The sequence below is a fragment of the Enterobacter cloacae complex sp. P17RS genome (assembly GCF_014895885.1).
GTDB classification, from domain to species: domain Bacteria; phylum Pseudomonadota; class Gammaproteobacteria; order Enterobacterales; family Enterobacteriaceae; genus Enterobacter; species Enterobacter bugandensis.
In genome coordinates, this window is sequence record NZ_JADBQK010000033.1 from 1 (window position 1) to 47,655 (window position 47,655).

Here is a 47,655-nt window from a genome sequence, read left to right on the forward strand (position 1 = left end):
TCCCCGGACCGTACACCCACGGGGAGAGGGTGCAAACACTAAAATGGCAACCTTACGGTTGCCATTTGCGTTTATTTGGCGTCAGTTGCCGTTCCGTTCGCATGCCAGTCAAACACGCCGAACTCAAAGCCCTTCAGATCGCCCTTTGCGTCCCAGGAGAGCGGCCCCATCACGGTCTCGACCGTGTTCGCTTTCAGCCAGGTGGCAATCTCAGCCGGATCGGCTGACTGGTTCAGACCCGCCTGCAGAGACTGCAGCGCTGCGTAGGTTGTCCAGACGAACGCGCCGCTTGGATCCTGCTTCTTCGCCTTGATGGCATCTACGATAGGTTTGTTCGCTGGCACCTGGTCGTAGTTCTTCGGCTTGGTCACCAGCAGACCTTCGGCAGATTCACCCGCGATGTTAGACAGGGAAACGTTCGCCACGCCTTCCGGGCCCATGAACTGGGTTTTCAGACCCGCCGCGCGCGCCTGGCGCAGGATCTGGCCCATTTCCGGGTGGTAGCCGCCGTAGTAAACGAAATCGATATTCTCTTTCTTCAGACGCGCCACCAGGGTGGAGAAGTCTTTCTCGCCAGCGGTGATCCCATCAAAGAAGACCACGTTGGCATTGCCTTTTTTCAGACCGTCCTGCACCGCACGGGCCAGACCTTCGCCGTACTGCTGTTTGTCGTGAACAATCGCGATACGCTGCGGCTTCACTTTTTCCAGAATGTACTTAGCCGCCGTTGGGCCCTGATCGGAGTCCAGACCGGTGGTACGCAGGGTCAGCTTGTAGCCGCGCGCGGTCAGCTCCGGTGCGGTCGCAGCTGGGGTGATCATCAGGATACCTTCGTCTTCGTAGATGTCAGACGCGGGCTGAGTAGAAGAGGAGCACAGGTGACCGATAACGTATTTGATGCCGTCGTTGACCACTTTGTTCGCAACCGCGACCGCTTGCTTCGGGTCACAGGCATCGTCGTATTTTACGATCTGCAGTTTTTCGCCCTTGATGCCGCCCTTAACATTAATATCTGCAACCGCCTGTTCTGCGCCCGTAAATTCCTGGTCGCCGTACTGTGCTACCGGACCGGACATTGCACCCACCACGGCCACTTTAATATCTGCCTGCGCCATGGTGCTGAATGCCAACGCGATACATCCTGCCAGTAACGCTTTACCCTTCATGTTCATCCTGAGATTCCCCATTATTATGGTTATTACGATTGTTGTGATGTTGTTGTGCAGCGCTTTATTTCAGTTATTGGTGTGCTGTTCGCGCTTTTTCAGCATACTCTGCTAAAACATACCCCATTTTTATGATTTTGGAATAGCTAATTTGAAATGAATATATGATAAGCCCGACAGGATTTACCGCCGGGCTGGTGGCTTTAACGTGTCAGCGACGCGAAGATAATGTCCAGCGCTTTGCGGAACTGCGCTTCTGGGATGGTAAGCGGATAAAGGAAGCGGATCACGTTGCCGTAAACGCCGCAGCTCAGGAGCAGCAGCCCTTCGTTCAACGCGCGCTCCTGCACCTGACGGGTAAATTCCGGCGACGGTTGCCCGGATTGCGGATCGTTAAACTCTACCGCGACCATCGAGCCCTGGGCACGGATGTCGGCGATGAACGGGCAGTTTTCCTTCGCTTTGTTGAGCACTTCTACCAGATGATGGCCGAGATGCGCCGAGCGCGTGCAGAGATCTTCCTCGTCAATCACGTCCAGCACCGCGTGGGCAGCGGCAATCGCCAGCGGGTTACCTGCGTAGGTACCGCCCAGACCGCCAGGTGCAGGCGCGTCCATCACCTCGACGCGGCCCGATACCGCTGAGAGAGGCATCCCGCCCGCGAGGCTTTTTGCCATGGTGATCAGGTCCGGCTTCACGCAGTGGTGTTCCATCGAGAACAGCTTGCCGGTGCGGGCGAAGCCGCTTTGCACCTCGTCGGCAATCAGCAAAATTCCGTGGGTATCGCACAGGGCTCGCAGCGCCTGCATAAAATCAGCGGGCGCAATGTTGAACCCGCCCTCTCCCTGAACCGGTTCGAGAATAATGGCCGCCACCTGGTCTGGGGCGATATCGGCCTTAAAGATGCGCTCCAGGCTTTTTAATGCTTCCGCCGTGCTGATGCCGTGCAGATCGTCAGGGAATTGAGCGTGGTATACCGAACCGGGGAACGGGCCAAAACCCAGCTTGTACGGCGCGACTTTACCGGTCAGCGCCATGGTCATAAAGGTGCGCCCGTGGAACGCGCCGCCGAAGGTGATAAGGCCGGGGCGTCTGGTATACGCGCGGGCAATTTTGACCGCGTTTTCGACCGCTTCAGCACCCGTCGAGAAGAAGGCGGTTTTGGCCGGGCCGTCAATCGGCACGCGCTGGTTGATGCGCTCGGCAAGCGCCACATAGCCCTCATACGGCACAATCTGGTAGGCCGTGTGGGTAAAAGCGTGGAGTTGTTTTTCGATAGCGGAGATAACTTTGGGATGGCGATGGCCAGTATTCAGCACCGCGATCCCGGCGGCGAAATCGATGTACTCATTGCCTTCCACGTCCCACACCGTGGCGTTTTCGGCTTTATCAGCATAGAAGTTACACATCACGCCGATGCCGCGCGGCGTCGCCTGTAAACGCCGGTCATTCAGTTCGTTATTTTTCACCCTGACCCCCTGAGAAAATCGCCTGCTTAGCGCATCAGTAAGTGTTTGCCAGGGGGGAGAAATTCGCCAGAGCGGGCGCTAAAAAAACAGAACCCCCGAATTTGCATTCGAGGGCTCTCGGTGTACTTCGCGGTAATTACGCTTCGATAGCAGCGCGAAGTTTTTTCATGGCGTTCTTTTCAAGCTGACGGACACGTTCCGCAGAAACGCCGTAGCGGTCGGCCAGCTCCTGCAGCGTGGACTTGTTGTCTTCGTCCAGCCAGCGGGCGCGGATAATGTCCTGGCTACGCTCGTCGAGGCCTTCCATCGCATGGGTCAGCTTGTTCGCGGCCTGATCTTCCCAGTTGTCCTCTTCAATGCCGTCGGCAAAGTTAGAGGTTTTATCCTGCAGATACAGAACCGGTGCCATCGGCTGGCTGTCAGATGCGTCGTCGTCGGAGGACATATCAAAGGTCATGTCCTGCGCGGCCATACGGGATTCCATCTCACGGACGTCTTTGCTGGATACACCCAGCTCGCGCGCCACCATTTCCACTTCATCCTGATTGAACCAGCCCAAACGCTGCTTGGTTTTACGCAGGTTGAAGAACAGCTTACGTTGCGCTTTTGTCGTGGCGACTTTCACGATACGCCAGTTGCGCAGCACGTATTCATGAATTTCTGCTTTGATCCAGTGTACGGCGAAGGAAACCAGTCGCACGCCCACTTCCGGGTTAAAGCGACGTACAGCCTTCATCAGGCCGATGTTACCTTCCTGAATCAAGTCCGCCTGCGGCAGGCCATAGCCCGCATAGTTACGAGCAATGTGAACAACAAAGCGCAGGTGAGACAGGATCAGCTTTTTCGCTGCTTCCAGATCGCCCTGGTAATGCAGCTTTTCAGCAAGCTCCTTTTCTTCCTCGGCCGTTAACATCGGCCAGGTGTTCGCAGCCCGGATGTAAGACTCCAGGTTACCAACAGGGGCTAAAGCTAAAGTTTGCATTTCTTTGGTCATTCATTCCTCTCAATGTTTCTTCTGGTCCAGGCTGTCCCCGTCAGGCAACAACCATGCCAAAGCGTTTGAGCAACGAGATTAGCATTCACTCTTTTATCAGACAGTGATTTTATCCACAAGTTCCAGGTGCAACAGTGAATAAATTACGCACAAAATGTGACATGGAGATGATAACAGGGGAAGAGACAACAGGGACGCTTTCCCTGCAGAGCGAACATCTCGGTGCAGGGAAAGATTATATCACGCTTTTATTAGTCGGGAGTAAAGTGGCGTAAATGTTGAACCGTTGCCAGCCATGCGGCAATCCAGCCGATCATGGAGCACACCAGCAGCAACAGCAGGCACTCATCGAAGCCTAAGCCACTGATATCAAACTTAGTTCCGAAAACCTGCGCCACTTCTGTGACGGCAGACGAAAGCCGCATCACCAAAATTTCTGACAATATCAGTGAAAGAAATGCGCCGGAGAAACCGAGCAGTGCGCCACCGTAGAGGAACGGACGCAGGATGAAACCATCCGTTGCGCCAATCAGTTTTTGCACATTGATGGTATCGCGACGCGCAAAGATGCTCAAACGCACGCTGTTACCGATGACGAGGAACACCGCCGCCACCATCAGCACGCCGATCATCGCCGACACGCGCCCCACCAGCCCGGTCAGCGCCGCAAGACGGGCAAACCAGCTGTCGTCCATGCGCACTTCATCAATCCCGTTGATGCGTGTGATGCGGTCGCGCAGGGTATTCAGCGAATCGGTACCCTGGAAATCCAGCTTCGGGATCACCACCGCCACGGCGGGCAGCGGGTTCTCTTCCAGCATGTCCAGCGCGCCGCCAAAGCCTGACCAGTTACGGAACTCGCCCAACGCTTCTTCACGGGAGAGATAATTCACCTTCTCCACGCCCTGCTCGGCCTGGATTTGCCCGACCACCTGCGCCGCCGCGTTATCGTCGAGCGCTTTATCCAGATAAACGGTGATCTGCGGTGACGGGTAATACTGCGACGCCGCCTGGTTGACGTTCTTATAGACCATGTAGCAGACGCTTGGCAGCGTCAGGGAGATGGCGATCACCATCACCGTCAGGAACGTCGCCAGCGGTTTGCTTTTCAGGTCCTGCAGCGCGCCGTGGAAGGCGTAGCGCACCTGTTCGTTAAACACGTTGGTCTTGCGGGAGGCCGGTTTCGGCGCCGCTTTCTGGCGCTTAGGCGCATTACGATTGCCGTCACCGCCGCCCTGCGGCTTACGGAAACGGTCGAACCGGTTCCCGAACTGCCGAATCTGGTTCATTGCATCACGCTTGTTCACCGTGGCCTCCGTGCAAATGCCCGTCGCTCAGGGTCAGCATGCGGTACGAACGACGGGAAATCAGCCCCATATCGTGCGTCGCCATCAGTACCGTTACCCCTACGCGGTTGAATTCCTCAAACAGACGCAAAATCCCTTCGGACAGGGCATCGTCCAGGTTACCGGTCGGTTCATCCGCCAGCAGTACGGCAGGCTTGTTCACCACCGCGCGGGCGATGCCCACGCGCTGCTGTTCACCGCCGGAAAGCTGGATCGGGAAGTTCTTCGCTTTGTCCAGCAGCCCGACCTTGTCCAGCGCCGCAGAGACGCGACGGCGGATATCGTCATAGCTGGCGCCGGCAATAATCAGCGGGATCGCCACGTTATCGAAAACGGTGCGATCCATCAGCAGGTGGTGATCCTGGAAAATCATGCCGATCTGACGACGCAGAAACGGCACTTCACGGTTTTTCAGACGGCTAATTTCGTGGCCGCTGAACCAGATTTTCCCGGCGCTTGGCCGTTCGATCCCACAGATAAGCTTGAGCAGGGTACTTTTCCCCGCGCCGGAATGGCCGGTCAGGAATGCCATCTCGCCTGGCTGCAGGTGGAACGTCACCCCCTGCAGCGCTTGTCTCCCACCGAGATAGGCCTTGCTGACGTGTTCAAAGCGAATCATTGTTAGTCCTCTCGGGCAAATAATGCCTCAATAAAGTCGTCCGCCTTAAACGGACGTAAATCCTCAATACGCTCGCCCACACCGATGTAACGGATAGGAATGCCGAACTGGTCGGCCACGGAGAAGATCACCCCGCCTTTCGCGGTGCCGTCCAGTTTGGTCAGCGCGATCCCCGTCAGTCCTACCGCTTCATGGAACAGTTTTGCCTGACTGATGGCGTTCTGTCCGGTGCTGGCATCAATGGTCAGCATAATTTCATGCGGTGCGTCTTCGTCCAGCTTCTTCATGACGCGAACGATCTTCTTCAGCTCTTCCATCAGGTGCGATTTATTCTGTAAACGCCCTGCGGTATCGGCAATCAGCACGTCCACGTTGCGCGCCTTCGCCGCCTGGATGGCGTCAAAGATCACGGACGCGGAATCCGCGCCGGTATGCTGGGCAATCACCGGAATGTTGTTGCGCTGGCCCCACACCTGCAGCTGCTCAACCGCCGCCGCGCGGAAGGTATCGCCCGCCGCCAGCATCACCGATTTGCCCTGCTGCTCAAACTGGCGCGCCAGCTTGCCGATGGTGGTGGTTTTACCCACGCCGTTCACGCCTACCATCAGAATAACAAATGGCGTTTTGCCTTCAATATTAAGCGGTTCGTCAACTTTTGCGAGAATTTCACCCATCTCGTCTTTCAGCAGACCGTACAGCGCCTCGGCGTCGCGCAGCTGTTTGCGGCTCGCCCCTTCGGTCAGGTTGGTGATGATCTTACGGGTGGTTTCCACCCCAACGTCCGCAATCAACAGCTGCTCTTCCAGCTCTTCAAACAGATCGTCGTCGATCTTCTTGCCGCGGAACAGACTGATAAATCCGGAACCTAAGTTTTCTTTGGTTTTGAGCAGGCTGCGTTTCAGACGCGCGAAGAAACCCTCTTTGGTCGGTTTTTCCTGCTCCTGAACGGTCTCTTCTTCGGCCTGCTCTTCTACCGGCACAACGATGACCGCTTCTTCAGCGGCTTCCGCCGCCAGCGCCTGGGCTTCCAGCTCTTCGTCGGTCAGCTCTGGCTCATGGGCCGCCTCTTCTTCCACCGCCTCAACGATTTCAACGGTTTCCGCTTCGGCCTGCCACTCTTCGGCAGACACCGCTTCGGCTTTCACCTCTTCCGGCAGCGGCAGCTCTTCATGCTCGATAACGGCCTGCGGCGCGTCGGTAACGGCGTGGGCGATAACCGGTTCTGGCTTCTCGCTCTCCTGAACCTGTTCCGTGACCTCAACCACCTCTTCTGCAAAGGATTCAATCTCTTCTTTGCTGTGCGCCGTCTCTTCCGCATCGACAACCGCGGCGGTTTCTACAGGCGTTTCAGGCTGCGACGGCTCTTCAACGGCTTGTTGCTCTTCGGTTTTCTGTTCTGTTTCTTGCTCTTTTTCACCGAAGCCCAGCCAGGAAAAGAAGCCACGTTTTTTTTGTTTTGCCATCTGCGACTACACTCCTCGCGGCGCTATATACATGGAAGCTAAAAAAATGATGAAATAGTCTAACACTTTACTTAATTGACATCACCGCCCGCAATCGCAGGCCAATTGTTAACAGAGCTTTCCTGAGATGAAGAAACCCAACCGCGCCCCGGCCGGTCAAATTCGTATTATCGGCGGTCAGTGGCGAGGCCGGAAATTACCGGTGCCGGACAGCCCCGGTTTACGCCCTACAACCGACCGCGTTCGCGAGACGCTGTTTAACTGGCTTGCCCCATCAATGGTAGACGCCCACTGCCTGGACTGCTTCGCCGGAAGCGGTGCCTTAGGGCTGGAGGCGCTGTCGCGCTACGCCGCCAGCGCCACGCTGCTGGAGATGGAGCGCGGCGTTGCGCAGACGCTGCAGCAAAATCTGGCGACGCTGAAGGCGACGAACGCGAAAGTGGTCAACACCAATACGCTCAGCTTCCTCGCGCAGCAGGGTACGCCGCATAACGTGGTCTTTGTCGACCCGCCGTTCCGCAAGGGGTTGCTGGAAGAGACGTTATCCCTGCTGGAGCACAATGGCTGGCTGGCGGATGACGCGCTGATTTATGTAGAAAGCGAAGTGGAAAACGGCCTGCCACCCGTTCCCGTTCACTGGGATCTGCACCGCGAGAAGGTCGCAGGCCAGGTGGCTTATCGTCTGTATCACCGTCAGGCACAAGGAGGATCCGATGCCGGTACTGATTAACCTGGGACGCTTGCTGATGCTGGGCGTCTGGGCATTTTTGATTTTGAATCTGGTGCACCCGTTCCCGCGCCCGTTGAACATCTTCGTTAACGTGGCGCTGATTTTCACCTCGTTCATGCACGCCCTGCAGATGGTGATGCTGAAAAACGGCCTGCCGAAAGATGGCCCGCCGATGACCGGCTGGCAGCAGCTGCGGGTGTTTATTTTCGGCGTGTTTGAACTGCTGGTGTGGATGAAGAAGTTTAAGGCGCAGGTGAAGAAATAAGGTGCGGTGTGATGCCCTCACCCTAACCCTCTCCCACGGGAGAGGGGACCGATCGCGCATTATTCAGCCCTAAAACCTACAAAACGCGACCCTTTATAGCTCAGCGTGCCTTTCTCTCCCACCGTCAGCTGATGGTACTGCTGCGCCTCCAGGCGGAAGGTCATCTCCAGACCGCCGGTTTCCGGCTTAAAGCTGGCTTCATAGCGCATGCCGGTGCCCGCAGGCGTCACCTGCTGCTGGCGAGAGCGGCGGTCGTTAAGCGGTTTCTCGCGTTTGTTCGCCACCACTACGCGCTTGTGCATCAGCGGCGCGGCGTCGTTGTCCGCCTTTTCGCGGCGCTGCTGCACGAAGCGAAACGAGGCGGCAATGACGATGATCGCCACCACGATGATGAAAAATAGCGGCATCTTGCTCATTGAAACATCCCATCAGATTATGCGGAATTCAGGATACCTCGCCTGCCCCGGCATTGCCAAACGCCCGCTCGCGTCACTACACTGGATCAGAAACTGATTATTCAGCCTCAACAGTTACAGGGAGTTAATATGCTTTGGTCATTTATCGCTGTCTGTTTTTCCGCATGGCTTTATGTCGATGCGTCCTATCGCGGTCCAGCCTGGCAGCGCTGGTTGTTTAAACCCGTCACGCTGCTGTTGCTTCTGCTGCTCGCCTGGCAGGCTCCGATGTTTAACGCCATCAGCTATCTGGTGCTCGCCGGGCTGTGTGCCTCCCTGATTGGTGATGCCTTAACCCTGCTGCCGCGTCAGCGCCTGCTGTATGCCGTGGGGGCATTTTTCCTCTCCCATCTGCTGTATACCATCTACTTTGCCAGCCAGATGACGCTCTCCTTCTTCTGGCCGCTGCCGCTGGTGCTGCTGGTGATTGGCGCGCTGCTGATTGCGGTGATCTGGTCGCGTCTGGAAGAGATGCGTCTGCCGGTATGCACGTTTATCGCCATGACGCTGGTGATGGTGTGGCTGGCCGGTGAACTGTGGTTCTTCCGCCCGACATCTCAGGCGATGTCCGCGTTCTTCGGCGCGGCGCTGCTGTTAATCGGCAATATCGTCTGGCTGGGCAGCCACTATCGCCGCCGCTTCCGCGCGGATAATGCGATTTCGTCCGCCTGCTACTTTGCCGGGCACTTCCTGATCGTGCGTTCATTGTATATCTAAATAACGCTTGACTCTGGAGTCGACTCCAGAATGTATGCTGCGGTTAATGAGAAAATTATCATTACCGGAGACTGCCATGTCGACTCCAGAAATTCCAAAAAAAGTCCCACAATTCTCGGCGCTTAAGCTCAGCCCGGTTCCGGCAAAAGACGACTGCTGCTGCGAAGGGACGTACGAAACACCAATCCAAACGCTTCCTGAAAACGGCAACCGCTACAGCTGGGTCGTCAACGGTATGGACTGCGCGGCCTGCGCCCGCAAAGTTGAAAACGCGGTGAGGCAGGTACCGGGCGTGAACCACGTTCAGGTCCTGTTCGCCACCGAAAAGCTGCTGGTTAGTGCCGAAAAAGACGTCAGCAAGCAGGTTGAAGCCGCCGTCAGCAAGGCGGGCTATACCCTGCGCAGCGAAACGGCACCTGCCGAAAAAACCTCTCCCCTGAAAGAAAACCTGCCGCTTATTACCCTCATCATCATGATGGCCCTGAGCTGGGGTCTGGAGCAGATTAACCACCCGTTCGGTAATCTGGCGTTTATTGCCACTACCCTGGTCGGGCTGTTCCCGATTGCCCGTCAGGCACTGCGCCTGATGAGAAGCGGCAGCTGGTTTGCCATTGAAACGTTGATGAGCGTGGCGGCCATTGGCGCGCTGTTCATTGGCGCGACGGCGGAAGCGGCGATGGTGCTGCTGCTGTTCCTGATCGGCGAACGGCTTGAGGGCTGGGCAGCGAGCCGGGCACGCAAAGGGGTGAGCGCGCTGATGGCGCTGAAGCCAGAAACCGCCACGCGGGTTAATGAAGGCAAACGTGAAACGGTCGCCATCAACACGCTGCGCCCGGGCGACGTGATTGAAGTCGCCGCGGGCGGGCGTCTGCCTGCCGATGGGGCTCTCGTTACCGCCACCGCGAGCTTTGACGAAAGCGCCCTGACCGGGGAATCCATTCCGGTTGAGCGTGCGGCAGGTGAAAAAGTCCCTGCCGGTGCCACCAGCGTCGACCGCCTGGTGCAGCTCAAAGTCCTGTCCGAGCCGGGCGACAGCGCCATCGACCGTATCCTGAAGCTGATTGAAGAAGCCGAGGAGCGCCGCGCGCCGGTCGAACGCTTTATTGACCGCTTCAGCCGGATTTACACCCCCGCCATCATGCTGGTCGCCCTGCTGGTTACCGTCGTTCCACCGCTGTTCTTCGGCGCGCCGTGGGAGGGCTGGATTTATAAAGGGCTGACCCTGCTGCTGATCGGCTGCCCGTGCGCGCTGGTGATCTCTACGCCCGCGGCGATTACCTCGGGGCTGGCGGCGGCGGCACGTCGCGGGGCGCTGATTAAGGGCGGCGCGGCGCTGGAACAGCTGAGCCAGGTTCAGCACATCGCCTTCGATAAAACCGGCACGCTGACGGTTGGTAAGCCGCAGGTCACCGGCATCTATCCGCAGGACATCAGCGAAGACGAACTGCTGATAATGGCCGCCGCCGTTGAGCAGGGCTCCACTCACCCGCTGGCGCAGGCGATAGTGCGTGAAGCGCAGAGACGCGGGCTGGCTATCCCTTCGGCAACCGCCCAACGGGCGCTGGTTGGGTCAGGGATTGAGGCCGTCGTCGACGGCAAAAAGGTGCTGATTGTTGCGGCAGGCGCGTTCTCTCATCCACAGGTTGAGGCGTTAGAGCAGGCCGGGCAAACGGTCGTTGCCGTGATGCAGGACGGCATGTCGAAGGGCATGCTGGCACTGCGCGACACTCTGCGCGATGACGCCAAAGACGCCGTGGCGGCGCTGCATCAGTTGGGCGTACAGGGCGTGATCCTCACCGGCGATAACCCGCGCGCGGCGGCTGCGATTGCCGACGAGCTGGGGCTGGCGTTTAAGGCCGGATTACTGCCTGCGGACAAGGTCAGCGCGGTAACCGAACTGAACAGCCGCGCGCCGCTGGCGATGGTCGGTGACGGAATTAACGATGCCCCGGCGATGAAGGCCGCCACCCTCGGTATTGCGATGGGCAGCGGCACCGACGTAGCGCTGGAGACGGCGGATGCGGCGCTGACGCATAACCGTCTGACCGGGCTGGCGCAGATGATAGATCTTGCGCGGGCGACGCGCGCCAATATTCGCCAGAACATCGGCATTGCGCTGGGTCTGAAGGGGATATTTCTCGTCACCACGCTGCTCGGCATGACCGGACTGTGGCTGGCGGTGCTGGCGGACACCGGGGCGACGGTGCTGGTCACGGCGAACGCGTTGAGATTATTACGGCGGAAATAAAAACGCCCGATGGCGGCTGCGCCTTACCGGGCCAATAACAACTCTGAACCGTAGGCCGGGTAAGGCGCAGCCGCCACCCGGCAAAAAACGGCGTTACTGCATCCCTAACAGCCCCGGCAACCACAATGATATCGCCGGGATATACGTCACCATTCCCAGCACTACCAGCAGGATGCCGTAAAATGGCAGCATCGCCCGCACCACGGTTTCAATCTTCTGCTTGCTCACCGCGCTCGCCACAAACAGCACCGACCCGACCGGCGGGGTGATCAGCCCGATCCCCAGGTTAACCATCATGATCATCCCGAAGTGCACCGGGTCGATCCCCAGCGCGTTGGTCACCGGCAGCAGCACCGGCGTCAGGATCAGGATGATCGGCGCCATGTCCATCAGCGTGCCGATCAGCAGCAGCATGATGTTGAGATACATCAGGATCACGTACTTATTATCAGAGAGCGACGTGAAGAACTCGGTGATGCGCATCGGCAGCTGCATGTAGGTCATCACCGCGCCAAACGCCGCGGCAAAGCCGATTAAAATCATCACGATGGTGACGGTTTTCACCGTGCGGCACATCAGCTTCGGCAGTTCGCTCCATTTGTAGTCGCGGTAGATAAACATGGTGACGAAAAACGCCCACAGGCAGGCCACGGCGGCAGATTCGGTGGCGGTAAAAATCCCGGACAAGATCCCGCCGAGGATAATCACCACCGTCATCAGCCCCCACAGGGCATCGAGCATGATTTTCAGCGCCTGTCTGAACGGGATTTTATCCCCCTTCGGGTAGCCGCGTTTGCGGGCGAAGCACAGGCAGAGCACCATCAGGCTCACGCCCAGCAGCAGGCCCGGCAAAACGCCCGCGATAAACAGCGTGGCGATGGAGACCGTTCCCCCCGCCGCCAGGGAATAAATCACCGAGTTGTGGCTGGGCGGGATCAGAATCGCCTGCACCGACCCGCTCGCCGTGACCGCAGCCGCGTATTCGCGCGGATAGCCCTTCTTCTCCATCTCCGGGATCATCACGCTGCCGATGGACGCTGTATCCGCCACCGACGAGCCTGAAATCGCGCCGAAGAACGTCGAGGCGACGATGTTCACCAGCGACAGCCCGCCGCGGATAAAGCCGACAAACACATAGGCGAAGTTAACCAGCCGTCGGGCAATGCCCCCTTCCGCCATGATCGCTCCGGCGAGGATGAAGAACGGGATCGCCAGCAGGGTAAATTTGTTCACCCCACTGGTGATCTGGATCATCAGCGCCTCCAGCGGTAAATCAATCCACAGCGCACCTGCCACGGCGCTCAGCCCCACGGCGAAGGCCACCGGCATCCCCAGCGCCAGCAAAATGGCGAGGGTGAATAACAAAACAAAAGCATCCATTGTCCACCCCTTAACTGTGATTGCCGATCAGCACGACCGGACGGTTTTCCTGCGCGCCAAACAGCAGGCGTTCAAGCACAAACAGAATCAAAATCGCCGACCCGATCGGCAGCGGCAGGTAGCTTTCGCCGGAAGTCAGGATCGGGAACTCCGCCACCGGCTGCTCCCAGAGCTCGACGCACAGCCAGTAGCTGTACCAGCACATCAGACCGGAAATCAGCAGCATCAGCAGATCAACCACACGTGCACACAGCTTTTGCAGCGACGCGGGCAGACGGTCGGTGAGCATATTGACCGCAATGTGCGATCCGGCGCGGTAGCTCACCGCCGCGCCGATGAAGGTGAACGTTACCATGCAGATAATGGCGACGGGCTCCGGCCAGGATTCGCCGCGGTTGAGCACGTAGCGTGAGAAGATGCCGATGGGGATGACAATCGTCATCACCAGCAGCGAGACACCCGCCACCGCCATGGCGAGCAGGTACAGACGGTCCATCCACTTCAGGTAGAGTTCGGACATACGTGCTCCGTATTACTGGACGTCAGCGATGGCTTTCATCAGATCCTGATGCTTGTCGCCATACTGGGCGCGCACCGGCTCTGTGGCCTTGATGAATACCGTCTTATCGATATCGTGGAACTGCACGCCGCCCGCCTTCATTTTCGCCAGCGCCTGGTCGTTATACGCATTCCACAGCTTGCGCTGTTCGAACTGCGCTTCACGGGCCAGGGTCAGGATTTTTTGCTGTTCATCAGCGCTCAGCTTGTCCCATTTCACTTTTGAGTAGAGCAGCATTTCCGGGGTGATAAAGTGGCCGCTGAGGGTGTAGTTTTTAGCAACCGGCATGTAGTTGTGGGCGATAAAGGTGGGTGGGTTATTCTCCGCGCCGTCGATCACGCCGGTCTGCATGCCGCTGTAAACCTCGCTAACGCCCATCGCCACCGAGTTCGCCCCCATGTCCTTCAGCGTGGCGAGTGCCACCGGGCTGCCCTGCACGCGGATTTTCTTCCCTTTCAGATCTTCAGGTTTGACGATCGGCTCTTTGGTGATCAGGTTGCGGGTGCCGGAATCCATCCAGCCGAGGAACACCAGGCGGGATTTTGGGTTCGCGGTCAGCTTGTCGCCGATCTGCTTGCCGATATCCCCGTCGATCACTTTATGCATATGATCCTCATCGCGGAAAACGTACGGCAGGGTGAAGACTTCGATATCCGGCAGGATGGCGGCAACCGGCGCCATGGAGACGCGGATCATGTCAATCGCCCCCATCTGCGCCTGCTCAATCATCTGCTTTTCATCCCCCAGCACGCCGCCGGGGAAGACCTTAATCTCCAGCTTGCCGTCGGTTTGTTGTTTGAGTTTTTCACCCATGTGCTGAACCGCGACCACGTTCGGGTAGCCTTCAGGATGCACATCGGCGGCTTTGATGGTTTGGGCAGAAACGGTGCAGGCAAAAGCAGACAGGCACAGCGCGGCCAGTAACGGCTTGAGGGTCGTTTTCATTGAGTCAGCTCCAGGGTAGCGATGTCAGCGTTAAAACAGTGTTTTATTTTTTTACGCTTAGAAAATAGACTAGCCCGGGAGAAGCGTAGGTGAAGCGCCTCACAAAAGCGCGAATTTATGAAACGATGGTTTAAATTTGTGAGGGCGGTAATGCCGGATAACGATGCGGCCATACCCGGCGGGGGCATGACCGCGCGTCAATCAGGAAAAATAGCTCATGACCAAGCCTAAAAACAGCACCAGACCGACATAGTTATTGTTCATAAACGCTTTAAAGCAGGCTTCGCGTTCGCGTTTTGCAATCAGCTTCTGCTGGTAGGCAAACAGCAGGCCTGCTACCAGTATCGACCAGTAAAACTCCCAGTTCAGTCCGTTCAGGCGCGCAATCGCGACCATCAGTGCCAGTACCGCAACCTGCAGAATGCCAATGATGAGTTTGTCCTGGCGTCCAAAGAGAATGGCGGTGGATTTAATGCCAATTTTCAGGTCATCGTCGCGGTCAACCATCGCATATTGCGTGTCATACGCTACGGCCCAGAGGATGTTCGCCAGGAACATCAGCCAGCAGCTAAGCGGTAAGGACTCACTAACTGCCGCAAACGCCATCGGAATCGACCAGCCAAACGCCGCCCCCAGCACCACCTGAGGTAGATGGGTGTAGCGCTTCATAAAGGGATAAACCCAGGCCAGAGCAAGCGCCGCGACGGACAGCAGAATCGTCATGGTGTTGAGGGTTAATACCAGCAGGAAAGAGAGCAGCACCAGAACGATGAACAGTACGCGGGCTTCTTTCCCGGTCACCTGACCGCTGGGTAGCGGGCGGTTGGCAGTGCGCTTTACGTGGCCGTCAAATTTACGATCGGCATAGTCATTCACCACGCAACCCGCCGCGCGCATCAGCCAGACGCCGGCAACGAATACGCCCAGGATCCACAGCGGCGGCATGCCCGGCGTGGCCACCCACAGCGCCCATAAGGTCGGCCACAGCAGCAGCAACGCGCCAATGGGTTTATCGGTACGCATTAAGCGGTGATACGCCAACAGCTTATTCTGCGTCAGGGTCCACTCCATTTTTTCTTCCTCTTAGTACAACGGTGATGCCGGTAAAAATAGCTCCGTCAGGATCAACGGCTTACCGCTCAGACGAAGGCGGGAACGGCGCCCCCACAGTTCGGCATCACGCCCAATTTCAATGAAATCCCTGGTCAGCTCAGATGAGGTGAAAAGATAACGTCCCAGCGGCGTTTTCCCCAGCCGCTGCAGCGCCAGCTCAGGCCCGGATAGGGTAGATTCGGGCACCACCGTCCGCCCGGCAAGCCAGGGTTCGCCATCGGCACAGAGCAAAATTTCACGCAGCCAGTAGCGTTCCTCTTGCGGCAACAGCGGCAGCTCGCTGGCGATCTCATCGCCGGAGACAAACCCTTCCTGTATCAGGGTTACCGTGACCGTTTTACCCTGTTGCTCAAAACGTTTTGTCATGGAATCTTCCAGCAGCAACCAGTCCAGCTGCTGCGGATCAAGCGCAGGTATTTGGTCGAAATAGCGCAGCGCACGCAGTTGCGTTAGCGCGGGGTGTGACATGCCAGACTCTCCGATACATAACGTAATGGCATTGTATCGCAGAAACGGGCAATGAGGGGGGGCCAAACGTTATTTAACGATCACTATCGCAACATGGGCGCAACAGCCTGGCGAATACGAAAAAAAGTGCGCCCACTCAGGCGCACTAAACTACTAACAAATCAGCACTGTGGGGAACAGTTACCCCTTGCCTTTTACACTGCTGATAAAGGTGGAACGGGCAGTGGTTGAACCTAAACGTTCGGCTTCATCAAGCAGTTTCAGCGCTTTATCGACATCGCCGCGCTTCACCGCCTGCTTAATGGCGTTATTGAAGTACTCTTCGGTGTCGTTCAGTACGGGCTCGGCTTTCTTCGCCGGGACTGGCGCTGCGGCTGGCGCTGCGGCAACTGGCGCGGCATAGGCTGGAGCGGCGGTATTACCGACGGTGACCGGCCCCGGACCAGACGAACCAAACAGCGGGCCAACCAGCACGCTGGAAGCGCTATTGGTGGAGACTTTTAACTTCACCAGACCGTCCGTTGCGTGGCGGGCAATCGGGTCGGGAATATCCGGCACCGCGTTGCCAGTACCTTTTGCATACGCTTTTGCCGGATCCACTAACCTGGTGGTTTGCTGCAAATCTTTATCGGTGGTGAATACCAGCACGTAGATTTTTTGCTGACCCAGCGCTGGCGTCAGACGCATCACGCCCTGAAGCCGGTCCGCGCTCATCACGCCGGGCTCCTGATAGGTAAAATACTCGCTCGGGAAGAAGGCAGATGGCGTCATGTTCTGGTCGAGGATCAGCACGTTCGGCGCAAATACGCTGGTCTGCTTATTCACTTCACTGGTCAGCGTCAGGGTCAGCTCGCCAATATTGGCCGGAACGCTGTAGGCAGCAACCGGGCCGGAAATGCCGGGCACATTCAGCTGTTGCCCGCCCGTGGAAAGCTGTGTGGACTGCGTTTTGGATTGATCAACCGGTGTCCAGGTCAGCTGCTGCAGCGCTGCCGTAGGAACAGAAGGCGCCGTGGACGTATTCTGAGGAACAAAATTCACTTCTGCGAACGTTAGCGCCGGCACGCTGGCCAGCAGCCCCGCAGAGAGGTACAGCGCGACGAGACTTTTCTTCATTTTCATTGTTATTACCTCTGATAGCATCAGCTCTGCGGTGGCCAGGCAATAGCGCGCAGGGCCCTAAGGAGAGAGGGGCTTACGCCCCTCTTTCAGGTCATTACGTCAGGTCTTGCGAATTACCACCAGATTTCCATCTGGGCACCGAAGCTCCACTCGTCAGTGTCGCCGCGGCCAAGGCCTGCAGTCTGCATACCGAAGTTGGAGTTATAGTTGGAACTCGTAGAGATCGGGCTACCGGAAGTGTCATAACCCCACTTCTCATCCCACTTGGCGTAGGTTGCGAAGACACGGATTGCAGGACGAGACCAGATGCTGTCGCCAGCCTGCCACTGTTGTGCCAGGGTGATTTTGTACTGGTTGTTGGTTTCGTCAGTTTTCTGAGATTTGACGTTGTCGTAGCCTACTTCCAGCAGGGTGCTCATGATTGGCGTCCATTTGTACATAGGACGCACGCCGACGGTCCACCACTTGGTGCCGTTGTTGTTATCCCAGTCGATATCCTGATACATACCGACGTACATCAGGTCCCAGCTGTCGCCCAGGGAGATTGCACCGTGGTCAAGGATACGCAGCAGGCTACCGTTGTTGTTGATGCCGTATCCGTACAGTTTGCCATCGGAATCGTCATTGCCAAGACCAATGCCCGCGCCCTGGTTCAGACCTTTACCCTGGGAGGTCATAGAGTCCGTTGCGTACTGAACAACGAACTTGTTGAAGCCCTTCAGCATGCTCTGGGTATGTTCTGCGGTGAACATCCAGCCATCTTTCGAAGCTTTTGGCTGCAGGTAGTAATCATCGTTAACGTTGGTGTGACCGTAGTCAACGCCCAGCTCCAGCGTACCGCCCGGGTTGACTTCCATCTGCGCTAAACGCACGTCAAACACGTCGTTCGCGGTGTCGGTGGTGTAGTCACGGATGTTGTTGCTGGCGAAGGTAGAAGAACCGCCTGCTTCAGTGGAGCGGCTGGCTGCCAGAGAGAGTTTACCGAAGCCCAGGTCGATGTTTTCAATACCCGCACCTGGACCGGAAATGTCCCAGTAGTAGAAGTCGATCATGTGGACGTCATGACGCTGATAGAAGCGCTTACCGGCCCAGATAGTGGAGCCAGGCAGCCACTCGATCAGGTTTTTACCCTGCACGTTGGCTTCACGGAAGGCCGGATCAGTGGCTTCCCAGTCATTCTGCTGCGCAACGGAATACGCGACGTTAGTGTCGAAATAGAAGCTCTTATCGCCCTCTTTCCACACTTCCTGGCCCAGCTTCAATTCCGCATAGGTTTCACATTCGTTACCCAGACGGTATTTACTTTGAGCACCCGTTGCCTGGAAGCACTGCTGGGCACCGCCACTCCCGGTCCAGCCAATGCCGGAACGAGCATAACCTTTAAAGTCCACGGCGCCAGCCTGGGCAGACAGGATGCCTGCCGCAATGGCGACCGCCAGAGGGACTTGTTTGCGCAGAGTAATCATCATTCTATCTCCTGAGATCATTGCTTTTCTTTGAACACTTCACCTGTCGGTTTCGTGTCTTCTTTTGGGATTGCTTAAACGCCTGGCTCTTTGTGCAGCCGACGACATGCGGTGCCATCCTCACGGAACAGATGGCAACGCTCTGGCGGCAAGCCGATAGCGAATGTGGCACCCTCTTCTACCAACACCACGTCATTCTGGCGGTAGACCAGGTTCTGACGGATGGCGGGGATCTGGATATGAATCTGTGTTTCGTGACCAAGCTGTTCGACGACCTGAACTTCACCTTCCAGCGTCACATCCGCAATGTGGCTTGGCAGTAGATGCTCAGGACGGATACCGAGGGACATATTTGCCCCGACCTGTACGTTGGCGCTGTCGACCGGCAGCCAGACCTGCTGGCGGTTTGGCAGCTCCACCTGTACCTGTTCAATGGCTGTCGCCGTCACTTTGACGGGCAGGAAGTTCATCTTTGGCGAGCCAATGAAGCCCGCAACAAAGCGGTCTGCCGGGTAGTGATACAGCTCCAGCGGTTTGCCCACCTGCGCCACGCGACCGGCGTCCAGCACCACGATTTTGTCGGCGAGGGTCATCGCTTCGACCTGATCGTGGGTGACGTAAATCATCGTGCGGCCAAGGCGCTTGTGCAGACGGGAGATTTCAATACGCATCTGGACGCGCAGGGCGGCATCCAGGTTAGAGAGAGGTTCATCGAGCAGGAACACGCGCGGCTCGGCCACCAGCGTACGGCCAATCGCCACGCGCTGACGCTGACCGCCGGAAAGTGCTTTCGGTTTACGCTCCAGCAGGTGCGCCAGCTGCAACACTTCAGCCACCTGCGTGACACGCTGGTTAATGACCTCTTTTTTCGCCCCGGCCAGCTTCAGGCCAAAGGACATGTTCTCGGCAACGGAAAGATGGGGATAAAGCGCATAAGACTGGAACACCATGCCTACGCCGCGTTCGGCTGGCGGGATGTCGTTCATTCGGGTATCACCGATCAGCAGGTCGCCGCTGGTGATGGTTTCAAGACCGGCAATCATACGCAGCAGAGTTGATTTACCACAGCCTGATGGGCCGACAAACACCACAAATTCGCCTTCAGTGATGTCCAGATTGATGTCTTTCGACACCACTACGTCGCCCCAGGCTTTCGTTACATTACGCAGCTGTACGCTCGCCATGCCCTTCTCCCTTCGTTACAACCTGTCACCGACAGAAACATTCAAGATAAGTTCACTATGGGGTATCCATTACTTTCGTGAATCCTCCACCCCCCGCCTTTTTTATGGGGGAGGAGGCGGGAGGATGAGAGAACAGGCTCTGCGACCGCAGCCGGGGGGCTGAGGCGAAATTCGTGAAGCCGCCTGCAAAATTCGGTGGGTTTTTATGTGCGCCAGCACTCATAACTTAAATTTATGCAACGGAGATCACACAAACGGGGGGTGGGGCGTAGGGGTTGGGAGGATGGAAAGAGGATGTCAAATAAGGAGACTGAGTCACGTTGAACCACCTTATGTATCCACGAGCACATCACCAAAAAGGATGGCAGATATGAATATCAAGACTGGCGCACGCGTTTTCGCATTGTCCGCCCTTGCAGCAATGATGGTTTCCGCCCCAGCGCTCGCCAAAATTGAAGAAGGCAAGCTGGTTATCTGGATTAACGGCGACAAGGGCTATAACGGCCTGGCCGAAGTGGGCAAAAAATTCGAGAAAGACACCGGTATCAAAGTCACCGTAGAGCACCCGGACAAACTGGAAGAGAAATTCCCGCAGGTTGCAGCAACCGGCGACGGCCCGGACATCATCTTCTGGGCACACGACCGTTTCGGCGGTTACGCGCAGTCTGGCCTGCTGGCTGAAGTCACGCCAGACAAAGCTTTCCAGGACAAACTGTTCCCGTTCACCTGGGACGCCGTTCGCTATAACGGCAAGCTGATCGCCTACCCAATTGCGGTTGAAGCCCTGTCTCTGATTTACAACAAAGACCTGGTGTCAAACCCACCGAAAACCTGGGAAGAGATCCCGAAACTGGATAAAGAGCTGAAGGCGAAAGGTAAATCCGCCCTGATGTTCAACCTGCAAGAGCCGTACTTCACCTGGCCGCTGATTGCTGCCGACGGCGGCTACGCGTTCAAGTTTGAAAACGGCAAATATGACGTGAAAGACGTGGGCGTGGACAACGCGGGCGCGAAAAAAGGCCTGACCTTCCTGGTTGACCTGATTAAGAACAAACACATGAACGCGGATACCGACTACTCCATCGCGGAAGCGGCGTTCAACAAAGGCGAAACCGCGATGACCATCAACGGTCCGTGGGCCTGGACCAATATCGACAAGAGCAAAATCAACTACGGCGTGACCCTGCTGCCAACCTTCAACGGCAAGCCGTCTAAACCGTTCGTTGGCGTGCTGAGCGCGGGCATCAACGCCGCCAGCCCGAACAAAGAGCTGGCGAAAGAGTTCCTGGAAAACTACCTGCTGACCGATCAGGGTCTGGGTGAAGTGAACAAGGACAAACCACTGGGCGCCGTGGCGCTAAAATCCTTCCAGGATCAGCTGGCAAAAGATCCACGCATCGCGGCAACCATGGATAACGCTCAGAAAGGCGAAATCATGCCGAACATCCCACAGATGGCCGCGTTCTGGTACGCCACCCGTACCGCCGTTATCAACGCTGCAAGCGGTCGCCAGACCGTCGATGCCGCGCTGAAGGATGCTCAGGGTCGTATTACTAAGTAAGAAGAAAAACGGCGGGTGGCGCGTGCGCTTACCCGCCCTACGACTACGGCACGATCCGTAGGTCAGGTAAGCGCAGCGCCACCTGACGAAAAGTTTCCACCGTTGTAGAGGAAGAACCCCATGGATGTCATTAAAAAGAAGCACTGGTGGCAAAGCGACGCGCTGAAGTGGTCAGCGATCGGTCTGCTGTGTCTGCTGGTGGGTTACCTTGTTGTTTTAATGTACGTACAAGGGGAATATCTGTTCGCCATCATGACGCTGATCTTAAGCTCTGCTGGCCTGTATATTTTCGCCAACCGTAAAGCCTATGCCTGGCGCTATGTCTACCCGGGCGTGGCCGGGATGGGGCTGTTTGTCCTGTTCCCGCTGATCTGCACCATCGCCATTGCGTTCACCAACTACAGCAGCACCAATCAGCTCGCGCAGGAGCGCGCCACTCAGGTGCTTCTGGATCGCTCTTATCAGGCGGGTAAAACCTTCAACTTCGGTCTGTATCCTGCAGGTGACGAGTGGAAGTTAGCGCTCACTGACGGTGAGAGCGGCAAAAACTATCTTTCCGACGCGTTCAAATTTGGCGGCGAGCAGAAGCTGGTCTTAAAAGAGGCCGCGGCCCTGCCGGAGGGTGAACGTGCGAACCTGCGTATCATTACCCAGAATCGCCAGGCGCTGACCCAGCTCACCGCCGTGCTGCCCGATGAAAGCAAAGTGACCATGAGCTCGCTGCGCCAGTTCTCCGGCACGCAGCCGCTATATACCCTGGCGGACGACGGCACGCTGACCAACAACCAGAGCGGCGTGAAGTACCGTCCGAATAACGACATTGGTTTTTATCAGTCTGTAAATGCCGATGGCAAATGGGGTGATGACAAGCTCAGCCCTGGCTATACCGTCACCATCGGCTGGGACAACTTTACCCGCGTGTTTACCGACGAAGGCATCCAGAAGCCGTTCTTCGCCATCTTCGTCTGGACGGTGGTCTTCTCGGTGCTGACGGTGATCCTGACCGTTGCCGTAGGCATGGTGCTGGCCTGCCTCGTGCAGTGGGAGTCCCTGAAAGGCAAAGCGATTTACCGCGTGCTGCTGATTCTGCCGTATGCCGTACCGTCGTTTATCTCGATTCTGATTTTCAAAGGGCTGTTTAACCAGAGCTTCGGTGAAATCAACATGATGCTGAGCGCGCTGTTCGGTATCAAACCGGCCTGGTTCAGCGACCCGACCACCGCCCGCTCGATGATTATCATCGTCAACACCTGGCTGGGCTATCCGTACATGATGATCCTGTGCATGGGGCTGCTGAAGGCGATTCCGGACGATCTGTATGAAGCCTCGGCGATGGACGGCGCGGGTCCGTTCCAGAACTTCTTTAAAATTACGCTGCCGCTGCTCATTAAGCCGCTGACGCCGCTGATGATTGCCAGCTTCGCCTTTAACTTTAACAACTTCGTGCTGATTCAGCTGTTGACCAACGGTGGCCCGGATCGTCTCGGCACCACCACGCCGGCAGGCTATACCGACCTGCTCGTAAGCTACACCTATCGTATCGCCTTTGAAGGCGGCGGCGGCCAGGACTTTGGTCTGGCGGCGGCGATTGCCACCCTGATCTTCCTGCTGGTTGGCGCTCTGGCGATTGTGAACCTGAAAGCCACACGTATGAAATTTGACTAAGGAGGGCACTGAACATGGCAATGGTACAACCCAAATCTCAGAAGCTGCGCCTCCTCGCGACGCACTTAGGCCTGCTGATTTTCATCGCGGCCATCATGTTCCCGCTGCTGATGGTTATCGCCATCTCCCTGCGCTCGGGTAACTTTGCGACCGGGAGCCTGATCCCGGATGAAATCTCCTGGGAGCACTGGAAGCTCGCGCTGGGCTTCAGCGTGGAGCACGCCGATGGCCGCGTCACCCCGCCGCCGTTCCCGGTACTGCTGTGGCTGTGGAACTCGGTGAAGGTAGCAACCATCACCGCGATCGGCATCGTGACGCTCTCCACCACCTGTGCTTATGCCTTCGCCCGCATGCGTTTCCCGGGCAAAGCAACGCTGCTGAAAGGCATGCTGATTTTCCAGATGTTCCCGGCGGTGCTGTCGCTGGTGGCGCTGTACGCCCTGTTTGACCGTCTGGGCCAGTACGTGCCGTTTATTGGCCTGAATACCCACGGCGGCGTGATCTTTGCCTATCTCGGCGGTATTGCCCTGCATGTGTGGACCATTAAAGGCTATTTCGAAACCATCGACGGCTCGCTGGAAGAGGCGGCGTCGCTGGATGGCGCTACCCCGTGGCAGGCGTTCCGTCTGGTGCTGCTGCCGCTGTCAGTGCCGATTCTGGCGGTGGTGTTTATCCTGTCGTTTATCGCGGCGATCACCGAAGTACCGGTCGCCTCACTGTTACTGCGCGATGTGAACAGCTACACCCTGGCCGTAGGTATGCAGCAATACCTCAACCCGCAAAACTACCTGTGGGGCGACTTTGCCGCGGCGGCCGTACTGTCTGCCATCCCGATTACCGTGGTGTTCCTGCTGGCCCAGCGCTGGCTGGTGAATGGCCTGACGGCGGGCGGCGTGAAAGGTTAAGTTTCATCTGTTATGCCACTGCAACCCTCAACTTTAGACGTATTGTATTGACCCAACTTGTGACTGTTGTTAGGCGGCCTCCGGGCCGCCATTTTTTTATTCGCGTTTCAGCCGCTTCGAATTACACAGCCAGAGGGTGATCACCAGCAGCAGGATCGCCGCCGAGTAGATCAGCACGTCGAGCGGGGATTTATGATCGACGATGATCAGTCGCACAATGGCGGTGATGCCAATGTAGACAAAATAGCGCAGCGGGAAGTGAAAGCCGGACTGGAAGTACTTCACAATCAGGGCAATAAATTCAAAGTAGAGAAAGTAGACCACCAGGCCTTCCACCAGCGCATATTTGCTGGTTTGCTCAGGGGCGAACAGCACATCCGCCAGATGCACCGTCTCTTTGCCGAGAAAGACGACCAGGATCAGGCCAAGGCTCAGCAGACCGAGGTTCAGCACGGTCTGGAGTATCGTTGAGATAAACTCAACGCGCGGGCGAGTCAGGGATGTCATACAGCACCTCATTCTCCAGGACGAGATTCCTGTATAACGCAAAAATGTGACGGGGATCTATATTTTTTGTTTATGTTTGGCGCATTCGCCCGCTGGCGCTGCGCTTACCGGGCCTACAAAAACCGTAGGCCCGGTAAGCGCAGTGCCGCCCGGCGTGAAGCATCAGCGGAAGTTAATGTTCTTATCGCTGGTCATGTCGTACAGCTGGAACTTACGCCCAAGCTGCTGGCCGCCATCACGCGTCAGCGGCGTCCAGCCCACGGCCGCTCGGCTGCGGGTCGGACCGGATGAGAACAGATCCAGCGGAATCGACACGTAGACCCCTTTGGTGAAGTCCCCTTCCCCGTACTCGTCCGGCGAAACGTTGGTGATGGTGGCGTAGCCACCCACCACGACGCCGCTGTCGAAGTGTTTGGAGATATCCAGCGTGCCGCCCTTGTCGCCCGCCAGATACTGGCCGACGCTGGCTTTCACCAGCACGTCCTGCGCGAACGAAGGCGTCCAGTAGGCGGTCAGGTGGCCGGTTTTGACGCTGTAGTCGGTGAACTTCATCATGTCTTGCGCGCTACGCCAGTCACGCTGCTTAACGTAGTTGGCATCAATCCCGAACGCCCAGTTGCTGTCGACGGGACGATACAGCACCTCCGCCCCCGCGCCGCCGAACATAGTCTCCAGGTAGCCTCCGTAAACCTGGCCGTAGAAGCCGTTGCCGAAGTACTGGAAGTAGTTGGCCTGCAGGTTATTCACGTAGACATCGTTCTGCACGTATTCACGCACGCGGGTACGCACGCGCGGCAGCTTCGAGTCGTTCGGCGGGTTCGTGTAGTTAAACTTGTCGTAGTTGTTCGCAATGTTGCCGAACAGGCTGCCGGTGGTCAGCAGGTGGTCGGTGACCCACAGATCCGCCGTCGCCATCGCACCCAGCTGATACATGTAGAAGTTTTCCGGCCCGCCGACGGACTGGTTCAGTACCGGATCGATATGGAAATCAAAGCGCGATTTATCGATATACCAGCCCTGCTCGGTGGTTTCCGGCACGATCGGCTCTACGCGTTTTTGCACCAGCTCGGTTTCATGCCCGAGCGGTTCGCCTTCAAGATGGCGCTTGAGGCTGGCGACATCGGTTTCGGTGGTAACCTGCGGCAGATTCAAGCGGTTCTCCGTCACGCGGATCGTGCGGATCCCGTCCGGGAGATCGTTCATCACGATCCGGTTGGCGCGTTCGATCCCTTCCCGCGAGTCGCGGTATTTCACCTGCTCGCCGGTGACGTACAGCGTATCGCCTTTCACCTGAATTTTCGGATCGGCCAGACCGGCGTTGTATTTCAACAGCGTCAACTGGTTTGCCACCACGGAGTGCTGCAGAATCGCATCCTGCGGCTCCGGCCGGTAGGCAGGCCGCGCGTTATCGTTGTAGTGCGGCCGCATGTCGTTGAAGTTGGTGCGCAGCGTGAAGCCAAACATCACCGTGTTGCCACGCTCGTAGCTGAGGTTAACGTCGGCCCAGTCGGTGACGCGATAAATGGCGCCGACGTTAAACTTGCTCTTCTGCTCAATCTTCCCGGCGAAGTCCTGCGAGTAGTCGTTCCCTTCGTACTCCAGCTTCAGGCGCAGCGGCTGCCACGGCGTCTGGTATTCCACACCACCGAACAGCGAGGCCGGGCCGTGGAACATCTGGTCGCCGTTGATGGAACCGGCTTTCTTGTAGCTGTTATCGCGGTAGCAGTATTTATCGCTGTAGGTACAGAACGGGTTTTTAACGTTGCCGCTGGTGCCGAGATAGCCCCAGCCAAGACCGAGAGAAAAATCAAACGGTCCCCAGGCCTTGCTGGCCACGATGTATTCCGCGTCGAACAGGCCGGTACCGCCGATATCTTTTGCACCCACGGAGACCTGCGGCATCCAGTAGCTCTCTTCCCACAGGCGCAGTTTGACGTCGAAGGCTTTATCTTTGTAGGTCTGATCGCCGGAGAAGGCGTCGACGCTGCTGTACTGTTTCGTACGCACGTCGGTGTAGCGCAGCGTGGTTTCAAGCCACGGGAAAAGCTGTACGGAAGCGGAATAGTAGCGATACTGGTCGTTATCGCGGTAGTTAAGGCTAATTTCCCCTTCACGCGCCATGCGTGCGGTAGGCGTTTGCAGTAAACCGACGCCGCCGAAGTCTGACTGAGACGGGCCAACAGGTGCCGGATACGTTTCTGCATGGCAGGCGGCGCTTACGCAGAGCGCCAGCATGCTGTAGAGATAGGTTCTTTTCATTCTTCCGGTATCCGCTGTGTCAGGGAGTGAAGGATATCGGCGTTAAGCCCGTCATATGCCTTCGTCCAGAAATGGTCGGCAAAACCGACAAAAATGATGCTGCCCGGCATGGGTTCGATATGGCGTTTATTCCAGTACGCCACCGGCGCTTTTTGCGTATGCCCGTCTGGATAAATAATCCATGCGTAGCTGTTATCCGCGCCGCTCAGCAGGCTTTGTTCGTCGAGATAGCTCGCCACGTCGCGGCCGGGCGTAAAGGGCTTTTTACCGGGGCTGCTGATAAGCCCCATCACGGTCACCGTCGTCGGCTTCACCGGAAGCCAGAGGGTGTACTCCCCTTCAAGCGTGGGGTTGCCCTTTTCAGTGACGCGCACTTCATCTGGATCAAGATTGACTTTCTGGCGGCCTGTCACTTTCAGCGCCTGAAGCTGCTGGCGAACGCTGTTAATGGCCGCGGCATCGTCGCCGTCTTCCTGCTCCGCCAGGCTCGTCAGGCGGGCCAGCAGGGCACGGTGTTCCTGCTCCGCCTTAACCGTCGCCTGACGCTCGCCGATCACCGCTCCCGGCCACCAGCTGTTGGCAAGCCTTGGCTGCCCGACGAGATCGAGCAGATGCTCGGCGTTGGTTAAGGTTTTGGGTTTTTCACTGTCCGGCGTGTAGACCTTTACCGTTCCTGCAGACCACGCCAGCGGCGCGGCAAGGCTGGCGAGAAGCGCAGCGTGGATGAGCGTTTTCATGATTTCGCCGCCTTGATCAGGGTGGTTTTCACCGGGAAGAAACCGGCACCGAGATACTGCAAGGACTGACGGATCTGCCCATCCTCGTCGATCCAGAAGCGGTTATGCCAGGTGACCTGGTCGGTGGTGACCTCTTCATCCAGCACGCGAACCTGCGTTTCGTCGCTGCCGACTTTCACGCTGTCCGTACCGTCCCAGCGGAAGGTCGAGCGTGCCGTGGCGTAGCGCACCTGCTTGTGCTCGGTCCAGCCCATCGTGCGCGTCCAGCTTGCGCCGTCGACGATCTGATTTGGCTTGATGAGCGGGTCTTCGGCGAGATTATTCACCTCGAGCAAGTTGTCGCCGCCGAGCAGCGTTTTCACGATTCGGGCATGCTGCGTGACGATGGTGGCCTGATCCTGCGTCACCCATTTCTGCTGCCCGTTTTCATCGAAAGCGAGCACCACAAACAGCTGCGGGCCATCGTTTAGCTGCATGTACTGGCTGGCGTACGGCATGTTCTGAAGTTCGTCATCGGTCAGATGAACGCCCGGCGTGCCGAACAGGCTTTCCCACAGTGAATGTCCCAGCCCTTTGGTGGTGGCTGAGCACGCCTGCAACAGCAGGCAAATCAGAATGATTGCAGGTCGCTTCACGACTCTTCTCCGAAGGGGCGAAATAACCACACCGAAGTGTGGTTATGATTAAAACACCCGGTATTACTGGGTGCTGGTTGTCGTAGTGGTCGTGGTTCCGGTATTGGAGCCATCACCGCCACCGGTTGCCGCCAGCGCGACACCCACGGCTGAACTTACGGTGCTGGTGCTGGCTGCGGTAGAACTTCCCGCAGACGCAGACGTCGCTGCCGACCCTGCTGCTTCCCCGACCTGGACCGGAGCTGCATAGACAGACGTCGCCGCAAGTGCAGATATGGCAAAAATGCCATACAGTACTTTCTTCATAACAATTTCCCTTCAATGAATGAATGGAGATTTGCCCGAAAAGAAATTCAGGCGGAATCGAGTATACACAACTACAGCAGAGGGTTTACCGTGGGGGGAAATAGGGAGATGGTTTTCGGACTAATGGATAAAACAGAAACGAAAAACAAATATTTGAAATAAATAATCTATAAAAATCAATAAATTATAATATATCCTTATTATCTTAGCTCTACGTATTTTCTTAAAATAAACCGCAGCAATTAGCAGGTTAACCGCCTTTTTCAGATTAAACTCAGAGTCAGAATTTGAGTTAACTAACAGACATCAGGAATTATCCGATAAAAAAATGCCGGCATATCGCCGGCATTTTTCATGACATATTAATTACGCACGCCATGCTTTATAACGGTTAATCAAACCATTGGTGGAGCTGTCGTGGCTGTCGATGGCTTTATCGTCACCCAGCTCTGGCAGAATGCGGTTTGCCAGCTGTTTGCCCAGCTCAACGCCCCACTGGTCAAAGGTGAAGATGTTCAGGATCGCGCCCTGGGTGAAGATCTTGTGCTCGTACAGCGCAATCAGCGCGCCCAGGCTGAACGGGGTGATTTCGCGCAGCAGGATGGAGTTGGTTGGACGGTTGCCTTCGAACACTTTGAACGGCACAACGTGCTCCAGCGTGGCCGGATCTTTACCCTGGTCACGGTATTCCTGCTCAACCACTTCGCGGGATTTACCGAACGCCAGCGCTTCGGTCTGTGCGAAGAAGTTAGACAGCAGCTTCGGATGGTGGTCGGACAGCGGGTTGTGCGTGATCGCCGGGGCGATGAAATCGCACGGTACCATTTTGGTACCCTGGTGAATCAGCTGGTAGAACGCATGCTGGCCGTTGGTGCCCGGCTCGCCCCAGATGATCGGGCCAGTCTGGTAATCCACCGCGTTGCCGTTACGGTCAACGTACTTACCGTTGGATTCCATGTTGCCCTGCTGGAAGTAGGCCGCAAAACGGTGCATGTACTGGTCGTACGGCAGGATCGCTTCGGTTTCAGCGCCGAAGAAGTTGTTGTACCAGATACCGATCAGCGCCAGCAGCACCGGCAGGTTTTTCTCAGGCGCGGTGGTGGAGAAGTGTTTGTCCATCGCATGCGCGCCGGAGAGCAGCTCAACGAAGTTGTCAAAGCCCACGGACAGGATGATGGACAGACCGATTGCAGACCACAGCGAGTAGCGGCCGCCAACCCAGTCCCAGAACTCGAACATGTTCGCCGTATCGATGCCAAACTCGCCTACCGCTTTACCGTTGGTGGAGAGCGCCGCAAAGTGTTTCGCCACGTGCTTTTCGTCGCCCGCGGTTTTCAGGAACCAGTCGCGCGCGCTGTGGGCGTTGGTCATGGTTTCCTGGGTGGTGAAGGTTTTGGACGCCACCAGGAACAGGGTAGTTTCCGGGTTTACGTTCTTCAGCACTTCGGCGATGTGGGTACCATCGACGTTAGAGACAAAATGCATGTTGAGGTGGTTTTTGTACGGGCGCAGGGCTTCGGTCACCATGAACGGGCCGAGGTCAGAGCCGCCGATACCGATGTTAACCACGTCGGTGATCGCTTTGCCGGTGTAGCCTTTCCAGCTGCCGGAGATGATCGCTTCGGAGAACGTTTTCATCTTTTCCAGCACCGCGTTTACTTCCGGCATCACATCTTTGCCGTCAACGATGATTGGCGTATTGCTACGGTTGCGCAGCGCCACGTGCAGCACGGCACGGTCTTCGGTGCGGTTGATCTTCTCGCCGGAGAACATGGATTTAATGGCGTCGGCCAGCTCGGTCTCTTTCGCCAGATCCTGCAGTTTTGCCAGCGTCTCTTCGGTAATGCGGTTCTTAGAGAAATCCACCAGCATGAGGTCATCGAAGGTCGCGGAGAACTTGTTGAAACGATCGGCATCTTTCGCGAACAGATCCGCGATGGTGACGTCTTTCATTTCATCATAATGTTTCTGGAGTGCCTGCCAGGCAGCGGTCTGCGTTGGGTTGATGTTTTTCATTAGCAATACTCTTCTGATTTGAGAATTGTGACTGCGGTCGATTGTAGCGCCTGCAAATAAAAATTGTGATGGTTTTTATGCCATTGCCCTGGTCTGCATCAAACGCAGGTGAAAAGACCCGAAAAGTATAGCTGCTGTCGCGCCCTTCCGGCGTGGCGAAATGTCGGTCAAAAGGGGGTAAAAAGGAGCATAAAATATGGGCCTGTTATAAGTCCTGTTTCTCAGGGGTACCCCCCCATAAAAAATCCGCATAATCCCAGCATTGACAGGACCTCCCCCGCATTTTATTTATAGGGCCGTATTTTGCGCCTGCACCTGTTTTCGTTTCATTCTTGTGCCAAGGTCGCTTATTCATTCCCTGACACGAGGTTGTTATGACGAGTTTTGTGGTCGCCAAGTTTGGCGGCACCAGTGTGGCCGATTACGATGCCATGAACCGCAGCGCCGATGTGGTGCTGGCCGATCCGAATACCCGCCTGGTGGTGCTCTCTGCATCCGCCGGCGTGACGAACCTGCTGGTTTCTCTGTCTGAAGGACTGGAAGCGACAGAACGTTTCGTGAAGCTGGATGCACTGCGCAAAATTCAGTTCGACATTCTTGAACGTCTGCAAAACCCGAACGTGATCCGCGAAGAAGTGGAGCGCCTGCTGGAAAATATCACCACCCTGGCAGAAGCGGCTTCCCTGGCAACCTCGACCGCCCTGACCGATGAACTGGTCAGCCACGGTGAATTGATGTCTACCCTGCTGTTCGTTGAAATTATGCGCGAGCGTAACGTTCAGGCGCAGTGGTTTGACGTGCGTAAAGTGATGCGCACCAGCGATCGTTTTGGGCGCGCCGAACCGGACGTTGAGATGCTGGCCGAGCTCACCAACCAGCAACTGGCGCCGCGCCTGGCAGAAGGCATGGTGATCACCCAGGGCTTTATCGGCAGCGAAGCGAAAGGACGCACGACCACGCTTGGCCGTGGCGGTAGCGATTACACCGCCGCGCTGCTGGGCGAAGCCCTGCACGCAACGCGCGTGGATATCTGGACTGACGTGCCGGGTATTTACACCACCGATCCGCGCGTCGTTTCCGCGGCAAAACGTATTGATGTGATTGCCTTTGAAGAAGCGGCTGAAATGGCCACCTTCGGTGCAAAAGTGCTGCATCCGGCAACGCTGCTGCCCGCCGTGCGCAGCGATATTCCGGTCTTCGTTGGCTCCAGTAAAGATCCAAAAGCGGGCGGGACGCTGGTCTGCAAGAAAACCGAGAACCCGCCACTGTTCCGCGCGCTGGCCCTGCGCCGCCGCCAGACGCTGGTCACGCTGCACAGCCACAATATGCTGCACTCCCGCGGCTTCCTGGCGGAAGTGTTTGGCATCCTCGCGCGCCATAACATCTCTGTAGATTTGATTACCACCTCCGAGGTGAGCATTGCGCTGACGCTGGACACCACCGGCTCCACCTCCACCGGCGACACCCTGCTGACGCAGTCGCTGCTGATTGAGCTGTCTGAGCTGTGCCGCGTGGAGGTCGAAGAAGACCTGGCGCTGGTGGCCATCATCGGTAACAAGCTGTCTCGCGCCTGCGGCGTGGGCAAAGAGGTGTTCGGCGTGCTTGACCCGTTCAACATCCGCATGATCTGCTACGGTGCCTCCAGCTATAACCTTTGCTTCCTGGTCCCTGCCGATCAGGCCGAGCAGGTGGTGCAGAAACTTCATCAGAATTTGTTTGAATAAAATTCGTTAGCACGATAAACAATACCTATAAGCCGGGCACAGACCCGGCTTTTTCATAACTAAACAACACGACAATACTGCAAGGAATTCACTATGTTATCCGCTATCACCCGGCTGTTCCCGCTATGGGCGCTGCTGCTCTCCGTACTCGCGTATTACACCCCTAACACGTTCACGGGCATTGGTCCGTGGGTCACCACGCTGCTGATGCTGATTATGTTCGGCATGGGCGTGCACCTGAAAATCGACGATTTTAAACGCGTGCTGTCGCGCCCGGCGCCGGTGGCTGCAGGGATCTTCCTGCACTACCTGGTGATGCCGCTCGCGGCCTGGCTGCTGGCGATGGCCTTTAAGATGCCGCCCGATCTCTCCGCCGGGATGGTACTGGTGGGCAGCGTCGCCAGCGGTACGGCATCTAACGTGATGATCTATCTCGCGAAAGGTGACGTGGCGCTCTCCGTGACCATCTCTTCGGTATCCACGCTGGTGGGCGTGATTGCCACACCGCTGTTAACCCGCCTGTACGTGGACGCGCATATTCAGGTGGACGTGATGGGCATGCTGCTTAGCATTCTGCAGATTGTGGTGATCCCGATTGCGCTGGGGCTGGTCATTCACCATCTTTTCCCGCGCGTGGTGAAAGCGGTTGAGCCGTACCTGCCCGCGTTTTCGATGATCTGCATTCTGGCGATCATCAGCGCCGTGGTGGCTGGTTCCGCGTCGCACATTTCCTCGGTGGGCTTTGTGGTGATCGTCGCGGTGGTGCTGCACAACACCATCGGCCTGCTGGGCGGATACTGGGGCGGGAAGCTGTTTGGCTTTGACGAGTCCACCTGCCGCACGCTGGCAATCGAGGTAGGCATGCAGAACTCCGGCCTGGCAGCGGCGCTGGGTAAAATTTACTTCTCACCGCTGGCGGCCCTGCCGGGCGCGCTGTTCTCCGTCTGGCACAACCTGTCCGGCTCGCTGCTGGCGGGCTACTGGTCCGGTAAGCCGATTGATGAGCAACCGAAAAAAGATGCGCTGAAACAGGGTTAATTAACCCGGCTTGCTTTACACTGGAGCCTCCCCATCAGGAGGCTTCAGCAATGGCTACACCACGATTGACCCAGAAAGACATGACGGAAGCCGAGCAGCGTGAACTGAAAACGCTTCTCGACCGCGCCCGCATCGCCCATGGCCGCACGCTGACGAACGCCGAAACCAATCAGGTTAAAAAAGAGTACATCGACAAGCTGATGGCGCAACGTGAGGCTGCGGCAAAAAAAGCCCGCAAGCTGAAAAAAGAGCAGGCTTATAAGCCGGATGCAGAGGCGACCTTTTCCTGGTCCGCCAATACATCAACCCGTGGAAGGCGCTAATCAGCGCCCTTTCTTTTTGCGCCCCGGCTGGGTAAAGCGTTTTCCGTTACCCGGCTTGCCCCGCCCTTTCTCTTCCGCCTGCGGTGCCTTCACCACCGGACGCTTAATCGCCTGCGTTTTCGGTTTGGCTTTAGCTTTCGGCTTCGCTTCGGACGAGGAGTTTTCGATAAGCTTGAACAGCTCGATCAGCTCGTCGTCCGTTAAGTCACGCCACTCGCCCAGCGGGATCCCGGACAGGCTGACGTTCATGATGCGCGTACGTTCCAGCTTCGTCACTTCATAACCAAAATACTCGCACATGCGACGGATCTGGCGGTTCAGGCCCTGCACCAGCGTGATACGGAACGCAAACGGCGCTTCTTTTTTGACCTTGCACTTCTTCGTCACGGTGCCCAGAATCGGCACGCCTGCGCCCATCCCGCGAATGAACTCGTCCGTCACCGGCTTGTTCACCGTAACGATATACTCTTTCTCGTGGTCGTTACCGGCACGCAGAATTTTGTTCACCAGATCGCCGTGGTTGGTGAGGAAAATCAGCCCCTGAGAGTCTTTATCCAGACGGCCAATCGGAAAAATGCGGCTACTGTGGTTCACGAAATCAACGATGTTGTCCCGCTCGCCGTCTTCCGTGGTGCTGACAATCCCAACCGGTTTGTTCAACGCGATAAACACCAGGTCTTCAGCATCACGCGGTTCAATGAGCTGACCATTCACTTTAACCACGTCGCCAGGGACCACCTGGTCACCAATCGTGGCGCGTTTGCCGTTAAGAAACACGTTACCCTGTTCAATGTAACGGTCAGCCTCGCGACGTGAGCAGATCCCGCTCTCGCTAATGTATTTGTTTAATCGGGTTGATTGAGTTGGCAGCATAGTTTCTCCTGTGAAGGGCGAAATATACCTTAGGTATGGACTGGAAAAAAAGATTAGCCGACCGTAACTGAGACGGGTTTTCCAAGTTTACATAACATCATGATCAGCGTATCAAGGGTGAACTTACTGGTTTTGAGGTTCACGACATCAGACACGCGGGGACGAGAGACGTTTAGCCTGACGGCAGCGTCAGTCTGACGCAGTTTATTCTCCGCAATCCACGAGGAAATTTCCTGCATCAGTTGCCGCTTGATGGCAAGCAACTGCTCAACCTCTTTTTCGGCACTTTCGTGCAACTGTTTAGCTTCACTTTTTTCAAAACCCAGCTCAGCAAAAATGTTCGTTTCTGAAGCTGTCACATGCCGAATTTTTGTATCAACGCGTCTTCCCATTTTCATCCTCTCCGAGCATCAAGCACCGCCTGAAAACGTGCCTTTGCTATGTATTTATCATGGCCTGATGTCCGCTGCGTTTTCTTCTTAAAGCAATGCAGTACGTAAACAGCATCCTCATAACGAGCCAAATAGATGATTCGGTATGCGCCCGTGTCACCGCGTAGCCGTATCTCTGCAACGCCTTTGCCAATCTCTGAGATCGGCTTCCAGTCTGCCGCCTCTAATCCAGCCTGTAATCGATGTAGCTGATACCCTGCATCCCGCCGGATTTCCTCCGGGAAGCCGAGCAAATCATCGAAGGCACTCCCCATCCATGCAATGGGTCTCATTGCTGGTTTTTCTGACAGCATACCACATCCCTGTATAAAATTTTATACATAAAAGATTACATTGTCTCACGCCACAGGTCTGCTTATGACCTGTGGCGTGACGTTACGTTTTCAGTAGAGTTTGGTCACGCCTCATGGAGAGGATCTGCGAGGCGCTTTCAGAGATTAATACTCATCCCGCTCGTCGTCTTCATCCGGCTGTTCCATCACGCTATACGCCACTGCGCAGAACAGCGAGTTAAGACGCTTCATATCTCCCAGCAGCCCCAGATGGAGTGAGCTGGTCTCGATACTCTGCACGTTCTGCTGATGCAGGCGCTCAACGTGGGCGTGCGAGTAGCGGCGGTTGAGGATGCGGAAACGATGCTTGTTGCGGCGCAGGCGGCGCGCGCTCGGTACGTCGCTGGAGAAGAACACCGACATCGCCAGCTTCAGGTTGCTCACCAGCTTTTCGTGCAGCGCTTCCAGCTCCTTCAGCCCTTCCACGGAGAACGCCCGACGCGCGGCCAGGGATTTGTCCGCGATTTCGCTGCCCATACGCTCAACGATGTCCGAGGCCTGCTCAAGGTTAAGCGACATCTCAATGATTTCAGCCCAGCGGCGCGACTCCTCTTCCGCCAGCTCGTCCTGCGGGATACGCGCCAGATAGAGCTTGATGGCGGTATAAAGCACGTTGATGTCATCCGCCAGCCTGCGCAGCTCCTTCTCCTCGCGCGGCTCGCCGTGCATCACCTTTTTCAGCCCTTCGAGCATGGTTTCCATCGCGTCGCCCATGCGCAGCGTTTCGCGGGCGGCGTTGGCGATGGCCAGCGCGGGGGTGTCCAGCACGGAGGTATCCAGATGCTTCGGCTTAAGGCGCGCGTCCAGCTCCGGTTCATCACGGATAAGACGCTCGCAGAAGCGGGCCATCGGCGCGGCAAACGGCACCATAGCCAGACAGCGCACCAGGTTATAGAAGACGTGGAAGTAGATCACCAGCTCTGCTTTCGGCAGCGGGAGGTTGTCCATCAGGTTTGCCAGCGGATGGACAAACGGCAGAATAATCAGGCTACCCACCAGCTTAAACAGCAAACTCCCCAGCGCCACGCGGCGGGCGGCAGCATTGGCCGCGCTGTTGTTGAGCATCGCCAGCAGGCCAGAGCCGAGGTTAGCGCCGATCACCAGACACAGCGCCACCGGGAAGGAGATTGCGCCCGCGGCGGTGAGCGTGGCCGTCAGCAGCACGGCGGCCAGGCTGGAGTAACTGATGATGGCAAACACTGCCCCGATCAGCGCATCCAGCATGATGTCACCGGTCAGAGAGGCGAAGATGACCTGCACGCCGTTCGCCTGGGTGATAGGCGTCACCGCCTGCACAATCAGTTCCAGCGCCAGCAGAATCAGCCCGAGGCCAATGCCCACGCGGCCAAGCTGCCCGGCCCGGGTCTGCTTGCGGCCAAGGAAAAAGATCACACCGATGAAAATCAGCAGCGGCGACAGCCAGGAGAGATCGAACGTCAGGATACGCGCCATCAGCGCGGTACCGACGTCAGCACCCAGCACGATCACCAGCGCCGGGGCGAGCGCGACCAGATCCTGCGCCACGAACGAGGTGACGAGCATGGTGGTGGCATTGCTGCTTTGCACCAGCGCCGTGACGCCAATCCCCGCGCAGAAGGCGAGCGGCTTCTTCTCAACGCTGCCGCTGAGGACGGTACGTAAGCGCGCGCCGAACACACGCATCACGCCGGTGCGGACAATATGGGTGCCCCATACGAGCAGTGCGACTGCCGAAAGCAGATGTAACAACGTCAGCACGGAAGTGGGTTCTCCTTATCGTTATAGATTTTATGATTAAGTATAAGGGTTTAAACGTAAGAAAGAGACAGGGCACCGTTGAGGTGCCCTGTTTGTTGTAAGGAAAAGTGACGTTAGTCCGCGTCGTAGCCTAAATTCGGTGCCAGCCAGCGCTCGACCTCAGACACGCTCATGCCTTTGCGCAGGGCGTAATCTTCGATCTGATCGCGCTGCAGCTGCGCCACGGCGAAGTACTTGCTGTCCGGATGACTGAAGTACCAGCCCGACACGGACGCGCCCGGCCACATGGCGAACGACTCGGTGAGCTTCATGCCGGTATGCGCTTCCACGTCCAGAAGTTTCCAGATAGTGCCTTTTTCGGTGTGTTCCGGACAGGCCGGATAGCCCGGCGCCGGACGAATCCCCTGGTAGTTTTCGCGGATCAGCTCCTCGTTGCTGAGGTTCTCATTCGCCGCGTAACCCCAGTACACCTTACGTACGCGTTCGTGCAGGTATTCAGCAAAGGCTTCCGCCAGGCGGTCGGCAATCGCTTTCACCATGATCTTATTGTAATCATCGTGTTGCGCTTCAAACGCGTCCGCCAGGGCGTCTTCTTCCAGACCGCCGGTTACCGCAAAGGCGCCGATATAGTCAGCTTTCCCGCTCAGCTTCGGCGCAACGAAATCCGCCAGGCAGTAGTTGGCAAAGCCCACTTTTTCGGTTTGCTGCCGCAGGTGATGGCTCACGGCCAGCACGTGGGTGCGGGTTTCATCGCGGTAGATTTCCACGTCGTCACCCACGCGGTTCGCCGGGAACAGCCCCACCACGCCGCGCGGGTTGAGGGCTTTCTCTGCGCTCAGCCTGTCGAGCATGTCGTTGGCATCTTTAAACAGGCGTTTCGCCTCTTCGCCTACCACCTCGTCTTCCAGGATGCGCGGATACTTGCCCGCCAGCGACCAGGTCATAAAGAACGGCGTCCAGTCAATGTAGTTGCGCAGCGTCTCGATGCTGGCCGTCACGTCCTGCACGCCCAGACGATGCGCGACCGGCGGCGTATAGCTTGTCCAGTCAAAGGCCAGGTCGTTATCGCGTGCGGCGGCGAGCGTTACCGGCGGCGTGCGCGGTTTTTTGCGCCCGTGCTGCACGCGAACGGTTTCGTACTCCTGGCGAGTGCGCGCCACAAAATCGTCGCGCTGAGTCTCGGAGAGCAGTGCGGAAACCACGCCCACCGTGCGCGAGGCGTTCTGCACGTAAACCGTCGGTCCGCTGTAGTTCTGCTCGATCTTCACTGCCGTGTGCGCTTTCGAGGTGGTCGCCCCGCCAATCAGCAGCGGAATGGTGAAGCCCTGACGCTCCATCTCTTTTGCCACGTTGACCATTTCGTCGAGCGACGGCGTAATCAGGCCGGAGAGGCCAATCAGATCGGCGTTCACTTCGCGCGCGGTCTTGAGGATTTTATCCGCCGGAACCATCACGCCAAGGTCGATAATTTCGTAGTTATTACACTGCAACACCACGCCAACAATGTTTTTGCCGATGTCGTGCACGTCGCCCTTCACGGTGGCGATAACCATTTTACCGTTGCTGGAGCCCTTCTCTTTGCTGGCTTCGATGAAGGGTTCAAGATAAGCCACTGCCTGCTTCATGACGCGAGCGGATTTCACCACCTGCGGCAGGAACATCTTGCCCTCGCCGAACAGATCGCCAACCACGTTCATGCCGTCCATCAGCGGCCCTTCGATCACCTCAATCGGGCGGGCTGCCTGCTGACGCGCCTCCTCGGTGTCCTGCTCAATGAACTCGGTAATCCCTTTCACCAGCGAGTATTCCAGACGCTTTTTCACGTCCCAGGAACGCCACTCGGCCTGCTGAACATTGGCCGATTCATCCGATTTACTGCCGCGGTATTTTTCCGCCAGGTCGAGCATGCGCTCGGTGGCGTCGTCGCGACGGTTGAGGATCACGTCCTCTACGGCATCGCGCAGTTCAGCAGGCAGATCGTCGTAAATCGCCAGCTGTCCGGCGTTGACGATACCCATGTCCATCCCATTGCGGATGGCGTAGTAGAGGAACACGGCGTGGATCGCCTCACGCACCGGGTCGTTACCGCGGAACGAGAACGAGACGTTCGACACGCCGCCGGAGATCAGCGCATGCGGCAGCTCGCGCTTGATGTCTTCACACGCGCCGATAAAGTCCTGGGCGTAGTTGTTGTGCTCTTCGATGCCGGTCGCGACGGCAAAGATGTTCGGGTCGAAAATAATGTCTTCCGGCGGGAAGCCCACCTCTTCGGTCAGAATTTTGTACGCGCGGCGGCATATCTCAATTTTGCGCTCGCGGGTGTCGGCCTGGCCCACCTCATCGAAGGCCATCACCACCACGGCCGCACCGTAGCGGCGCACCATCTTCGCGTGGTGGATAAAGATATCCACGCCCTCTTTCATCGAGATGGAGTTAACGATGCCTTTGCCCTGAATGCACTTCAGCCCTTTTTCGATGACCTCCCACTTGGAGGAGTCAATCATGATCGGCACGCGGGCGATATCCGGCTCACCGGCAATCAGGTTGAGGAAACGCACCATCGCCGCTTCGGCGTCAAGCATCCCCTCGTCCATGTTGATATCGATAATCTGCGCCCCGCTTTCCACCTGCTGGCGGGCGACGTCCAGCGCTTCGCTGTACTTCTCTTCTTTGATCAGGCGCTTGAATTTAGCGGAACCGGTAACGTTGGTACGTTCACCCACGTTCACAAACAGGCTGTCGTCGCCGATGGTCAACGGCTCCAGGCCGGAAAGGCGACAGGCAACCGGCAGCTCGGGCAGCTTGCGCGGCGGCAGCCCGTCCACGGCGCGGCTCATGGCGGCGATGTGCTCCGGCGTGGTGCCGCAGCAGCCGCCGACGATGTTCAGGAAGCCTGACTCGGCCCACTCGCGGATTTGCGCCGCCATGGTGTCAGCATCCAGATCGTACTCGCCAAACGCGTTCGGCAGACCGGCGTTCGGATGCGCGGTAACGTAGCATTCGGCGATGCGCGAAAGCTCCTGCACGTACTGACGCAGTTCGTCTGGTCCCAGCGCGCAGTTCAGGCCGAAGGAGAGCGCGTCGGCGTGGCGCAGGGAGTTATAAAACGCTTCGGTTGTCTGGCCGGACAGGGTGCGGCCGGAGGCGTCGGTGATGGTGCCGGAGATCATAATCGGCAGGTCAACGCCCAGCGCCTCAAACTCCTCTTTCACCGCGTATATCGCGGCTTTGGCGTTGAGGGTATCGAACACCGTTTCAATCAGGATCAGGTCGGAGCCACCTTCCACCAGCGCTTTGGTCGATTCACGATACGCCGTAACCAGCTGGTCAAAGGTGATATTACGAAACGCCGGGTCGTTGACGTCCGGTGAAATCGACGCGGTGCGGTTGGTCGGGCCCAGCACCCCGGCAACGTAGCGCGGCTTGTCCGGCGTGCGGGCCGTCCACTCGTCGGCACAGGCGCGGGCGAGCCTGGCCGCCTCATAGTTGATCTCCGCCGACAGGGATTCCATCTGGTAATCCGCCATGGCGATGGTTGTCGAGTTGAAGGTGTTGGTTTCTACAATATCCGCACCCGCTTCAAAGTAGGCGCTGTGGATATCCCTGATGACGGACGGTTTGCTCAACACCAGCAGGTCGTTGTTCCCTTTCAGGTCGCAGGGCCAGTCGGCGAAGCGCTCGCCGCGGAAATCGTCTTCGCTCAGACGATAGCTCTGGATCATGGTGCCCATGCCGCCGTCCAGCACCAGAATTCGTTCATTTAACTGCGCACGCAGTTGCTCTACTTTGCTGCTCACACTTGCTCCCGACAACGCTCAACAAGGCCAAAAGGCTGCGTTCCATACTGGCACAATCTCGCAGGGTGGAAAAGTCACGCCGCGGTAACATGAGACATGTTCACCATCACTCCTCCGATCAGTCAGGAAAGCGGTTGCAAATTCACCAAATAAAACGAAAATGATTTCCACGATACAGAAAAAGGAGATCGTCATGGTCGCGACCGTTCCCGCCAAACGCGGCAGAAAACCTGCCGCCACCGCCGCTGCACAACCCGGCGGACAGGTTCAATCCCTGACGCGCGGTCTGAAGCTGCTGGAGTGGATAGCCGAGTCGCACGGTAGCGTGGCCCTGACGGAGCTGGCCCAGCAGGCTGGTCTGCCGAACTCCACCACGCACCGCCTGCTGACCACCATGCAGCAGCTGGGCTTTGTCCGCCAGGTCGGCGAGCTGGGGCACTGGGCGGTGGGCGCGCATGCGTTTATCGTGGGCAGCAGCTTCCTTCAGAGCCGTAACCTGCTGGCGATTGTGCACCCGATCCTGCGCAAGCTGATGGAGGAGTCCGGCGAGACGGTGAACCTTGCGGTGCTCGACCAGAGCGACCACCAGGCGATTATCATCGACCAGGTGCAGTGCACGCAGTTGATGCGCATGTCCGCGCCGATTGGCGGCAAGCTGCCGATGCACGCATCCGGGGCGGGGAAAGCGTTTCTCTCGCAACTGAGCGAAGAGCAGGTGACCGGGCTGCTGCACCGAAAAGGGCTGCACGCCTACACCCACGCCACGCTGGTGTCGCCGGTGCATCTGAAAGAAGATCTGGCGTTGACCCGCAAGCGCGGCTATTCGTTTGATGACGAAGAACATGCGCTGGGGCTGCGCTGCCTCGCGTCCTGTATTTTCGACGAACATCGCGAGCCGTTTGCTGCGATCTCCATCTCTGGCCCCATCTCACGTATGACCGACGACCGGGTGACCGAGCTGGGCGCACTGGTGATTAAGGCCGCGAAAGAGGTGACGCTGGCGTATGGTGGGATTCGTTAAACCGCACACAAAACCGCTGCTTGCGGCGGTAAGCGTACACATCCTCCACGTGCCCATTTTTGATCCGCGTTTGTAGCCCGCGCCAGTAGCTGGCGTGGAACAGATCTTCATGCATTTCTTCAAATAACGGCCCGATGCGTGGATCCGCACACAGCCAGTGGCGAAACTCCTCGGGAAACACATCGCCCGGCGAAACGCTGTACCACGGCTCGCTGGAGAGCTCATCCTCCGGGTAACGGGGCGGCGGGATATCGCGGAAGTTCACCTCGGTCATGTAGCAAATTTCATCGTAATCGTAGAACACCACCCGCCCGTGCCGGGTGACGCCGAAGTTTTTAAACAGCATATCGCCAGGGAAGATATTGGCGGCGGCGAGCTGGCGGATGGCGTTGCCGTACTCTTCGATGGCATCACGTAATGCCTGGCCCTCTGACTGTTCCAGCCAGATATTGAGCGGCACCATACGGCGCTCAATGTAGAGATGGCTAATCGCTATTTTATCGCCCAGATCGGTGATTTTCGTCGGCGCTTCCTGCATTAACAGCGACATGAGCGCCGGATCGATCTGCTGCTTATCCAGCACAAAGTTTTCAAACTCCTGGGTATCGGCCATTCGCCCGACGCGATCGTGCTCTTTTACCAGCTGATAGCAGGCGCGGACGTGGGCGGCGGTCATCTCTTTCTGCGGGGCGAATTTGTCTTTTATCACCTTAAAGACCCGGTCGAAGCCCGGCAGCGTGAAGACCAGCATCACCATGCCGCGGATACCTGGCGCTTCGATAAACTGCTCATCCGCCGCGGTGACATAGCGCAGATACTCCCGATAACTTTCCGTTTTGGCATGCTTCTGACAGCCAATCGCCATATACAGCTCGGCGGTGGTTTTGCCCGGCAGGATCTCGCGCAGCCACTCCACCAGGGCGGCAGGCAGCGGGGCGTACACCATGAAATAGGAGCGGGCGAAGCCAAATACGATGCTGGCCTCGGCGCTGGTGGTCAGGCAGGTATCGACAAACAGTTCGCCGTCGTCGGTACGGTGAATGGGCAACAGAAACGGCACAATGGCCGTCGGCGTAACCAGTTTGCCCACCAGCCAGGCGGCCTTATTCCGGTAGAACAGCTCGTTGGCCACCTGCACATGGCTGCGGCTGAGCACTTCCTCGCCATAGGTTTCACGAAGATGCGCATGGATATAGCCGATATCCCGGAGCTTGTTCTCCCACGGCAGGCGCAGCGGCAAATCCGTTAAGATGCGATGCAGGAGCTTTTCCCACCCGCGATCGGGAAAGAAATCTTTCGCCAGCGGACGCGGAATGGTACGGAAGCGGCGCTCAGGCTGGGAGCTGAAGATAAATAACCGCTCAGGAGATAATGAGCGGTGGTCAAATAACCGGCAATAGACGGAGTTGAAAAAGCTCTCCGCAATCTCGAAGCGAGGGTAGTCGGGTAACAGATGGGTGTAATGCTCTTTCACGCGCAGTAAAAATGCCGCGTCCGGGCTTTTACCGTCGGTAATACAGCGCAGCTGCTCCACCACCAGACCCACATGGTGGTCATAGAGATGAATACGCTGCTTCATGGCCTGCTGAACCGCATGCCAGTCTGCATGTTCGAAGCGCTGCTGCGCGCCGGAGGTCACTTCCAGAAAACGACCATACTGGGCATCAAAGCCCTGCAGTATGGTTTGGGCAATCAGCAATTCCAGGCCACGCGACATATATTCCCCCTCACCCCGTCCCTCTCCCCGGAGGGGAGAGGGGGAAAAGTTTAGAACTGTGCTTCTTCGGTTGACCCCGTTAAGGCGGTAACGGATGAGGCGCCTCCCTGGATGATGGTCGTCACGTTATCAAAGTAGCCCGTACCCACTTCCTGCTGGTGAGAAACAAAGGTATAGCCGTCTTTACCTGCGGCAAACTCCGGCTGCTGCACCTTCTCAACGTAGTGCTTCATGCCCTCCCCCTGCGCGTAAGCGTGCGCCAGGTCGAACATGTTGAACCACATGCTGTGGATGCCTGCCAGGGTGATGAACTGGTACTTGTAGCCCATATCCGACAGCTGCTGCTGGAAGCTGGCGATGGTTTTGTCATCCAGCTTTTTCTGCCAGTTGAAGGACGGCGAACAGTTGTAGGCCAGCAGTTTGCCCGGGTATTTCGCATGAATCGCATCGGCAAAGCGCTTCGCCAGCGCCAGATCCGGCGTGGACGTTTCACACCAGACCAGGTCGGCGTAAGGGGCATATGCCAAACCGCGGCTGATGGCCTGTTCGATACCGGCATGCGTGCGATAGAACCCCTCGCTGGTGCGCTCGCCGGTAATAAATTCGCTGTCGTACGGATCGCAGTCAGAGGTGATCAGGTCTGCCGCATCCGCATCGGTACGGGCAATCACCAGCGTCGGCACGCCGAGCACGTCAGCAGCCAGACGCGCGGCAACCAGCTTCTGAATCGCTTCCTGGGTCGGGACGAGAACTTTTCCGCCCATATGCCCGCACTTCTTCACCGACGCCAGTTGGTCTTCAAAGTGAACGGCCGCTGCACCGGCCTCAATCATCGATTTCATCAGTTCGAAGGCGTTCAGCACGCCGCCGAAGCCCGCTTCCGCATCCGCCACGATCGGCAGGAAGTAATCAATAAAACGCGGATCGTTGGGCTCAATGCCTGCGGCCCACTGGATCTGATCCGCGCGGCGGAAGGTATTGTTGATCCGATCCACCACCGACGGTACCGAGTTGGCCGGATAAAGAGATTGATCCGGATACATGCTGGAGGCCAGGTTGGCGTCCGCCGCGACCTGCCAGCCGGAAAGGTAAATGGCTTCTATGCCGGCCTTCGCCTGCTGCAATGCCTGACCGCCGGTCAGCGCACCGAGGCTGTTGATATAACCCTTTTTGGAGCCACCGTGCAGCAGCTTCCACATTTTCGCCGCACCGTTCTGTGCCAGCGTGCATTCCGGGTTGACCGAGCCGCGTAATTTCACCACGTCCTCCGCGCTGTAAGGACGGCGGATGCCTTCCCAGCGCGGTTGAGTCCACTCTTTCTTTAATTCTTCGATTTGTTGGGTACGGGTTTTCATGTGCAGATGCTCCATATTGTTATGTGGTGAGTTACGCCAGGAAGCGGTAGCCCGGCAGGGTCAGGAAGTCGATTAAGTCATCTGATGTGGTGATTTGCTCCATGAGGCGCGCTGCGTCGTCAAAGCGTCCGCTGCTGAAGCGGTGTTCGCCCAGCTCGTCCTGGATGACCCGCATCTCTTCGGCCAGCATCTGACGGAACAGGGCTTTGGTGACCGGCTTGCCGTTGCTGAGCGTTTTTTGATGGTGGATCCACTGCCAGATAGAGGTGCGCGAAATTTCCGCCGTGGCAGCATCTTCCATCAGGCCGTAGATAGGCACGCAGCCGTTGCCGGAGATCCACGCTTCGATGTACTGGACCGCGACGCGAATATTGGCACGCATCCCCTCTTCCGTTCGCTCGCCCGCGCACGGTGCCAGCAGCTGTTCTTCAGCCGTTGGGGCATCTTCTTCGCGCGTGACAAACAGCTGATTTTTGTTATCGCCGAGTACGCGATTGAAGACCTCCATCGCCGTATCGGCCAGGCCCGGATGGGCAATCCACGTGCCGTCGTGACCGTTACGGGCTTCCAGCTCTTTATCGGCTTTCACCTTGTTGAGCACCTGATTATTGCGCTCCGCGTCTTTGCTCGGAATAAAGGCCGCCATGCCGCCCATCGCAAAGGCACCGCGCTTGTGGCAGGTTTTAATCAGCAGACGCGAATAGGCGCTCAGGAAGGGTTTATCCATGGTCACGACCTGGCGGTCCGGCAGTACGCGATCGGGATAGTTTTTCAGGGTTTTGATGTAGCTGAAAATATAGTCCCAGCGTCCGCAGTTCAGGCCGACAATGTGGTCGCGCAGGGCATGCAGAATTTCATTCATCTGGAACACGGCGGGCAGCGTTTCAATCAGCAGCGTGGCCTTGATCGTGCCGCGCGGCAGGTTGAAGCGATCTTCCGCGTAGCTAAATACTTCGCTCCACCAGGCGGCTTCCTGCCAGGCCTGCGTTTTTGGCAGATAGAAATAGGGACCGCTACCTTTTGCCAGCAGGTTTGTGTAGTTATGGAAGAAATAAAGTGCGAAATCAAACAGGCTGCCCGGAATGGCTTCTCCACGCCATGTGACATGTTTTTCTGGCAGGTGCAGACCTCGTACGCGACAGATCAGCACCGCCGGATTCGGTTTGAGCTGGTAGATTTTCCCGGCTTCGTTGGTGTAGCTGATGGTGCCGTTGACGGCATCGCGCAGGTTGATCTGCCCGTCGATAACTTTGTTCCAGTCCGGGGCCAGCGAGTCTTCAAAATCGGCCATAAAGACTTTAACGTTGGCGTTCATGGCGTTGATCACCATTTTGCGCTCTACCGGACCAGTGATCTCAACGCGACGATCCTGTAAATCTTCAGGAATGCCGCGGATTTTCCACTCACCACGACGAATGGAAGCAGTTTCCGAAATAAATCCTGGCAACTTGCCGTTATCGATTTCCTGCTGTTGGTGAATGCGTGCCGCCAGCAGCTTATTGCGCTGCGGCGTAAAGCGGGTCACCAGCTCAGTCAGAAACTCTACCGCTTCGGCCGTCAAAACCTGCTGTTCTTGCTCACCATTCGGCTGGGTAAAGGTCAATTCATCGACCGTGGTTGCCTGTTGAGTCATCGTTCTGCTCCTCATCAAAGATCCAAAATCACGCCCCCAATGCGAACGAAAGATCGTTGTGTAGTTTTCGCTCAGCAGAATTAAGACTATCTGTAATTTTTCCAAAATCAAAAACAATTTCCATTTTAATTTTAATTACAACGCAACATGATGATTAATATAGAGTTAAAGTTTCCTGGTATGTTGAACGGGATTTCGTAAATAAAAAAGGCACCCGAAGGTGCCTGATCTGAATAGCTGAAACGCTTTAGGATCGTTTAATGCAGACGATTACTCCAGCGTCGGATTCATGTGGCGAAGATCGTACGGCGTAATCTGGTAGACGTAATAGTTGAGCCAGTTAGTGAACAGCAGATTTCCGTGGCTGCGCCAGGTGGCTCCTGGTTTGTTTTGCGGATCGTTTTTCGGGAAATAGTTGTACGGGATATCCGGATTAAGACCCGCTTCGACATCACGGAAATACTCTGATGCGAGAGTATCGGGATCATACTCAGGATGGCCGGTAACGAACGCGATACGTTTGTCTTTACTGGCAAACAGGTAGGCATCCCCGTCTTCCGTTTCGGCCAGGATCTCCAGATCGGTGTAATCACGAATCAGCTGGGCCGGAAAATCGGCGTAGCGAGAATGCGGGGCCAGGAAGGTGTCATCAAAACCACGCGTCAGCAGCGCGTGTGGATGAAGAATGTGGTGTTCGTATACGCCGGAGAGCTTTTGAGTGCGGGTTTGCTTGGGAATACCGTAGAGAATGTTGAGTGCGGCCTGTACCGCCCAGCAGACAAACAGCGTTGACGTGACGTGATCTTTTGCCCACTCCAGCACCTGTTTGATCTGCGGCCAGTAAGCAACATCGTTAAATTCAACCAGACCGAGCGGCGCGCCTGTCACAATCAGTCCGTCGAAGTTTTCCCCCCGAATATCTTCGAAGTTACAGTAGAAGTTATTCAGATGCTCAGAGGGCGTGTTACGTGACTCGCGGGCATCAATACGCAGCAGTTGAATATCGACCTGCAGCGGGGAGTTCGACAGCAGACGCAGAAACTGATTCTCCGTCTCAATCTTTTTCGGCATCAGGTTGAGGATGAGAACCTTCAGCGGGCGAATTTCCTGACCTGTCGCGCGTGAAGCCGTCATCACGAAGACGTTCTCTTCACGTAAGAAATTGACGGCTGGTAGCTCGTCCTGCACCCGAATCGGCATAACCTTACTTCCTCACAATATACGTATAAACGTTTAGACATCCAGACAGCTAACGATACCCAGAAATGGTATGAATGTCGAGCCTGCAAGTCGAAGGTGAGAAAGTTTCAGGGAGAGGAAGAAAAACAAAAGTAAAAAACCCCGCACCTTACG

The 47,655-nt window shown here is 57.0% G+C and carries 41 protein-coding genes; 11 read left to right on the plus strand and 30 right to left on the minus strand.

The genetic code is table 11. The annotated features are described in order from the left end of the window. Positions 1-71: 71 nt before the first annotated feature. From livJ to ftsY, 6 genes are all read right to left on the minus strand, one after another. Positions 72-1,172 carry a branched chain amino acid ABC transporter substrate-binding protein LivJ gene (livJ, locus tag IM265_RS20865; protein ID WP_193032182.1) on the minus strand — a complete coding sequence of 367 codons (1,101 nt, stop codon included), beginning with the start codon at positions 1,170-1,172 and terminating at the stop codon, positions 72-74. 197 nt (positions 1,173-1,369) lie between these two features. Then, entirely contained in the window at positions 1,370-2,635 is a 1,266-nt protein-coding gene (locus IM265_RS20870) for a 4-aminobutyrate--2-oxoglutarate transaminase (protein WP_193032179.1), read from the minus strand. A 136-nt stretch (positions 2,636-2,771) separates the two neighbouring features. Continuing rightward, a complete protein-coding gene (gene rpoH / locus IM265_RS20875; RefSeq protein ID WP_028015143.1) occupies positions 2,772-3,629 on the minus strand; it encodes an RNA polymerase sigma factor RpoH in 858 nt (285 codons plus the stop codon). Between the two features lie 251 nt (positions 3,630-3,880). Then, positions 3,881-4,936, minus strand: coding sequence for a permease-like cell division protein FtsX (ftsX, locus tag IM265_RS20880; protein ID WP_028015142.1), 1,056 nt, complete (start codon positions 4,934-4,936; stop codon positions 3,881-3,883). Next, on the minus strand, positions 4,923-5,594 hold the full coding sequence (ftsE, locus tag IM265_RS20885; RefSeq protein ID WP_003861525.1) for a cell division ATP-binding protein FtsE: 672 nt from the start codon (positions 5,592-5,594) through the stop codon (positions 4,923-4,925). Before ftsE ends, ftsX begins: the two co-directional genes overlap by 14 nt. Before the next feature lie 2 nt (positions 5,595-5,596). Next, complete coding sequence (gene ftsY / locus IM265_RS20890; protein ID WP_193032177.1) at positions 5,597-7,057, minus strand: signal recognition particle-docking protein FtsY; 1,461 nt, start codon at positions 7,055-7,057, stop codon at positions 5,597-5,599. Positions 7,058-7,184: 127 nt separating this feature from the next. On the opposite strand from ftsY, the gene rsmD reads away from it, so the two are divergent. Together rsmD and IM265_RS20900 are read left to right on the plus strand one after the other, a co-directional pair. Beyond that, the gene (rsmD, locus tag IM265_RS20895) at positions 7,185-7,787 is read left to right on the plus strand and encodes a 16S rRNA (guanine(966)-N(2))-methyltransferase (RefSeq protein WP_193032175.1); all 603 of its coding nucleotides are present in this window, start codon (positions 7,185-7,187) and stop codon (positions 7,785-7,787) included. Beyond that, a complete protein-coding gene (locus IM265_RS20900; RefSeq protein ID WP_014882110.1) occupies positions 7,771-8,052 on the plus strand; it encodes a DUF1145 family protein in 282 nt (93 codons plus the stop codon). The genes rsmD and IM265_RS20900 overlap by 17 nt, the downstream gene beginning before the upstream one ends. Positions 8,053-8,111: 59 nt before the next feature. On the opposite strand, the gene IM265_RS20905 is transcribed toward IM265_RS20900, so the two are convergent. Then, positions 8,112-8,468 carry a DUF2500 domain-containing protein gene (locus tag IM265_RS20905; RefSeq protein ID WP_193032173.1) on the minus strand — a complete coding sequence of 119 codons (357 nt, stop codon included), beginning with the start codon at positions 8,466-8,468 and terminating at the stop codon, positions 8,112-8,114. 129 nt (positions 8,469-8,597) lie between these two features. Here IM265_RS20905 and IM265_RS20910 point away from each other — a divergent pair, with 129 nt between their 5' ends. Continuing rightward, the gene (locus tag IM265_RS20910; protein ID WP_028015138.1) at positions 8,598-9,224 is read left to right on the plus strand and encodes a lysoplasmalogenase; all 627 of its coding nucleotides are present in this window, start codon (positions 8,598-8,600) and stop codon (positions 9,222-9,224) included. 76 nt (positions 9,225-9,300) lie between these two features. Then, positions 9,301-11,472, plus strand: coding sequence for a Zn(II)/Cd(II)/Pb(II) translocating P-type ATPase ZntA (gene zntA, locus IM265_RS20915; RefSeq protein WP_193032171.1), 2,172 nt, complete (start codon positions 9,301-9,303; stop codon positions 11,470-11,472). A gap of 93 nt (positions 11,473-11,565) precedes the next feature. Here the strand turns inward: zntA and IM265_RS20920 are convergent, their stop codons facing one another. From IM265_RS20920 to malK, 8 genes are all read right to left on the minus strand, one after another. Further along, positions 11,566-12,852 (minus strand): TRAP transporter large permease, encoded by a 1,287-nt coding sequence (locus IM265_RS20920; RefSeq protein ID WP_193032169.1) that lies wholly within the window; start codon positions 12,850-12,852, stop codon positions 11,566-11,568. A 10-nt stretch (positions 12,853-12,862) separates the two neighbouring features. Further along, positions 12,863-13,372, minus strand: coding sequence for a TRAP transporter small permease (locus IM265_RS20925; RefSeq protein WP_048957457.1), 510 nt, complete (start codon positions 13,370-13,372; stop codon positions 12,863-12,865). 12 nt (positions 13,373-13,384) lie between these two features. Continuing rightward, positions 13,385-14,356: a TRAP transporter substrate-binding protein gene (locus IM265_RS20930; protein WP_041911564.1), complete on the minus strand. Its 972-nt coding sequence runs from the start codon at positions 14,354-14,356 to the stop codon at positions 13,385-13,387. Positions 14,357-14,557: 201 nt separating this feature from the next. Continuing rightward, complete coding sequence (gene ubiA, locus IM265_RS20935; RefSeq protein ID WP_028015133.1) at positions 14,558-15,427, minus strand: 4-hydroxybenzoate octaprenyltransferase; 870 nt, start codon at positions 15,425-15,427, stop codon at positions 14,558-14,560. Between the two features lie 12 nt (positions 15,428-15,439). Continuing rightward, positions 15,440-15,937, minus strand: a complete 498-nt coding sequence (gene ubiC, locus IM265_RS20940; RefSeq protein ID WP_014882105.1) for a chorismate lyase — start codon at positions 15,935-15,937, stop codon at positions 15,440-15,442. A gap of 180 nt (positions 15,938-16,117) precedes the next feature. Beyond that, positions 16,118-17,059 carry a maltose operon protein MalM gene (gene malM / locus IM265_RS20945; RefSeq protein WP_150145261.1) on the minus strand — a complete coding sequence of 314 codons (942 nt, stop codon included), beginning with the start codon at positions 17,057-17,059 and terminating at the stop codon, positions 16,118-16,120. 113 nt (positions 17,060-17,172) lie between these two features. Beyond that, positions 17,173-18,528 (minus strand): maltoporin, encoded by a 1,356-nt coding sequence (locus IM265_RS20950; protein WP_047366843.1) that lies wholly within the window; start codon positions 18,526-18,528, stop codon positions 17,173-17,175. Between the two features lie 71 nt (positions 18,529-18,599). Then, positions 18,600-19,709: a maltose/maltodextrin ABC transporter ATP-binding protein MalK gene (gene malK / locus IM265_RS20955; RefSeq protein WP_028015130.1), complete on the minus strand. Its 1,110-nt coding sequence runs from the start codon at positions 19,707-19,709 to the stop codon at positions 18,600-18,602. A 370-nt stretch (positions 19,710-20,079) separates the two neighbouring features. Between malK and malE the strand changes: the two genes are divergently transcribed. The 3 genes from malE to malG all read left to right on the plus strand — a co-directional run bounded on the left by malE (position 20,080) and on the right by malG (position 23,840). Next, the gene (malE, locus tag IM265_RS20960) at positions 20,080-21,270 is read left to right on the plus strand and encodes a maltose/maltodextrin ABC transporter substrate-binding protein MalE (RefSeq protein ID WP_192972048.1); all 1,191 of its coding nucleotides are present in this window, start codon (positions 20,080-20,082) and stop codon (positions 21,268-21,270) included. A gap of 120 nt (positions 21,271-21,390) precedes the next feature. Beyond that, positions 21,391-22,935: a maltose ABC transporter permease MalF gene (gene malF / locus IM265_RS20965; protein WP_047362613.1), complete on the plus strand. Its 1,545-nt coding sequence runs from the start codon at positions 21,391-21,393 to the stop codon at positions 22,933-22,935. Positions 22,936-22,949: 14 nt separating this feature from the next. Beyond that, the gene (gene malG / locus IM265_RS20970) at positions 22,950-23,840 is read left to right on the plus strand and encodes a maltose ABC transporter permease MalG (RefSeq protein WP_006810496.1); all 891 of its coding nucleotides are present in this window, start codon (positions 22,950-22,952) and stop codon (positions 23,838-23,840) included. 96 nt (positions 23,841-23,936) lie between these two features. Here malG and psiE read toward each other — a convergent pair whose 3' ends face one another. The 6 genes from psiE to pgi form a co-directional block, all read right to left on the minus strand. Beyond that, the gene (gene psiE / locus IM265_RS20975) at positions 23,937-24,347 is read right to left on the minus strand and encodes a phosphate-starvation-inducible protein PsiE (RefSeq protein ID WP_000202963.1); all 411 of its coding nucleotides are present in this window, start codon (positions 24,345-24,347) and stop codon (positions 23,937-23,939) included. 162 nt (positions 24,348-24,509) lie between these two features. Next, positions 24,510-26,606: a YjbH domain-containing protein gene (locus tag IM265_RS20980; protein ID WP_028015126.1), complete on the minus strand. Its 2,097-nt coding sequence runs from the start codon at positions 26,604-26,606 to the stop codon at positions 24,510-24,512. Then, entirely contained in the window at positions 26,603-27,343 is a 741-nt protein-coding gene (locus tag IM265_RS20985; protein ID WP_072201787.1) for a capsule biosynthesis GfcC D2 domain-containing protein, read from the minus strand. The genes IM265_RS20980 and IM265_RS20985 overlap by 4 nt, the downstream gene beginning before the upstream one ends. Then, positions 27,340-27,978: a YjbF family lipoprotein gene (locus IM265_RS20990; protein WP_136484548.1), complete on the minus strand. Its 639-nt coding sequence runs from the start codon at positions 27,976-27,978 to the stop codon at positions 27,340-27,342. The genes IM265_RS20985 and IM265_RS20990 overlap by 4 nt, the downstream gene beginning before the upstream one ends. 63 nt (positions 27,979-28,041) lie before the next feature. Continuing rightward, positions 28,042-28,284 (minus strand): exopolysaccharide production protein YjbE, encoded by a 243-nt coding sequence (gene yjbE / locus IM265_RS20995; protein ID WP_013095034.1) that lies wholly within the window; start codon positions 28,282-28,284, stop codon positions 28,042-28,044. Positions 28,285-28,650: 366 nt separating this feature from the next. Next, entirely contained in the window at positions 28,651-30,300 is a 1,650-nt protein-coding gene (gene pgi, locus IM265_RS21000) for a glucose-6-phosphate isomerase (protein ID WP_193032167.1), read from the minus strand. 374 nt (positions 30,301-30,674) lie between these two features. On the opposite strand from pgi, the gene lysC reads away from it, so the two are divergent. From lysC to IM265_RS21015, 3 genes are all read left to right on the plus strand, one after another. Beyond that, on the plus strand, positions 30,675-32,024 hold the full coding sequence (gene lysC / locus IM265_RS21005) for a lysine-sensitive aspartokinase 3 (RefSeq protein ID WP_041911575.1): 1,350 nt from the start codon (positions 30,675-30,677) through the stop codon (positions 32,022-32,024). 93 nt (positions 32,025-32,117) lie between these two features. Then, positions 32,118-33,062, plus strand: coding sequence for a ketopantoate/pantoate/pantothenate transporter PanS (gene panS / locus IM265_RS21010; protein ID WP_193032165.1), 945 nt, complete (start codon positions 32,118-32,120; stop codon positions 33,060-33,062). A gap of 50 nt (positions 33,063-33,112) precedes the next feature. Continuing rightward, a complete protein-coding gene (locus tag IM265_RS21015) occupies positions 33,113-33,385 on the plus strand; it encodes a DUF3811 domain-containing protein (RefSeq protein ID WP_003860346.1) in 273 nt (90 codons plus the stop codon). Here IM265_RS21015 and rluF read toward each other — a convergent pair whose 3' ends face one another. From rluF to metH, 5 genes are all read right to left on the minus strand, one after another. Beyond that, positions 33,386-34,258, minus strand: coding sequence for a 23S rRNA pseudouridine(2604) synthase RluF (gene rluF / locus IM265_RS21020; protein WP_047366837.1), 873 nt, complete (start codon positions 34,256-34,258; stop codon positions 33,386-33,388). Between the two features lie 53 nt (positions 34,259-34,311). Then, the gene (locus IM265_RS21025; RefSeq protein ID WP_126818793.1) at positions 34,312-34,650 is read right to left on the minus strand and encodes a helix-turn-helix domain-containing protein; all 339 of its coding nucleotides are present in this window, start codon (positions 34,648-34,650) and stop codon (positions 34,312-34,314) included. Positions 34,651-34,652: 2 nt separating this feature from the next. Beyond that, positions 34,653-35,003 (minus strand): type II toxin-antitoxin system RelE/ParE family toxin, encoded by a 351-nt coding sequence (locus tag IM265_RS21030; RefSeq protein ID WP_032654612.1) that lies wholly within the window; start codon positions 35,001-35,003, stop codon positions 34,653-34,655. Between the two features lie 144 nt (positions 35,004-35,147). Continuing rightward, entirely contained in the window at positions 35,148-36,779 is a 1,632-nt protein-coding gene (locus tag IM265_RS21035; protein ID WP_041911578.1) for a Na/Pi cotransporter family protein, read from the minus strand. Between the two features lie 113 nt (positions 36,780-36,892). Beyond that, positions 36,893-40,576, minus strand: coding sequence for a methionine synthase (gene metH / locus IM265_RS21040; RefSeq protein ID WP_193032163.1), 3,684 nt, complete (start codon positions 40,574-40,576; stop codon positions 36,893-36,895). Between the two features lie 193 nt (positions 40,577-40,769). Here metH and iclR point away from each other — a divergent pair, with 193 nt between their 5' ends. Further along, positions 40,770-41,597, plus strand: a complete 828-nt coding sequence (iclR, locus tag IM265_RS21045; RefSeq protein WP_072201792.1) for a glyoxylate bypass operon transcriptional repressor IclR — start codon at positions 40,770-40,772, stop codon at positions 41,595-41,597. On the opposite strand, the gene aceK is transcribed toward iclR, so the two are convergent. The 4 genes from aceK to metA all read right to left on the minus strand — a co-directional run bounded on the left by aceK (position 41,551) and on the right by metA (position 47,502). After that, complete coding sequence (gene aceK / locus IM265_RS21050; RefSeq protein WP_193032161.1) at positions 41,551-43,314, minus strand: bifunctional isocitrate dehydrogenase kinase/phosphatase; 1,764 nt, start codon at positions 43,312-43,314, stop codon at positions 41,551-41,553. The genes iclR and aceK overlap by 47 nt on opposite strands. A gap of 50 nt (positions 43,315-43,364) precedes the next feature. Beyond that, on the minus strand, positions 43,365-44,669 hold the full coding sequence (gene aceA, locus IM265_RS21055; protein ID WP_028015114.1) for an isocitrate lyase: 1,305 nt from the start codon (positions 44,667-44,669) through the stop codon (positions 43,365-43,367). 31 nt (positions 44,670-44,700) lie between these two features. After that, positions 44,701-46,302 (minus strand): malate synthase A, encoded by a 1,602-nt coding sequence (aceB, locus tag IM265_RS21060; RefSeq protein WP_063943936.1) that lies wholly within the window; start codon positions 46,300-46,302, stop codon positions 44,701-44,703. 270 nt (positions 46,303-46,572) lie between these two features. Continuing rightward, the gene (gene metA, locus IM265_RS21065) at positions 46,573-47,502 is read right to left on the minus strand and encodes a homoserine O-succinyltransferase (RefSeq protein ID WP_048957448.1); all 930 of its coding nucleotides are present in this window, start codon (positions 47,500-47,502) and stop codon (positions 46,573-46,575) included. Positions 47,503-47,655: the final 153 nt, after the last annotated feature.

Excerpts from the sequence above, each read along its gene's own strand:
- IM265_RS20900 (WP_014882110.1), top strand. The coding sequence starts at position 7,771 with ATGCCGGTACTGATTAACCTGGGACGCTTGCTGATGCTGGGCGTCTGG.
- ftsY (WP_193032177.1), bottom strand. The coding sequence starts at position 7,057 with ATGGCAAAACAAAAAAAACGTGGCTTCTTTTCCTGGCTGGGCTTCGGT.
- IM265_RS21025 (WP_126818793.1), bottom strand. The coding sequence starts at position 34,650 with ATGGGAAGACGCGTTGATACAAAAATTCGGCATGTGACAGCTTCAGAA.
- malF (WP_047362613.1), top strand. The coding sequence starts at position 21,391 with ATGGATGTCATTAAAAAGAAGCACTGGTGGCAAAGCGACGCGCTGAAG.
- rpoH (WP_028015143.1), bottom strand. The coding sequence starts at position 3,629 with ATGACCAAAGAAATGCAAACTTTAGCTTTAGCCCCTGTTGGTAACCTG.
- rsmD (WP_193032175.1), top strand. The coding sequence starts at position 7,185 with ATGAAGAAACCCAACCGCGCCCCGGCCGGTCAAATTCGTATTATCGGC.
- zntA (WP_193032171.1), top strand. The coding sequence starts at position 9,301 with ATGTCGACTCCAGAAATTCCAAAAAAAGTCCCACAATTCTCGGCGCTT.
- IM265_RS20925 (WP_048957457.1), bottom strand. The coding sequence starts at position 13,372 with ATGTCCGAACTCTACCTGAAGTGGATGGACCGTCTGTACCTGCTCGCC.
- IM265_RS20910 (WP_028015138.1), top strand. The coding sequence starts at position 8,598 with ATGCTTTGGTCATTTATCGCTGTCTGTTTTTCCGCATGGCTTTATGTC.
- IM265_RS20950 (WP_047366843.1), bottom strand. The coding sequence starts at position 18,528 with ATGATGATTACTCTGCGCAAACAAGTCCCTCTGGCGGTCGCCATTGCG.
- ubiA (WP_028015133.1), bottom strand. The coding sequence starts at position 15,427 with ATGGAGTGGACCCTGACGCAGAATAAGCTGTTGGCGTATCACCGCTTA.
- aceB (WP_063943936.1), bottom strand. The coding sequence starts at position 46,302 with ATGACTCAACAGGCAACCACGGTCGATGAATTGACCTTTACCCAGCCG.
- IM265_RS21015 (WP_003860346.1), top strand. The coding sequence starts at position 33,113 with ATGGCTACACCACGATTGACCCAGAAAGACATGACGGAAGCCGAGCAG.
- malM (WP_150145261.1), bottom strand. The coding sequence starts at position 17,059 with ATGAAAATGAAGAAAAGTCTCGTCGCGCTGTACCTCTCTGCGGGGCTG.
- IM265_RS20980 (WP_028015126.1), bottom strand. The coding sequence starts at position 26,606 with ATGAAAAGAACCTATCTCTACAGCATGCTGGCGCTCTGCGTAAGCGCC.
- ftsE (WP_003861525.1), bottom strand. The coding sequence starts at position 5,594 with ATGATTCGCTTTGAACACGTCAGCAAGGCCTATCTCGGTGGGAGACAA.
- malK (WP_028015130.1), bottom strand. The coding sequence starts at position 19,709 with ATGGCGAGCGTACAGCTGCGTAATGTAACGAAAGCCTGGGGCGACGTA.
- aceA (WP_028015114.1), bottom strand. The coding sequence starts at position 44,669 with ATGAAAACCCGTACCCAACAAATCGAAGAATTAAAGAAAGAGTGGACT.
- malE (WP_192972048.1), top strand. The coding sequence starts at position 20,080 with ATGAATATCAAGACTGGCGCACGCGTTTTCGCATTGTCCGCCCTTGCA.
- IM265_RS20985 (WP_072201787.1), bottom strand. The coding sequence starts at position 27,343 with ATGAAAACGCTCATCCACGCTGCGCTTCTCGCCAGCCTTGCCGCGCCG.
- ubiC (WP_014882105.1), bottom strand. The coding sequence starts at position 15,937 with ATGTCACACCCCGCGCTAACGCAACTGCGTGCGCTGCGCTATTTCGAC.
- IM265_RS20920 (WP_193032169.1), bottom strand. The coding sequence starts at position 12,852 with ATGGATGCTTTTGTTTTGTTATTCACCCTCGCCATTTTGCTGGCGCTG.
- metA (WP_048957448.1), bottom strand. The coding sequence starts at position 47,502 with ATGCCGATTCGGGTGCAGGACGAGCTACCAGCCGTCAATTTCTTACGT.
- psiE (WP_000202963.1), bottom strand. The coding sequence starts at position 24,347 with ATGACATCCCTGACTCGCCCGCGCGTTGAGTTTATCTCAACGATACTC.
- aceK (WP_193032161.1), bottom strand. The coding sequence starts at position 43,314 with ATGTCGCGTGGCCTGGAATTGCTGATTGCCCAAACCATACTGCAGGGC.
- panS (WP_193032165.1), top strand. The coding sequence starts at position 32,118 with ATGTTATCCGCTATCACCCGGCTGTTCCCGCTATGGGCGCTGCTGCTC.
- IM265_RS21030 (WP_032654612.1), bottom strand. The coding sequence starts at position 35,003 with ATGCTGTCAGAAAAACCAGCAATGAGACCCATTGCATGGATGGGGAGT.
- rluF (WP_047366837.1), bottom strand. The coding sequence starts at position 34,258 with ATGCTGCCAACTCAATCAACCCGATTAAACAAATACATTAGCGAGAGC.
- lysC (WP_041911575.1), top strand. The coding sequence starts at position 30,675 with ATGACGAGTTTTGTGGTCGCCAAGTTTGGCGGCACCAGTGTGGCCGAT.
- IM265_RS20905 (WP_193032173.1), bottom strand. The coding sequence starts at position 8,468 with ATGAGCAAGATGCCGCTATTTTTCATCATCGTGGTGGCGATCATCGTC.
- pgi (WP_193032167.1), bottom strand. The coding sequence starts at position 30,300 with ATGAAAAACATCAACCCAACGCAGACCGCTGCCTGGCAGGCACTCCAG.
- iclR (WP_072201792.1), top strand. The coding sequence starts at position 40,770 with ATGGTCGCGACCGTTCCCGCCAAACGCGGCAGAAAACCTGCCGCCACC.
- yjbE (WP_013095034.1), bottom strand. The coding sequence starts at position 28,284 with ATGAAGAAAGTACTGTATGGCATTTTTGCCATATCTGCACTTGCGGCG.
- IM265_RS20930 (WP_041911564.1), bottom strand. The coding sequence starts at position 14,356 with ATGAAAACGACCCTCAAGCCGTTACTGGCCGCGCTGTGCCTGTCTGCT.
- livJ (WP_193032182.1), bottom strand. The coding sequence starts at position 1,172 with ATGAACATGAAGGGTAAAGCGTTACTGGCAGGATGTATCGCGTTGGCA.
- malG (WP_006810496.1), top strand. The coding sequence starts at position 22,950 with ATGGCAATGGTACAACCCAAATCTCAGAAGCTGCGCCTCCTCGCGACG.